The organism is Arthrobacter sp. ISL-85 (genome assembly GCF_018613675.1).
In the GTDB taxonomy this organism is placed as follows: domain Bacteria; phylum Actinomycetota; class Actinomycetes; order Actinomycetales; family Micrococcaceae; genus Arthrobacter.
The window spans coordinates 55,771-111,118 of record NZ_JAGGPQ010000001.1 but is presented as its reverse complement, the minus strand read 5'-3'; the positions used below and the strand labels follow the sequence as shown (position 1 = coordinate 111,118).

Genomic DNA, 55,348 nt, shown 5'->3' with positions numbered 1-55,348 from the left:
GCGATGAACGGTGAAGAGGCGGCACGGATCGCGGATGCCAGTGCCGCGACGGGGGTGCCGATCCTGGTCGGAGCCATGCACACGTTCGACCCCGGCTGGCTCGCGGCGGAACAACACTGGGGCGACCTTCCGGAGCAGGTCCACACCATCCGCTCCTCCATCGTCCTCCCGCCGAACGCCCGCTTCGAAGACTTCGCCACCGAGATCATCACCCGCCCTGCCCCGGCCAAGCCCGATTACTCGGACATCGAGGTCATCAAGGCCATGATGCAGGGCGGGATCATGGGCCTGGCCATCCACGACCTGCCCCTGGTGCGCCGCTTCACTCCGGACTTCGGCGCGGTTGAAGTACTCCAGGCGCGGCATGTCCGCCCGTTCGGTTACGCCGTCTCGCTCCGGACCCCCACCCGTGTCATCGAACTGCGTGCCGTCATGAACAGCACGTGGAAGCCCGAATGGACCTTCGAGGCCATTGGCGATGATTCCGCGCTCCGCATCGACTTCACGCCCTCCTACGTCCAGGCCGGCTCCGCCGTGGCCACCTTCTCCCGCGGCGGCGAGACCACTACCTTTGGCCCGTACGGGCACAACGGCTACGAGGGCGAGTGGCGCGAACTGGCGGAACTGGCCAGCGGAGGCCGCCGGGCGCCCTCCGCCCAAGCCCTGATCGACGACCTCACTTTTGCCCTGGCCATCTCGGAGGCCACCGTGCAGAACGTTGCCGCAGGACACCTCGCCGACACGGAAAAGGCAGGAGCCACCGCATGAGCGCGTACACAGTGACAGCAACGCCGCAGGCCGAGGAAGCAGGCGCGGTGGCGCTGGCGGTAGCTTCGCTGCCCGCAACGTTTGGCCCCGCAGCGGAGGGCCGGGAGGCCGACGTCGCCGTCATCGCGGGCGAAGCAGGCTGGACTACGGAAGCGGCACGGGCCGTCGAAACAGGTTCACGCGGCATCCTGGTGGTGGATCCCGTCCCGGAGACGACCACGCAACTGGCGGCAGCCGCCGAGGCCGCCCAAGCCGTCGTCGTCCTCGATCTCCACTGGGCCTCCAACCCTGCACTCGTTGGCGAAAGCGGCGATCCCGATGCCCGCGACGCCGTCCGCAGCGCCCTGGGCACGTCGTCGCTGATGGACAGCGTTGCCACCGCCAGCCCCGGCACAGACCCCCAGCGGCTTCTGGCCCGCCACCTCGCCGCCGTGCTGGCCGTCAGCGGACAGCTCCACGGTGTCAGCGTCCTCCGCAGCGGCGCCACCGGCTATACAGCCACCGGCAGGCTCGCCAACGGCGCCCCGTTCACCGCCCAGGGCGTACTCACCACCGCCAGGCCTGCCGGCGTCGACATCCGCCTCTACACGGCCGACGGCGGGGTGGCCGTCCAGGTGCCCGACCCGGACGCTGCCTGGCCGGCCGAAGTCCGGGTCACCGGGGCCCACGGCGAACTTCTCCTGCCCACCCTCTACGAATCCGCCCACCGGTGTGCGTGGCGGCGCCTGAAGGATCACCTTGGCGCCGGCACCCAGCCGGACGACCTGGCCGGGTTCGCCCGGCTGACCGACCTCTACGCAACCCTCGCCGCCACATAACCAGCCCACCGATACGCAACCGAACAAGCAGTCCAACAGCACAGTCCAGTCCCACCTCCACTCTCAACGATGAGCAGGACCGCACCAACGGCGCGCTGCGCAAGACGGTCCCGAAAGGACACATCACCATGAATGCAACTTCCGAACAGCGCCGCTCCTTCTCCCGGCGCGGTTTCCTGGGCCTGACGGCTGCAGCTGCAGCGGCGCCCCTCCTCGCGGCCTGCGGCGGCGGCTCGGCGTCACAGGGAGGCGGCGGAGGTGGAGCCGGCGGGACCATCAAGTTCTGGGACATGCCGTGGGCAACACCGGCCTACAACGACGCCGCCAAGAGCGTTGCGGAAGGGTTCTCCGGCGCCAACGGCGCCAAGGCTTCCTACCAGATCATCCAGTGGAACAACTTCTACCAGACCTTCTCCTCAGCGATCGCCTCCAAGACAGGCCCGGCAGTTTCCACAGGCGGCGGCTTCCAGGCGTTCCAGTTCGAGCAGCAGGGCCAGATTGCCTACGCGGACAAGGTGATCGAGAAGCTGAAGGCCAATGGCCAGTTCAACGACTTCCTGCCCGGCGTGCTGGACCCGTTCAAGTCGGATAAGGGCTACGTGGCGGTCCCGTGGCAGCTGGACATGCGCGTCTTCTGGTACCGCAAGTCCCTGTTCGAGAAGGCGAACGTTGCCCTGCCCACGGACTGGCCGTCCCTCCTCGAGGCGGGCAAGGCGCTGAAGAAGGTGGGCGCCTTTGGTTTCACCACCGGTGCAGGCGCAGGCAACAACTACGCCAACCACTCCATGATCATGATGATGGTCAACAATGGCGGCGGTGTCTGGAACAAGGACGGCCAGCTGGACCTCATGAACGACCGCAACGTCGAGGCCATGGAGTTCGTCCTGGAACTCGTGTCCAACGGCATCGTGGATCCGGCCGCGGTCAGCTACACCACGGACAACATGTCGGCGCAGTGGAAGGACGGGAAGGCGGGCTACGGCCTGTTCCAGGTGAACGTCCCGCAGCGTGTTGGAGACACCTCGGGCGACCTGCTGGTGGCTGATCCCATCAAGGGCCCGCACGGCGACAAGGCCACCATCGTGTTCCCGAACAACATCATGATGTACACCAACACCCCGTCCCAGGAAGCATCCGAGGAGTTCCTGGTGTACTACCTGGGCCAGCTCAAGCAGCTGTGGCAGAAGAAGCTCATGTCCGCCCTGCCGGTCTTCAAGTCGATCACCGAGATCCCGGAGTTCGCCGACGACCCCAACAACGTCAAGATCGTCAAGGACTGGCAGCCCATCGCCAAGACCTTCGCCGCCCAGGGCAGCACGCTGAACGCCAACCTCGCAGCCCTTGACGGCGGCCAGGCATTGAACCAGTTCAGCCAGAGCATCATCACCGGGAAGACCGATGCCAAGACGGCACTGCAGACCTTCCAGTCCGGCCTCGAGTCCGTCCTGAAGAAGTAGAACGGACCGGCCATGTCCAGCACCACCACCCAGTCCGGCCTGGCCCGGGCCCGCCGCGGGGTTGCCCCCGGCGGGTCCGGTGCCCTCCCCGGCAAGCGCAAGAGCAAGCTCTCCGCCCAGGCCACCAGGACGTTCTTCTGGCTCCTGTTTCCTTCCGTGGTCCTGCTCGTCCTGATCCACGGCTACCCGCTGGTCTACGCCGCCATCCAGGCGACGCATGACGGTGACCTGCTCCAGACCGGCAACTTCGTGGGCGCGCAGAACTTTGCCACCGTCCTGACGTCGCCGGCGTTCTGGAAGGCAGCACAGTTCACCCTGTGGTTCACCATTGTGGGCGTTTTCGGATCCTGGTTGGTAGGCCTGGGCCTGGCCCTGCTCCTGCGCACCAAGATCCCGGCCGGCGGCACCTTCAAGGTCCTCCTCCTCCTGCCGTGGGTAGTGCCCATCGTGGTGTCCTCCACCGCATGGAACTGGCTGGTGGCCACCCCCGACAGCCTGATCCCGTCGCTGTTCCGGAACCTGGGCCTTGGCACCCCGCTCTTCCTGGCGGACCCCACCCTGGCGTCCATTACGGTGATGGTCTTCAAAGTCTGGGTCAGCTTCCCGTTCATGATGATGATGATCTCGGCCGCCCTGGCCTCAGTGGACACCACCGTCTATGAGGCAGCCAGCATGGACGGCGCCAGCCCCTGGCAGCAGTTCACCCAGATCACCCTGCCGCTGATTGCCCGCTCCACCTACATCAGCTGGATCCTGATGACCATCTTCTGCGTCAACGACTTCCCCACCATCTACCTGCTCACCGGCGGTGGCCCGGTCAACGCCACCACCTCCCTGGTGGTCCTGGCCTACCGGACCGTATTCCAGGACTTCGCCACCGGCCCCGGCGTGGCCATCGCCTTCCTCATGACCATGACCCTGGTGGTCATCTCGGTCATCCTGTACCGCCAGATCCGAAAGTCGAGCGTCGAATAATGAGCGCAGTCCTCCACGCCCATCCCGAATCAGGCCCCGCTCTCGGCATCGACGGCGGCATAAGGCGCAAGGTCCTGTCCGAAGCCGGCATGCGCGGACGCTGGTGGCGGTTCGCCGCGATCCTCATCATCACCGCGATCGTCCTGGTACCCATCATGGTCACCGTACTGCTGGCCTTCACTCCGGGGCCCAACAGCACGGCCAGCGGCCTGACTTTCGAGAACCTGGGCAACGTCTTTTCCAAAACCCTGGCCGCCACCTGGCTGAAGAACAGCCTGGTCACCACCCTTTCCACCGTGGTGGTCTCCGTGGCTGTGGCAGCCCCGGCCGGCTACGTCCTCTCCCGAGGCCGCAGCAAGGCGGTTTCCGGGTACTCGCTGCTGCTGTTCGTCATGCAGTCCCTGCCCATCATCACCTCGGTGGTGCCGCTGTTCATCCTGTTCGCCGGCATGGGCCTGGTGGACAACCTCCTGGGCCTGACCATCATCTACGTGGGGTCCACCATGACGGTGGCCACCTGGATGATGGCGGCGTATTTCGACTCCATCCCCATCAGCCTTGAGGAAGCATCCTGGATCGACGGCTGCTCCGTCTTCGGGTCCTTTACCAAGGTGGTCCTGCGGAACTCCCTGCCCGGCGTCCTCTCGACAGCGATTTTCGCCTTCCTGCTGGCCTGGAACGACTACCTGGTAGCCATCGTGTTCCTTCGTTCCAACGAGATCTTCACGCTCCCCATGGGCGTGCAGTCCTTCTTCCAGCAGAACGCCACGGACTGGACCTCCGTGATGGCCCTGGCCGTGGTCATGATGCTCCCGCCCGTCATCGTCTTCGCCACCCTCAACAAATATTTCAGCGTGGGCGGCATCGGCGGCTCGCTGGCCGGCCGCTGACCCAATCCGCTGACCGAATCCCCCTTGACCGTTACAGAACCGCTAAGGAAACCAATGTCCTATTCACTGCAGCTTTACACCCTCCGCAACGCCATCTCCGAGGACCTCCCGGGGACCATCAAGAAGGTGGCAGAGATCGGCTACACCCAGGTGGAGCCGTACAACTTCGTGGCCACGGCCAAGGAACTTGGCGCCGCACTGAAGGAGAACGGCCTCACCGCACCGTCCGGCCACGCTCCCCTGATGAGCCAGGACCAGGACGAGATCTTCGCCGCGGCCAAGGAACTGGGCATCAGCACGGTGATCGATCCGTTCCTGCCCGCCGAGCACTGGCAGAAGGCCGAAGATATCCAGGCCACCGCCGCCAAGCTCAATGCGGCGGCCAGGAAGGGTGCGGAGTACGGCATCCGCGTCGGCTACCACAACCACGCCTGGGAACTGGAGTCCACCATTGAGGGCCGCACCGCCCTGGAGTACTTCGAGTCCCTGCTGGACCCCGAACTGGCCTTGGAAGTGGACACCTACTGGGCGGCCGTGGGTGGCCAGGACCCGGTGGAACTCCTGGAACGCCTGGGTGACCGGGTGAAGTTCATCCACATCAAGGACGGCCCCCTGAACAAGGACAACAAGGCCCAGCAGCCGGCAGGCCAAGGCAAGGTCCCGGTAATGGACGTCATCGCAGCTGCCAAGTCCCTGGAAGTGGGCGTGGTGGAGTTTGACGACTATGCCGGCGACATCTTCGAGGGCATCGCCCAGTCCCTCGCCTACCTGAACAGCAACACCGCAGCCGAAGGAGCCAACGCGTGAACACCCCCGTAACCAAGCCGTCCCGCAGCGGCCCGGTGGGCGTCGGCGTCATCGGCGCCGGCGTGATCAGCAAGCAGTACCTGGACAATCTGACGGCGTTCCCGGACCTGAAGGTCCACGTCATCGCGGACCTGTTCGAGGAAGCTGCCGAGGCCCGCGCCAAGGAGTACGGCATCGCCGAGTGGGGCGGGGTGGACAAGGCCCTGAACCACCCCGACGTCGAGATCATCGTCAACCTCACCATTCCTGCCGCGCACGTGGAGGTGGCCACGGCCGCCGTGAACGCCGGCAAGCACGTCTGGACGGAAAAGCCGTTCTCCCTGGACCGCGAATCCGGGCTGGGCCTGCTCAAAACCGCCGATGCCGCCGGCATCCGCCTGGGCTGCGCCCCGGACACCTTCCTTGGCGCCGGAATCCAGACCGCCCTGCGCCTGATCCAGCGCGGGGACATCGGGACTCCGCTGACCGCGATGACCACGTTCCAAACACCGGGCCCCGAATCCTGGCATCCCAACCCCGCGTTCCTCTTCCAGCACGGCGCCGGCCCGCTGTTCGACATGGGCCCGTACTACCTCACCACCCTGGTCCAGGCCTTCGGCTCCATCCGCAAGGTGGCCGCCGTCGGCTCCAAGGCCAAGGACGTGCGCGTCATCGGTTCCGGACCCAAGGCGGGCCAGGAGTTCACCGTCGAGGTGCCCACCCATGTTTCAGCGATGGCGCAGTTCGAATCCGGCGCCTCCTCGCACAGTGTCTTCTCCTTCGAGTCCCCCCGGACCCGGATGGGATTCGTGGAAATCACCGGCACCGAAGCCACCATCTCGCTGCCGGACCCCAACTACTTCACCGGCGACATCAAGCTCTGGCGCGCCGGCGACGAGGACTGGACCACCGTTCCAGCCACGGGGCCCGCCAACGGCCGCGGCATGGGTGTCCTGGACATGGCACGCTCCCTCCGCGCCGGAACAACCCACCGGGCCACCGGCGAACTGGCCTACCACGTGCTGGACACGATGGTCTCCATCTCGGAGTCCGTCGATTCGGGCACGTTCGTGAACGTTGAAAGTTCGGCCCCGGCATCCCCCGCCCTCCCCGAGGACTGGGCACCGGAAACTGCCACCGTATAGTCCAGCAAGTAATCCAGCACGTAGTCCAGCCAGCAGGAAGTTCGCAGGAACGCATCATGACCGCATCCGCACACCCGTCCGAGCCCCCGGTGTCCCGCCCGCTGGGGGTGGCCGCCATCGGTTACGCCTTCATGGGCAAGGCCCATTCCAACGCGTGGCGGAACGTGGCCAGTTTCTTCGACGTCCCGGCCTTTGAGCAGAAGGTGCTCGTGGGCCGGGACGCCGCGGCGGTGGCTGAGGCCGCGGCCCGGTACGGCTGGGCTGAGTCGGCGACGGACTGGCGTGAGGTGATCACCAGGGATGACATCGACATCGTGGACATCTGCGCCCCGGGCTGGATGCATGCCGAGATCGCCGTCGCCGCCCTGGGGGCAGGAAAGCACGTCCTGGTGGAAAAACCCCTGGCCAACACCCTCGCCGAAGCCGAGCTCATGACCGCCGCGGCGGCCAAGGCCCGGGCCAAAGGCATCCAGTCGATGATCGGGTTCAACTACCGCCGCGTCCCGGCCCTGGCCCTCGCGAAGGAACTCATCAGTGAAGGCCGGCTCGGTACGGTCCGGCACGTCCGCGCCGCCTACCTGCAGGACTGGCTCGCCGACGCCCACGCCCCCATGACCTGGCGGCTTCGGAAGGAAACAGCCGGGTCCGGCGCGCTCGGGGACATCGCCTCCCACGCCATCGACCAGGTCCTGTACCTCCTCGGCGACCAGGTCACCGAGGTCTCCGGCCGGCTCAACACGTTCGTCAACCAGCGCCCCGGACAGGAGGGCACCGAGGATGTAACGGTCGACGACGCCGCCTGGGCCACACTCTCCCTCACCTCCGGGGCCATCGCCTCAGTGGAGGTCTCCCGGGTGGCCACCGGCAGGAAAAACAGCCTCCAGATCGAGGTCTACGGCGACAAGGGAAGCCTCCTGTTCGACCTGGAAAACCTCAACGAACTCGGCTTCCTGGACGCCACCCTCCCCGTCCGGGAACAGGGCTTCCGCCGCATCCTGGTCAACGAACCCGAGCACCCCTACCTCGACGCATGGTGGCCCCAGGGCCACATCATCGGCTGGGAACACACTTTCACCCACCAGGTACGCGACTTCCTCCTGGCCATCAAGGACGGAACCCAGCCCTCGCCGTCGTTCGAAGAAGGCCTGAACGTCCAGTACGTCCTGGACGCCGTGGAGGAATCCGCCGCCAACAAGAGCACCCTCACCGTCGTCCGCCACTAGCGCCGCCCCTGCAGCAGCGCCCGCCAGTCCAGCCTTAGCCAAGGAGCCCCCGAATGCCCCGTCCGTTCACCCTGTTCACCGGCCAATGGGCCGACCTGCCCTTCGAAGAAGTGGCCCGGCTCGCTTCAGGCTGGGGCTACGACGGCCTCGAGATCGCTGTCTCCGGGGACCACCTGGACGCCTGGCGCTGGGACGAATCCGGCTACGTCGACTCCAAGCTTGCAATCCTGGACAAGTACAACCTGAAGGTCTGGGCCATCTCCAACCACCTCAAGGGCCAGGCCGTCTGCGATGACCCCATCGACTTCCGCCACCAAGCCATCGTCGGATCCAAAGTTTGGGGCGACGGCGACCCCGAAGGCGTCCGTCAAAGGGCCGCCGAGGAAATGAAGCACACCGCCCGGCTCGCCAAGGCACTCGGCGTGGACACCGTCGTCGGCTTCACCGGCTCCTCCATTTGGCAGTACGTGGCCATGTTCCCGCCCGTCCCCGAAAAAGTCATCGACGCCGGCTACCAGGACTTCGCCGACCGCTGGAACCCCATCCTGGACGTCTTCGACCAACAAGGAGTCCGGTTCGCCCACGAAGTCCACCCGTCCGAGATCGCCTACGACTACTGGACCACCGTCCGCACCCTAGAAGCGATCGGCCACCGCGAAGCCTTCGGCCTGAACTGGGACCCCTCCCACATGATGTGGCAAGGCATCGACCCCGTCTCCTTCATCTGGGACTTCAAGGACCGGATCTACCACGTGGACTGCAAGGACACCAAGATCCGCCAAACCGGACGCAACACCGTCATGGGCTCCCACCTGCCCTGGGGCGACCCCCGCCGCGGCTGGGACTTCGTCTCCGCCGGCCGCGGCGACGTCCCCTGGGAAGCCTCCTTCCGCGCCCTCACCGCCATCGGCTACGAAGGCCCCATCAGCATCGAATGGGAAGACGCCGGCATGGACCGCCTCCACGGCGCCCCCGAAGCCCTCGCAGCCCTCAAGAAATACGACTTCCCAGCCTCCCAAACCAGCTTCGACGCCGCCTTCAGCAGCAAGGACTGAGCCGGGTGCGCAGGCTTCGGCCGGGGCAGCGCTGCGAAGTCTGGGTCGCCTCAGCCTCGGGGAAACACGAGCTCGCATACTCCACGGAGAATATGCTCCTTGAAGCACCCAACTGGACGCGCGACGGCCGGGCGCTGATCCTCAACGGCGATGGCAGGTTGTGGCGGTTCGACCTGGCGGGCAGTTGCCTGACGGAGGTTCCACTGACCCGCGTCCCGGACCTGAACAACGACCACGTCCTGGACCCGGACGGCAGCGGCATCTTCCTGTCAGGCGAGGACGGACATATCTACCGCGTGCCCCTTGCGGGCGGCCAGGCCACCAGGATCACTGACGACGACGGCTCTTCGCACTTCCTGCACGGTGTCAGCCCCGACGGCGGCCGGCTGGCGTACGTCGATATCGCTGCGGGTGACTTCAGCCGGCCAGGGCGGCTCCGGACCATCCCGGCGGCCGGCGGTCCGCCCGAAGGCGTGGACGTGGGCGGCGGCCACTGTGACGGACCGGAGTACTCGCCCGATGGAGCGTGGCTGTACCTCAACACCGAATCCTTCAGCACCGTTCGCGGCCACGCCCAACTGGCCCGCGTCCGTCCCGACGGCGGCCAGTTCGAGCGGCTGGTGGAGAGCGGCAGTGTGGACTGGTTCCCGCACCTCTCACCCGACGGCCGCCTGGCCTCCTACCTCCGCTTCCCGGCTGGAACCCAAGGCCACCCCGCGGACCTGCCGGTCGACGTCGTCCTTGTTTCCACCAGCGACTGGGCGGCTCCGCTGCACACCTGGCCGGTATTCGGCGGCCAAGGCACCCTGAACGTCAACAGCTGGTCGCCGGAGTCCAACCGCTTCGCCTATGTGGCGTACCCGCTGGACGTCCCGGGAGTGCCCCGCGGCGCGGACTGAGGCTTCCCACCCGTCAGGGTGCCTGGGCGGACTCCCGGTCGAGGACTACGTCGTACGCCTCCACCTGCCGGTCCGTGACCGTAGTGGGTGATTCGAGGTGGACCGCGCCGGAGGGCAGGATGCCCGCCCCGCCAAACCGTTCCATCACCTGCCACTGGGCCACAACATCCTCGCCGGCGTGGCCTGCAGGAAGGATGTTCCAGAAACGGAACCCGCCGGCGTCGTTCAACAACTCCCGGCGGTACAGCGCGCAGCCGCCCAGCCACGCCACGTGATAGGGCACCCACTGGCCGGGCCGCAGGTCGAGTTCGGCGCTGACGTGGCTGAGGTTGGCGGCACTGTGCAGCGGCCACCGCTCGAATTCGGCGCCGCCCGGACGGATCCGTTCGGGTGTCACCGGCCCGTCCCACGCCTTGAAAGTTGCCGTCTGCTCAGGCCTGCGGTCGTCCAAAAAGGACAGCCCCTGCGGTGCCATCCCCACAAAACCGCACTGGAGTTCATCCAGGGACCGGCTCAGCAGCTCCAGGGCACCGGGCTCCAGCCAGACGTCGTCGTCCAGGAAGAGGCATTGCTCCGCAGTGGACTGGTCCAGCAGGAACTGCCGGTGTTCGGCGAGCCCACGGCGCGGAAGGTGGCGCAGCAGCGTGACGGGCCGGCCTTGCGCTTCGAGCACCCGCACCATCGCTGCCGCCGCGGGATGTTCCCACGCGGGCTGGCCCGCTGACTGGTCGCTGACCACGACGGCGAACGCGGGTTCCTGCTGTGCGGCGAGTCCGGCGAGGGTGACGGCCAGCTCGGCCGGCCGGTTGCAGGTGGGCACCAGGATGTCCACCACCGCCTTGTCCGGCCGGTCCAGGCGCCGCCCCCACTGCTCCGAAGATCTCCTGCCCACGGTCCACCTTCCTGGGGTCGCAATTGGTACCGGCGGGCGGCACGGGCCTGCCCTTTGCTGCCTGCCGGCGGATGTGGTGTCCCCTTTCCTTACCCAGCCGGGCCGGATGTATGCCTGCGCCGCTGGCACCGGCTCTTCGGAGGTGCGAGCGGGAGAGGAGCCGGGCGAGACGCCGGCCGGAACGGCAAGGGCCCCCGCTTCCGCTGCCGGATGGGCAGCAGGAACGGGGGCCCACCGGGCAGGGTGTCTTATCCGGCGTCGAAGCTCTCGTCGTCGTCGTTGGGCGATTCCTCCTGCGGAAGGTTGTTTCCGCTGCCGTCCGGGATGCCCGTGGCTTCCTGGCCCGACTCCGAGGAGACCGGGGCCGAGCCCTGAGAGTCATCGTTCGACTCATCGATCTCTGCAGCGCTGGAGGGCAGGTCCATATCGTGCGGGACAGGGTCCTGGCTTGTTCCGGACTGCGGTTCGTTGGTGTCCGAACCCGCCGAAGAGGCATCGCCGGACTGCTGGCCCTGGCCGCCCTGCGTGCCGGCCGCCTCCTGCTCGGCAGTGGGCGTGCCGTAGCCGCCCGGGGCTGACTCGGGCTCAGTCTGCTGGTTTTCCTGCGTCATGCTTCCTCCTGTTGTGCGTTTGCCAATGTTGCTGGTCTTGTGGATGCTGCCCCCGTAGTACCGTCCAGTACTGCCTAGAGCCCCTTGCCGCCTGTGACGGGCAGGACAGCACCGGAAATGTAGGAGCCGTCCTCGGATGCGAGCAGCACGTAGGCAGCGGCGAGTTCCGCCGGTTGCCCCGCGCGTTCCAGCGGTGTGTCCTGCCCGAAGGACGGCAGCTTGTCCGGCCACTCGGTGGCGGGAATCAGGGGCGTCCAGATGGGCCCGGGAGCCACCGCGTTGACGCGGATCCCCTTAGGGCCGAGCTCCTGGGCCAGGGCTTTGGTGAAGGCCACCTGCGCCGCCTTGGTCATGGCGTAGTCGATCAGCCCGGGTGAGGGGTTGAAGGCCTGGATGGAGGCCGTGGTGATGATCGAGGCCCCGGCCTTCAGGTGCGGCACGGCTGCCCGTGCGGACCACAGCAAGGAGTAAAGGTTGGTGCGGAAAACCCTGTCGAACTCCTCGGTGGGAAGAGTTTCCAGGCTCTCCCGGTTCTTCTGGTATGCCGCGTTCAGCACCAGGACATCGAGCCGCCCGAACTCGGATACGGCGTCCTCCACGATGCGGGTGCTGAACTCCTCTTCACGTCCGTCGCCTGGAAACAGGAGGACACGGCGTCCGGCCTTCCGGATCCACTCCGCGGTGTCCTGCGCGTCGTCTTCCTCCTCCGGAAGGTAGGAGATGGCGACGTCGGCCCCTTCCCGGGCGAAGGCAATGGCTGCAGCTTTTCCGATCCCGGAGTCGCCGCCCGTGATGAGTGCTGCCTTGCCCTCGAGTTTGCCGTGCCCTCCGTAGCTGAGCTCCCCGTGGTCCGGTTTGGGATTCATTGGTGCCGTGAGCCCGGGCTGCTTTTGTTCCTGCTCAGGGAAGGGACCCGAGTGGTAGCCGCCGCGCGGATCCTTTGGCTGGTCTGTCTGCTTGTCGGTGTCGCTCATAGTCCGCCTGCCTGGTGTCGGTTGACTTGTGTCGAATCGAAGAGCCCTGCAGCGCTCCTGCCCTCCGAAGCTATCCCGGGCGAAGGACCAAGTCCACCACTTCGGGTAATAATCAGTAAACTTATCAAATGTTGTAGCGGACGCAACGGCCTGCCTTGTTTCTGGGTAGGGGAGGAATAGAAAGAAGACCTGGACCGCCGCCGCAGAGGAAGGAGCGCCGATGTCCGAAGTTGAGGACTACACCGGCCGCACGGGACGGAACGAGACCCGCGAGGAGCAGCTGGACCGCAACTGGGCGGAACTCCTGCAGGAGCTCCGGGTGCTCCAGACCGGCGTGCAGATCCTGGCTGGTTTCCTGCTGACCCTGCCGTTCCAGCAGCGGTTTGAAAAGCTGGATGACTGGGAGGTTGGCCTCTACCTCACCAACGTGGTGATCGCCGCCCTGACCACCGCTTTCATCCTCCTCCCGGTCAGCGTCCACCGGCGGCTCTTCCGCAAACGGCTCAAGGAAACCCTTGTTTCCAGCGCCGACACCATCACCAAGATTGCCCTTGGCGGCATCGCCCTGCTGAGCGCCGGAACCGCCGCCCTGGTGTTCGATGTTGCCATCGGCCGGCCTGCCGGGGTGACGGCCGGCGGCGCATTGCTGGGCGTCATGGTGGTCATGCTGGTGTTCGTCCCGCTTCGGCTGAACAGACGGGCCACCGGCAAAATCCTGCCGCCCGCATCGGAGAAGGAGTAAAACATGCGCAAATGGGTTAAGGAACATGGACTGCTGGCAGCCAACCTGGGTCTGTTCCTGGCATTTTTTGTCGGAATGGTCCTCTCCGGTGCCGCGTCCTACAGTGAAGACCAGCAGGCCCACGGTGAGCCTGCTGTCTCTGTGCTTCAATTCCTGGGAACCGGCGCGTTCGTGGAAGCCACCTTCGAGAACTGGGAATCGGAGTTCCTGCAGATGGCCATGTACGTGGTCCTCACGGTGTTCCTGTTCCAGAAAGGTTCATCCGAGTCCAAGCCCATGGGCAAGAACGCCCCACAGGACCAAGACCCAAGGGAAGCGCGTATCAGCAGCGCCACGCCCTGGCCCATCCGGCGCGGTGGGGTGACGCTCAAGGTGTACGAGCACTCCCTGTCGATCCTGTTCTTCGTGCTGTTCCTTGCCTCGTTCCTCCTCCACGCCGCCGGCGGCGTGGACGACTACAACCAGGACCAGCAAAGCCATGGACAGCCCGCCATCACTTTCCTGCAGTACCTGGGCAGCAGCCGCTTCTGGTTCGAGTCCTTCCAAAACTGGCAAAGCGAGTTCCTGGCCGTCGGGGTCCTGGTGGGGGCGTCGGTCTACCTCCGGGAAAAGGGGTCCCCGGAATCGAAGCCCGTTGCCGAACCCCACTACGAAACCGGCGCCTGAGGGCGCCAAAACAATCCCACCAGCCCCACCCAAGAGGAGAGACTGTATGCGAACCTTCGTGCGAACCACCCTGCTGGCCCTGCTGCTCCTGGCTGCCCCGGCCCTTCCTGCGGGCGCGGCAGTGGCAGCGGCACCTGCGCCGGAGGCCGCCCAGGCCGCCCCGGCACAGCTGGCCTCGGGATCCTCCGGAGGGGCGTGGGCGGCAGCAGTTTCTCCCACGCCTTCTCCCGGCGATACCGCGTCCACTGGCCCCGCGAACCCCGGGACAGGCGAGTCGGCCCAGAGTGAATCCACGCGCCTGAACTACACCCCGTGGGTGATCGCGGGCGTGGCCGTCCTGGTGGTAATTGCCATCCTGATCGTCCGGCGCCGCCGCAACACTACGATCGTGGGTTAGGCCCCTTCAAGTACCTGGCTTGTTGCCCAGGCCAGGTACTTGCCGGCGTTCGCCACCGCATCTTCCGGGCTGGATGCCACGTCCAGCAGCTGCGCGGCGGCCACCACTCCGTGCGCGGCAAGGTCCTCGAAGGTCACCTGGATCCTGCCTGCCACCACAATGACCGGAATGCCGCGTTCCCGCGCCGCGTCCGCGAGCGCGATCGGCGCCTTGCCGGTCAGCGACTGCGAGTCCATGGACCCTTCACCGGTGATCACCAGGTCCGCCTGGTCCAGCTGCCCGGCCAGGCCGGTCAGCCCGGCCACCAGCGCGAAGCCACCCTCCAGCGTGGCGCCGGTGAAGGCAAGGAACGACGCCGGGAAGCCACCGGCGGCGCCCGCCCCTGGGACGTTCACGTCCCGGCCCGTTGCTTCCCGCAGGACTGACGCCCAGTTGCGCAGCCCGGCGTCGAGCATTTCAACGCTGTCTTGGTCCGCGCCTTTTTGCGGGCCAAAAACGTGCGCGGCGCCCGAGGTCCCATACAGCGGGTTGCGGACATCGACGGCGATGCGGAACGTGGTTGCGGACAGCCGTGGGTCCAGCCCGGCCATGTCCAGCGTTACGATGTCGGCCAGCGAACTGCCGCCAAGGGGCACCACGTTCCCCGCGGAATCCAGGGGCTTCAGGCCCAGTGCGCGCAGGGCGCCGCTGCCGCCGTCCGTCATGGCCGAACCACCAAGGCCCAGGACGATCTCGGTGGCACCGGCATCAAGGGCCGCGGCAATGAGCTGGCCGCAACCGTAGCTGTGGGCGCGCAGTGCATTCGCGGGCGTTGGTTCCATGTCGGCCAGGCCGGACGCCTGGGCCGTTTCTATCACTGCCGTGACCTTGCCGTCGCCGGCCTTATGGATTGCCCAGGCCGCCCCGAGCGGCGCAAGGATCGGACCCACCACGGCGTTCAGCCGCTCTTCGTAGCCTGCCGCCACCGCCGCCTCCAGGGTGCCCTCCCCGCCGTCCGCGATGGGAAACTGGGTGGCCACAGCGTCCGGGTACACCCGAAGCGCCCCTTCAGCAATGGAAGCGGCGGCCTCAGCTGCCGTCAGGGACCCCTTGAACTTGTCCGGAGCGATAAGAATGCGCATGCGCTCCATCATGCCAGCAAGGCGTTGGCAAGCGCTTGCCAAATCCGGCATGCGGACTGCTGCACCGAGGCAATCCGGCGAAGGCCGGCCTACCCCTCCCGCCAGTCGTTGCTGGTGAGGTGCGAGCCCGCCTGCGGGCCCATCTGCAGCATCCCGCCGTCAACCACCCAGGCGGCACCCGTCACATAGCTTGAGGCGGGCGAGGCAAGGAAGGCAATCACATCGGCGATCTCCCGTGCGTGGCCCGGCCGTCCCAGCGGCACCCCAGGCCGCTCCGTCGTCGTCGGATCCTGGTCCTCCTGCCCCGTCATGGGCGTGGCGATCTCGCCGGGGGCCACCGTGTTCGCCGTGATGCCGTACTGCCCCAATTCCAGGGCCAGCGTCTTCACGAGCCCGCCCAGGCCGTGCTTGGAGGCATCGTAGGCGGACGAGCCCACGCGGGGCTGGAACTCGTGCACGCTGGATACCACCACCAGCCGGCCGCCCCTGCCGGCTTTGACCATGCGCCGTGCCGCTGCCTGCAGGCAGACGAAGGCACCGTTGAGGTTCGTGTCCAGGATTTTCATCCATTCGTCGATGTCCATGTCCAGGAACTTTGTGCTGGCCCCCGTCCCCGCGTTGTTCACGAAGACGTCCAGCCCGCCCAGCTCCCCCGCGAGGTCATCGATGACGGCCGCCGCGGCGTGGAGTTCGGTGGTGTCCAGCTGCCGGACCACCGCCTTGCGTCCCAGGCCGCGGATCTCCGCGGTCGTCTCCTCGGCGCCCGCCTTGTCCGAATGCCAGGTGACGCCAATATCCATCCCGGCGCGGGCCAGCGCAACGGCGGTGGCCTTGCCGATCCCCGAGTCGGAGGCGGTGACGATGGCGGTAGTGGGCATGAAGTTGCTGGTGTCCGGCATAACGGGCCTTTCGGTAGGTCAAGCGGGGCGGCGGAGATCGGGCTGATAGGAATCGTCGGCGGCGGCAGTGGAGGCCTCCCGGCCTGCTGCCTTGGGGTCTGGCTGGGCTTCCGGCACGGCCATGAGGGGCACCGCGAAGGTCACCACGGGCCGTCCGTCCCCATCGTCTGCCGACCTGATGGTCAGGCTCCTGGTGCCCGGCGGAACCGACGGGGTGAACACCTGCAGGTTGCGGCTGCCGACGCTGGCAGATTCCTGCAGGGTGTATTCAGTCCCGAAGTGGTCCTGGAGCGTAAGCCGGGGCTCGGGGGTGTCATCCGAAGGGAGGTGGATGTTGACCACCAGCCCGGAGGCCCACACCTCCACGGACAGGATGGTGAATTCGGTAGCGGAGGTGATGTGCCGTCCATAGGTGGGGGGCAGCAGCATCCGGCGGAGTGCGCCGGACGGAATGAGGTTGCTCATAATGGTTCCTGTGGGTCTTGCGCCGGCGGTCGGTGCAGCGGCACCGGAGGATGATCCGGCGCCGGCCGAACGCTTGGGGCGCGGTGCGGCTTAGGCGTCTTCCCGGTTGGGGTTTTCCAACCGGAAGAAGTTGGATTGGGTGCCGTCGCTGCGCTGTTCCTGATAGATGAAGTTCAGTTTCCGGGAGTCGAAGGTGCCGAACCATTCCTCCCAGCTGACGTGGCGGAGCTTGTCGTCCTTGCCACCAAAGTCGATCCGGAGCACTCCGAGATGGTCGCCGTGTTCCGTGCCCTCCACGGTGGCGGGCACGCCGTCACGCTCCTCCGCCCACTGCCTGATGACTTCGTGGTGGGTGGTGGCCAGGCTGCGGCCTTCGCGTTCCGGCTCGTCGTCCGTTGAAGTGACCTCCTGCGAGTACTTCAGGGATTTCGAGGACTCGGGTCCACGCCGGATCTTCCCGCCTTCGGGCCCGGCGCCCAGGTCCTCTTCGTCCCTGGCTTCGTCCGCTTTGCGGGTCTTGCTGCCTTTGTCCTCTGCCACGACGGCCTTCCTTTCCCTCAGCCAACTAGTAAGTCTACTTACTATGGAGCCTCCGGATCCGGCCGCCTGTCAAGGGGAGAGCGGGTATTCTGCGGACCTCCTGCGGGAATCGGACAAGCCCGCAGGGCTGATGAATTGCCTGGACGCCAGGCTATCGGCGCGGCCGGACCACGGCATAGTATCCAGGCACCCTGTCCTGGCCGGGCACGCCGGTCACCGGGTTGGTTTCGATGGCCGTGTGGCCATCTTCAAGGAGTTCCCAGGCCGACGCCGGGAACGCCCGTTCGCGCTCTTCGGGGCCGAAGTGCCCCGGCATGGGCAGTCCGCGGATGGCCAGTTCCAACGGCACCGGAATGCCCCGGGTGCTTGCCCCGAGGTGGGACACATACTCCACCGGGTTCCCCTGGAAGTTGGTTTCCGCCATGAACACGGTGCCGCGGCGCCCAGCCAGGAGCCGGAGGTTTTCGACGAGTGCGATCTGGTGCGCCGGGGCAAGAACATGCAGGACACCGCGGATGAAGACGTTGGCCCCGTCGACATCCGCGTTGACGGACTCTGCCAGGGCTGCGCCCGCGCCCTCCGCAGTCATGTCACGGGCTTCGAACGCAGTGTTGCCGCTTCCTGCGGATTCCGCCCGGGCCCGGGCAACAGCGTGCGGTGAGACGTCCACGCCAACCACCTTGGGAAAGACGCCGGCGAGCGCACGGGTGAAACTGCCGTGGCCACAGCCGGCATCCACCACAGGAAGCGCGGGGTCCAGGTAGCGCAGGAGACTGTCCTTGTAGCCCAGGAATTCATGGTCGCTGCCTGAATCCCAGAGGACCTCACCGCCGGGGCCCGTGGCTGTGATGCCCGCCCAGTACGTATCCCACGCCTTGTGCCGGTCCTTCGGCGCACCCCGCGACATCCTGACGAGCTTAGGGATCATCAGGTACTTCTGCAGGATGGACCGCGGCGACTTCGTTGGGGAGGACACGGGTCAAATATATGTTCCATCCACGGCAACCGGCGCAGCTCCTGCTACATTACGGCGCGCCACACCCGCGGCGGCGGTAATGGACCGGTGGAACCGCTGGTCCGGGCGCTCTGGCCCTGTGCAGCCCCCGTCCCCCTAGAATGTACTCAACTGGGAGGAAGGGAAGCACTGTGACGGCTGTGCCGAGTGACGTGCGCCTGGCCCGCACCGCCGTCGTCGCCGATCCTGACGCCGGCCGGCTGGCCCGCAACGCCCAGGCACTGCGCGACGCCGGGTACGGCGTCCTTGAAGCCATGGACGCCACCGCACTTGCCGCGCTGCTGGACGCGGGCCAGCCCTCCGTCATAGTCGCGGACGCGCTTCTGTCCCCTGCCCGGTCCGCGGCCCCTGTCCTGGTCATGGTGGACCTGGACAACCCGCAGGAAATTGCCGCGGCCAACCCGCACGGTGTCCACGACTGCATCACCAAACCGCCGGAGCCCAAAGAGCTGGTGCACCGCGCCACGGTCCTCATCGAGCAGGTGGCCCGGCGACGCTCCTCGCGGCAGGAGGCGGAAGGGCTCCGCGAGCAACTGCGCGAGGTTTCCGCTGCGGTGCGCGCCACCAATGATCCACAGGAAATCGCCAACCACGTCGTCTCCGGCTTCGGCCGCACTTTCAAGGCCGACCATGTTGTCCTGTCCACCTTCGAGGACCACCGCGTCCCGGTGATCACGGCGGCTTGGCACCGGGAAGGCCTGGCGGAACTGCCCCGGGACGCCCTTCCCGGTGAGGACGAGGCACGGGCCACGGCGGACGCGCTTTGGGCGGGCACGGAGACGCTGTCTGCGGACGGAAATGAAACTGAGGCGCGGGCGGACGAAAAGCCCTCCCGTGCCATCGCCGGCGCGGCCTCCACACTGGCCGTGCCCATCGGCGAAGGCAACTCCTCCCTGGGCATCATCTGGGTCGCCATGATGGACGGGCCCCGGACCTGGTCCAGCGCGGAGCTGGGGCTGATCCAGCACGTGGCCGGCAACGCAGCCTACGGGCTTATCCAAAGCCACCTGATCAGCAGCCAGCAGCAGGTGGTGAAGCAGCTGCGGGAACTGGACAAGGCGAAGACGGACTTCCTGGCCACGGTTAACCACGAACTGCGGACGCCGTTGACTTCGATCATGGCGTACCTGGACATGATCCAGGAGAGCACCGAGCACCCGGTGTCCAAGGAGGTCCACCAGATGCTGGACATCGTGGTCCGCAATACCGAACGCCTCCGGACGCTGATCGAGGACATGCTGAGCGTCTCCCGTGGCGGCCTGGACACCACCGAAATGCAGCTCTCGCCGGTGCGGCTGGGACACACCCTGGACCTGGTGGCCTCGGCGCTCCGCCCGCTGGCCACGCTGCAGAACGTCACCATCGAGGTGGACCCTGTTCCGGAGGATCCGGAGATCCTGGCCGATGAGGTGCAGCTGCAGCAGGTCTTCACCAACCTCGTCTCCAACGCCATCAAGTTCACGCCCAGCGGCGGCCGGATCGAGGTGGGCAGCGAATCCCACGCCGCGTCGGATGGATCCAAGTGGGCCACCGTGCGGATCGCCGATACCGGCATCGGCATTTCTGACGACGAAATCAACCACGTGTTCACCAGGTTCTACCGGGCCTCCAACGCGATGAACGGCGCCATCCCCGGAACAGGGCTGGGCCTTGCCATCTCCAAAGACATCGTGGACCGCCACGGTGGCCGGATTGACGTCGCTTCCACGCTGGGTACGGGGACTACCGTCACCGTCAGCCTTCCCCTCGGCACCGACCGCGCCCAGGCCAACTAGGCGCCGAAGGAGGACTGGCCATGTTTTCCGATGACGATCCCCGGCTCTCCCAGCTGCTGGAAGGCATTGTCCGGCTTGCCTCCGGTGACCTTGCCTCCCGGATAGAGGTGTCACCGGCCCGGGATGAGCTCGATGCGATCATCATGGGCACCAATCTGCTGGCGGAGGACCTGCAGGTCATCTACGAGGAATTGGAGCAGCGGGTGCAGGTCCGGACCCAGCTCCTTCACGAGGCGCACCTCGAGATGCAGAAGATGGCCATGCAGGACCCGCTGACGGGACTGGCCAACCGGTCAGCGCTGCTCGAGGCCCTTCACGCCGCCCTGGAAGCCCGTGCCTCGGCAGACGGCGAGCGGACGGAAGAAGGGCCGGCCATCCTGTTGATGGACCTGGACGCATTCAAATCGATCAACGACAGCCTGGGGCACACGGCCGGCGACCAGGTCCTGGTGACCGTGGGCGAACGGCTCCGGGCCGCGGTGCGCGCCTCCGACGTCGTAGCCCGCCTGGGCGGTGACGAATTCGCCATTGTCATGCCTGCCGCATCGGCGGACCAGGCGGCCATTGTGGCGCACCGCATCCTGGCGTCCCTTAATGAACCCATTGAGCTCCCCGGCCGAAGTGTGCGCTGTGGCGCCAGCATCGGGCTCAGCGTGGGCAGCGGGGGCCAGAGCCCGGAGGACATGATGATGGAGGCGGACGTCGCCATGTATGCCTCCAAAGCCGAAGGGCGGAACAAGCTGCACCGGTTCGAGCCCGCCCTGCTGCTGGTGCGCCGGCTTCGCAGCCAGTTGGTGGATGACCTGCGGGCCGCCATCAAGGACGGTGCGCTGACGCTGCACTACCAGCCGGTTGTAGAGCTTGGCACCGGACGGATCGAGGGTGTGGAGGCGCTGGTCCGGTGGAACCACCCCACCCGCGGCTTCATCATGCCGGATGAGTTCATTCCCCTGGCCGAAGAGGCGGGCCTGATCTCGGAACTGGGCCTCTGGGTACTCAGGACCGCCGTGAAGCAGCTGCGGGCCTGGATTGATGCCGGCCTGGTGGACAGCAGGTTCTCCGTGCGCATCAACATCTCCGCCACGGACCTGCAAAGCCTGCAGTTCATCGAGGACGTCCGCAACACACTCAAGGAGACCGGCGTCAAGCCTGAACAGGTTGTCCTGGAACTGACCGAAGTGGCAATCGTCAAAGGCAATGAGCTGGACCGGTATTCGCTGGGCGGCCTCCGCGGCCTGGGCGTGGGCATCGAAATCGATGACTTCGGCACTGGCTACTCGTCCATCAGCTACCTCCGCCGGCTGCCGGTGGACCGGGTCAAGGTGGACCGTTCTCTGATCACCGGGCTGGAGAGCGACCCCAACCAGCCCGCGCTGGTGGCGGCGGTCCTGCAACTGGTGCGCGCGTGCGGGCTGGAGGCGGTGTGGGAGGGCGTTGAAACGGCGGAGCAGGCGGACATCCTGCGCAGCCTGGGCTGCAGGAGCGCCCAGGGTTACTACTTCAGCCGGCCCGTTCCCGGGGACCAAATTCCGCAACTGCTGGCTGACCAGCAGGAAAGCGCTAACCAGTAACGCAAAAACTACTGCACTTTTCCGGCCGCCGTTATACGATCAGCGTGCGGTGTCTGGTTTTTCGCCGCCTTGGAATTCAGGTCGGCAGCACCGTTATTTTATAAGGCGTTTGGACATTTGAACATTATTGGGCCATCGGGTCATTACTTCGTCAACTGGGGGCGTTGCTAATGTCGGTTCGGGTACAGGCATGGGGAATTATCGCCGCCGTGCTGGCGGATACGGATCCCGCGGGGACCGCCGTCCGGCAGCGGCTGAGCGACAGCCTCGATGAGAATCCCGGCGTGCCGGAACGGGCCTTGCTGGAGTATCTCCTTGAGACGCGGCGCAGCGACGCCAACATGGTGGAAACACTGGAAACCGCCAGGGAAATGCGCCTCACGCCGCCAGCGCTTCCGCCGCAGCTCGCGGAGCAGCTGGATGCCATCCGCAGCACTTCCCGGATCAGCGCCCTGCTCGAAAACAAGATGCTGATGACCGCGTTCCAGCCTATCTACGGCCTGGAAGGAAAAACCGTGGTGGGCGCCGAAGCGCTCTCCCGCTTCGTCAGCGATGACGGCGCGGCCGCCGAACTGTGGTTTGCCGAGGCCGCGGCAGTCGGCCTGGGCGCCAACCTTGAGTTCTCGGCGCTGGGATCCGCGGCAGCAGCAGCCCGGGACCTGCCGGAAAACCTCTATGTGTCCCTCAATATCTCGCCCACGTCCTGCATGGACCCGCGGCTGCCGGAGCTGTTCGACCACATTGAACTGCCCATCCACCGGGTGGTGCTCGAACTCACCGAGGACATTCCGGAAGAGGAATACCTGCAGTTCCTTTCCGCGATCAATCCGTTGCGGGAAAGAGGGCTGCGCATCGCCGTCGATGACACGCACACCGGCGCCGGGGCACTCAGCCGCATGATCCACCTGCGGCCCGACTTCCTCAAGGTGGGCCGCAACGTGATCGGCGACGTCGACAAAGACGGCCTGCAGCGGGCGCTGGCAGCCTGCCTGGTGGACTTTACCGACCAGATCGGCATCACCCTGGTGGCCGAGGGCATCGAAACCGTGGGTGAGCTCAAGGTCCTCACCGAACTGGGCATCAGCGCCGGCCAGGGGTACCTGCTGGGCCGGCCGTCCGTGCGGCCCAAGGATTGGGCCAACTGGAACACGCGCCTCGACATGGACGGGTTGGAACGCCATCTGGCGGGCCCGGGCGAGTCGCGCGCCATCCCCCGGGGCACGGAATCTTCCTGAGAACCTGACGCAGGCAGCGGGGCGGCGGGCAGAACGCGCGCCGCCCCGCTGGACGTCCTATTCGGAGTGGCCCTGGTCCCGGCTCATCTGGTCCTCCGCCGGTGGTGTCTCTCCTGGCGGTACTCCCCCGCCCGGTTCCAGGCCGGTGATGTTCCCTTCCGCCGGATCCGGGTTCGGCGAACCGGCCGACTCCCTGCTGCGCTGCTCCCCCAGGTGGGCCTGCGCGGCGCCCACGTCTTCCTTCCCCGGACGGTCGGGGTTCGCGGGGTCATTTTCCGGATGGTAAGTGCTCATTGCCTTTCCTTCCTTTCCGGCTGCGGTTCGTTTCCCCAGCACTGGACTAATTGTAAGCATGCTGATAATTCTGGAGGAGTAGGGCCGGTACGCCGCTGGGGCGGCCGGCATGCAACGTCGGAAGGAGCAGTCACATGGGAATCGGCGACAGCATCGGCAAGGCAGCAGAAAATGCCATGGAGGACCTGGCCGGAACATCCAGGCCGACGGAGAAAACGGACGTGCCGGACCCCGCGGATCCCAACGACGACGTGGAAGTGCACTCGTCCCTGAGCGAAGGGTCAAACGCGATGGAGGCGGAGAAGCAGAAGGCGCCCGGGCCCAAAACCGGGCCTGCACCGGCCCCGGTCTCCAACAGTCCCCTGGGCGGGGACGTCGACGGAACGGACAACGACAGGGCGCACAGGGACCGGGAGCAGAACGACGCGACGGACGACGGCGGCCTGGCAGGGGATGCCACGGCGCCCACCGAAACAGACCGGGGCTAGTCAGAGCCGCACCGGGCGGTCAATCGGCCAGCCCGGTCCTGTCCGGCCACTGGCCGCGGGCCCGCAGCACGCCGCGGAGCAGGTCCGCCCTGTCCGTCACGATGCCGTCCACGCCCAGGCGGAGGAGCCGGTGCATTTCGTCGGCATCGTTGATGGTCCACACATGGACCACCAGGCCAAGGCCATGCGCCCGCCGGATGAAGCCGGCGGTGACGACAGGTACCCGGCCATACCCGACGGGTACCTGTAGCGCGTGCACGTCCCGGAGCACCCTGCGCATCAGCCGGTGGAATACCGGGCGCGGAACCACAGGGCCCAGCAAGGTGAAGAGGGCAGTTGAGCCCACACCCGCAGAGGAGGCAACCGGCCGGCTGAGCAGCTTCAGCACCGCCCGCCGCCGGCGGTCCGAAAAGCTCGTAACCAGCACCCGGTGATGAACCTGGTGCCGCTCGATCGCGGCGGCCGTGCTGTGCACCGAGCCCCAGTCCTTTACGTCGAGGTTCAGCCGCGCTTCGGGAAGCTGGGTGACCAGTTCGTCGAACGTGGGTATGGGCTCGCGGCCGTTGATCCTGGCCTTGGCCACCTCCGCGGCCGGCAGTTCCGCAACCCGGCCCTTGCCGTCCGTGACCCGGTCCAGGGTTTCATCATGGAAGAGCAGCAGCACGCCGTCGGCTGTGGTGTGCACATCCGTCTCGAGGTAGCGGAAGCCGAGTTCGACGCCGGCGCGGAATGCGGCCATGGAGTTCTCCAGGCCCTCGGCAGAGAACCCGCGGTGGGCCATGCCGATGGGAAGGTGCCGGCCGGCGCCGTCAGGGTGCTCAAAGAAAGGCAAGCTCACACAGCGAGCGTACCGCCCGGAGACGCTCCAGGCCGCCGTTAGTCCTGGCAGCCGGTCTCCCCGCGGGCAACGATGTCCACTCCGTCACCGCAGTGCAGCAGGGTCCGGCCGCGGCCGCCGTCGAGGTGCACCCACACCGCGCTATGGTCCGGCGTGATGGTATCCACCACGCCGCCTGCCTCAAACCCCGGTGAGAAGAGAACCCGGACCCGGTCGCCCTGGCGCAGCTGCTTCCAGTGCGGAGCGGGCGTTGCTTTGCGCAGCGGCGCATCGGCCGCGTGCTGCCTGACATTCTTTGCCATCGTTGCCCCCTTTGAGCCGGCGGGAGGGTGCCTGCTCTCCACGCTTAACGCTACGGCGGGAAGGTAAACGCCAGGTGAGCGGAAGCTGTGAAAATGGCGGTGCCGGATCCAACAGGGACGGGGGTCAGGAAAACTGGACGCCGAGGGCGGCGAGCCTGGCCTCCAGAACCTGGGCCACGCCGTCGTCGTCAAAATGCGGCGCCTGCTGCCCTGCCGCCCGGATCGCTTCGGGGTGGCCGCTGGCCATCGCATAGCCGTGACCCGCCCAACGGAGCATCTCGATGTCGTTGGGCATGTCGCCGAAGGCCACCACGTCGGCGGCGGCGATGCCCAGGGCGGCCGCGTATTCAGCGAGGGTGACTGCCTTGTTCACGCCGGGAAGGGACAGTTCCAGCATGGCCACGCCGGGTGAGGAGTGCGTGGTGGCCGCCAGGTGTTCGACGGCCGGCGCCACCTCGGCGAGGAAGTCGTCGGGAGTGCCGTCGCGGACGATTGCGAGGAATTTGACCACCGAGTCGTGGTCCGTGAGTGTGTCCCGCAGCGGTGCCGGGGTGAATTCGGCGAGCAACTCGCTGGATTCGTTTTCGATGAAGCCCGGTTCCAGGTGGAAGCCGGTGAGCGTTTCCGCGGCAAACAGCGCCGCCGGGCGGAGCGCCTTGATGATGCGGCGGGCTTCCAGGACGGTATCGATGGCGAGGGTGCGGGCGGAGACAAGGCGGTCCGCCTCGAGGTCCCAGACCACTGCGCCGTTGGAGCAGATGACCCGCCCGGTGTGGCCCAGCTGTTCCTCGAGCGGGTGCAGCCAGCGGGGCGGGCGGCCAGTCACGAACACCAGCTCGATGCCGGCATCCCGGCAGGCGTGGAAGGCACGGATGGTGCGGTCACTGATTTTTCCGTCGTGCCCCAGGATCGTTCCGTCAATATCGCTTGCTACCAACCGCATCCTGCAAGTCTACGTGGGCGGTTGGCCGCCGCCTCGACCCGGGCCCGGTCCTGCCCGTAGTCGGTCCTTGGGACTACACTGAATCTATCGAACATATTTTCGAATAAAGGTGTGTTGTGGGCGTTATTGTCGGTCCCCGCGTGATAGATGCGGGCGCCTCCTTGTTTTCGGTGCTGATCTCGCCCGTAGCCGTCGCGGCGGGTTTTCCCTCGCCGGCCCAGGACTACTTTGACGGCCGGATCGACCTGAACGCGCACCTGATCAAGGACATCACCAGCACCTTCGTCGTCAGGGTGACGGGGGATTCCATGGAGGGCGCCGGAATCAGCGACGGCGACGAACTGATCGTGAACCGGGCGCTCGAGCCGAAGGACGGGTCCGTGGTGATTGCAGTGCTGGACGGGGAGCTCACCGTCAAGCGCCTGCGCATCACCCGCACCGGGGTGGTGCTGCAGGCGGAGAACCCGAAGTACCGGGACATCCACGTCCCTGCCCTGGCCGAGCTGACCATCTGGGGCGTTGCCACCAGGTGCCTGCACCACGTTTGAGGAGGGCTGTGCCTAAGACCGTCCCCATGCGGCGGATGCCGCAGATTGCGCACGTGGACGTCAACTGTTTCTATGCCTCCGCGGAGCGGGCGTTCGACCCCTCGCTTGAAGGGCGCCCGCTGGTGGTGCTGTCCAACAATGACGGCTGCGCGGTGACCCGCTCCCCGGAGGCGAAAGCACTGGGCATCGCCACCGGCGAGCCCTGGTTCAAGCTGGCGCCGCGTGCCAAGGAATGGGGCCTGGTGGCAAAGTCCAGCAATTACGAGCTCTACGGGGACATCAGCTCGCGTGTAATGGAACTGCTGGCCAGGTACTCGGCCTGGCTGGAGGTGTACAGCATCGACGAGGCATTCCTGGGCGTCAAAGGCAGTCCCGACCAGCTCCTGGCCTTGGGCCACCGGATGAAGGCTGCGGTGCGGCGGCACGTGGGGGTTCCCGTGTGCGTGGGTGTCGCCCCGACCAAGACCTTGGCAAAATTGTGCAACAAGTGGGCCAAGAACAATCCCGCCTTTAATGGCGTCTGCCTGTGGGAATCGGTCCCGGCCGACGTGCGGGCGGCACTGTTGGTGCGGTTGCCCGTGGACGAGATCTGGGGCATCGCCGGGCGGCTGACAAAGCGGCTCAATGTGCTGGGAATCTTCACCGTTCAGGACCTGGTCAATGCGGATCCGGTGATGATCAGGGACAAGTTCTCGGTGGTGTTGATGCGCACCGTCCTTGAACTGCGCGGGACCCCCTGCATCCCCATGGAGGAGGAGCGCATCGGCCGCGACCAGCTGATCTTTTCCCGCTCCTTCGCTACCCCGGTAACAACAGCAGCCGGCCTGCGGGAGGTCTTCAGCATTTACGGGCAGCAGGCCAGTGCCCGCCTCTCAAAACATGGACTGCAGGCCAAAGTCCTGACAGCGTTCGCTGCCACTTCCCCCTTCAGGCAGCACGAACAGGCCTATCCCTCGGTGTGCGTTCCGTTGCCCATGCCCACGGCGGATCCCGTTCTGCTGACCAGGGCGGCGCACGCACTTCTGCCCAACATCCGGGAGGGACTCAAGTACGCCAAGGCAGGCCTGCTGCTCACCGACCTGCGGCCCACGGGCAACCAGCCTCCCCTGGAGCCGTTCGAAAACCGGCATGAGGAGCGTGGCATCGGACCCCTCCTGGAGGAGGTGAGTCGACGGTTCGGGCGGAGCTCAATCGGACTGGGGCACGGCGGCATCAGGTCCGGCCTGGACTGGACCATGAAACGGGACATGCGCTCGCCCCGGTACACCACGCACTGGGACGAACTTCCCCTGGTCAAGGCGGCATGAAGCCCAGGAATCCCGCCGCCGGCCCTGCGGCCAGCGGCGGGATGACTGTAGGCGCCTAGACGCGGGACCTGCCACGGACGAAGTGGATGATGAGGACGATCACTGCGACAACCAAAAGAATGTGGATGAGGCCGCCGCCGATGTTTGCTAGCAGTCCAAGAAGCCAGAGAACGGCGATGATAATGGCGATCCAAAGCAACATGAGTATCTCCTTGATTGGTTTTCAAAAATCCCCATGCCGTGAATATACCCACCAAAGCAGCAGTCAAATCAGGGCCCGCACCCACTGATGGCATTCATGGCCGTTGCCACGTCCGCATTGGGACCTCGCGCGACGTTTTTTGACGCCACGCTACGTCGCGTTGAGCGTTCGCGTCGCCGCGTGAACGCCTGCTACAGGATTGATTGTGGGGCTGCTGGGTGCTCCGTAATCTCGTCTCAGCATCCGCCCCAGCAAAGGATTTCCCCATGGCAAGCCCCCAGGACAAGAGTCCGCAAAACCAGCAAGGCTCCACCCGCATTGTTGCGGGCCAATCGACCAAGCCCAAACGGCCGCTTGGCCTGAAGATCGGCATCACTGCCGCACTCCTTGCCCTCATTGGCGGTGGCGCCGCCGTCGCCTCCGCGATCAACAACGGCAGCAAGGCACCGGCCGCCGAGGTGTCTCCGGCCGGCAACCCGGCCGCGGAGCTGAAGCTGGGCTACTTCGGGAACGTGACACATGCGCCTGCCCTGGTAGGGGTCAGCAAGGGCTTCATCGCCGACGAACTCGGCAGCACCAAACTCAGCACCCAGGTCTTCAATGCCGGCCCTGCCGCCATTGAAGCCCTCAACGCCGGTGCCATCGATGCCACCTACATCGGGCCGAACCCGGCCATCAACTCGTTCGTGAAGAGCCAGGGCGAATCCGTCAACATCATCGCCGGCGCTGCCGCGGGTGGCGCCCAGCTGGTGGTCAAGCCCGAGATCAGCTCCGCCGCAGACCTCAAAGGCAAGACCCTGGCCTCGCCCCAACTGGGCGGCACGCAGGACGTCGCCCTCCGCGCCTGGCTCTCGGCCCAGGGTTACAAGACCAATGTGGACGGCAGCGGCGACGTCGCCATCAATCCCACCGAGAACGCGCAGACGCTCAAGTTGTTCCAGGACGGAAAGCTCGACGGCGCGTGGTTGCCTGAGCCATGGGCGTCATGCCTGGTCTTGAACGCGGGCGCGAAGGTCCTGGTGGACGAAAAGGATCTGTGGGACGGCTCCTTGTCCGGCAAGCCGGGTGAGTTCCCCACCACTATCCTGATCGTGAACCAGAAGTTCGCCGCCGACCACCCGGGCACCGTCAAGGCCCTGCTAAAGGGCCACGTAAAGTCGGTTGAGTGGCTGAACAATGCCTCTGCCGGTGACAAGGCCGCAGTAATCAATGCCGCCCTGAAAGAAGCCGCCGGCGCTGAGCTCAAGCCCGACGTCATTGACCGCTCCCTGAAGAACATCGTGTTCACCGTGGACCCGCTCGCCGGAACCTACCAGAAGCTCCTGGCTGATGGCGTCACTGCCGGCACCACCAAGCAGGCCGATATCAACGGCATCTTCGACCTGCGGGCCCTCAACAGCGTGTCCAACGGGAAGACCTCGGCGGCCGGACTCGGCAAGGAGTAACCCTATTCATTGCTCCGTAAATGTCCTTTTGGGCCCGCAAAACGGCATCTGCGGAGCAATCGATTTGGTGCAGGGTCCCTTTCTTGCTTAAATCCTGCGCCTTTCCCGCGCCAAGGCCGGGCGGCCCGCCCCTAGGCTGGAAGGGTTGCCCGGCGGCGGGCGGCAGGATTGGGGGATGCCGGTGGACGGTTTCGGGAATGGCAGTAATTCGCGGCAGGACCGGCATGGTGGTTTCGCCCCGCCAAAAGTCCGGCGTTCCGCCAGCGGACGAATCCCGCAATGGGCCATCGACGAGGCCTTCGGCAAGGTGGAGACCCCTTCACCATGGCGAGGCACGGAGTCCTCTCACTCCCGTAGAAACAAGTTCCGGAGTAGAACCCGAAGACAAAGCCTCAGGCCCAAACGGTCCGTCCAATTACGCACCGTCCTCGGTATAGCCCTGGTGGTCTGTTTGTACTTCACGCCGTCGCTCTTCGACCGGGTGGTTCTTCCTGCCGCAGCCCCCTACCTGCCCGGGGCGAAAATGCCGCCCCCTGGGTATGAGGCATCCGCCGCACCTTTGGGCACACCACCCGCAAGCACGGGCTCCAGCGCCTTTGTGTTGCAGGAGTCGCCGAAAGAGGGCCAGCGGCTGGTCGCGTACGACCCGTGCCGCCCGGTCCACTACGTTGTACGCCCGGATAACGCCTTGCCCGGCGGAGATGTCCTGCTCCGGGAAGCAGTAGAAGCAGTTTCCCAAGCCTCCGGCCTGCAGTTTGTCTATGACGGGCCCACTACGGAAGCGCCATCAGATGACCGGTCAGCTTTCCAGCCGGACCGCTACGGAAAGCGGTGGGCGCCTGTGCTGATCGCCTGGTCAACGCCGGCCGAAACTCCGGGGCTTGCGGGAAATGTTGCCGGCCTTGGCGGGAGTAGCTACGCGCAAACCGCCGGGCAGCCGCTGGTCCTCGAAGCCGGCCAGGTACGTCTTGATGCCCCTGATCTTTCCGGCATCATCGCCAGCCGCCCTGACGGTGCGGCGGAGGTGCGCGCCATCATCATGCACGAACTCGGACATGTGCTGGGCCTGGACCACGTCAATGATCCGACTCAACTGATGTATGCGGAAAACATGGGCGTGAGGGACTTCGCTGCGGGCGACCGCGCCGGACTGGCCCTGCTGGGTAGCGGGCCCTGCGTCCCGCAGCTTTAGCCGGAGGAACAACCGATGGCCCAATGGTGCTGGTGGCGTCTTTCCGAAACGGGCGGAACCCCGCAAGGGCTAGTCCAGCCTCAACGCCATCGACTGCTCCGTAGATGTCCTTTTGGGCCCGCAAAACGGCATCTGCGGAGCAATCGATTCGCCCTAACCCTCCGTGGCCTCGGCCCCGTGCAGCTCCTCCCGCGTCGGCGGATTGGCGCCGGGGCGGGACACCGTGACGGCAGCAGCCCGGGCAGCGTGCGCCAGGAGTTCCGTCAGGCCCTCAACAGGAAGGTCGCGCAACTCCTGCCGGTTCTGGGCACCGTCCAGGTCCCGGTCCACCAGGCCGGACAGCAGTGCCGCCATGAACGAGTCCCCGGCGCCCACGGTGTCCGCAACATCCACCTTTGGTGCGGGCACGGATGCTTCACCGGCCCGGCACACACCCCTGGGCCCGTCCGCGCCGCGGGTGACCACCACCATCGCCGGGCCTTCCTCGCCACCCAGCGCGAGCCATTTGCGGGCGGAGTCCAGCACGTCCTGTCCCGGGTACAGCCAGGCCAGGTCCTCGTCCGACGCCTTGACCACGTCCGCGAGCGTAACAAACTTTTCCGCCTGCCGCCGGGCGAAGTCCACGTCGGCAATGATGCTGGGCCGGCAGTTGGGATCGAAGCTGATGGTGGCGGACGGGTGGGCGTATTCGACGGCGGCCAGCACCTCGGTGGCACCGGGCATCAGCATCGTGGCAATGGACCCGGTGTGCAGCAGGGTGGTGCCTTGCAGCATGAAGCCGAGCCGGTCCGCCAGGTGCGGCAGCTCCCAGGCGAGGTCGAACGTGTAGGTGGCGGCGCCGTCGTCGTCAATCAGTGCGGTGGCCACGCTGGTGGGCAGCTCGTCCGGCGGCAGCGGCAGCATGACGGAACTGGCGCGCAGGTGCGCGGCGACGGAGTCCCCGTACGCGTCCCGACCGTAACGGCCAATGAACTGCACGGGGTGGTCCAGCCGGGCCAGGCCCACGGCGACGTTCAGGGGGCTTCCGCCCACGTGGGCCTCGATTCCGGAAGCGCGCTGGACAACGTCAACTAGGCCTTCGCCGATCACTGTGAGCATGGTCATACTCTGCCAGAAAGAGGCCGGCGCCAGCAGTTCGTGTCATCGGAGCAGTGTGCCCACCAGTTCCCGGCATGTCACGCAGGCCTCCGCGGCGGGATCGATCAGCGCGAAATGGTCGCCCGGTACCGTGACCAGCTGCGCGGGGACCGGCCCCAAACGGCTGGCTTCCACGTACGTGGTGGACATGCTCAGCGGAACATCGGTGTCCTCTGTGGCATGGACTGCAAAGACGGGGACCTCCAAGGGCAGGGCCCCCATGGGGTCGGCCATGCGGTGACGCCCAGGGAAGTCCGACGACGGTCCGCCCAGCAGGTTGCCCACGGCGCCACTGCTGAGGCCCAGCCTTTCGGCCTCGGCCAGGTTGAGCACCCCGGACTGGCTGACCACCCCGGTGAGCCGGACGCCGTCGTCCCTTATCTCCATCTGGCTGCCCTCCGCCGCCCCTAGGCGATCCAACCGGTCCCGGCCCGCGGCCCACACCGCCAGATGCCCGCCGGCCGAGTGCCCCAGCGCCACCACCTTGCCCAGGTCCAGCGAGTGCGGTTCCGCGAGCGCGGCAAGCTTGTCGATGCCGGCCAGGATGTCCTGGAAGGTGCCGGGCCATCCCCCGCCATTGCCGGCACGGCGGTACTCCAGGTTCCAGGCGGCCATGCCATGCTCCGCAAGGTCCTTCGCCAGCGGCTCCCCCAGTTCCGCGCCGTAGGTGGAGCGCCAGTAGCCGCCGTGGATCACCACCACGACGCCCCGGTGTTTCCCGCCTGGCGGAAGATCTGGCAGGAAGAGCTCGCCCCACTGGCTGGGGTCCGGGCCGTAGTCATAGCGGTGGCGCTGCGTCACACTGGCCCACTTTAGCTCCTGCAATCGGCGGCGGCGCCGCTGGTTTCCGGCGTTCGCGTCTCGAAAACTGGGCCAGAGTGTGCAGCGCATGAGACCGTCGCCCTCCCGCCGTTTAGCGTCGCTGGCTGATGGGCACGGTTCCTGGCATGGAAGAGGCTGAAGTGACCACCCAGGAATCGACAGTAGAGGAGTGGACGCGCGCGTTGGCGGAGTCCACCGGGTCGCCGGGCGGAGGCGCGGGAACTGGCCTGATGCTGGCAGTGGCGGCGTCGCTGACGTCGATGGTTGCCGGCTACAGCGGTGAAGAGGACGACGGCGGGGAGGCGGCCAGGATACGGGAGCGGGCGCAGGCGCTGCGAAAGGAAGCCCTGCGCCTGGCGGATGACGATGCGTCCGCTTCCAAGGCATTCGGTGCCGCCTTCCGGCTGGAGCGGGGCCCGGAGCGGGACGAGGAAATCCGCCGCGCATCACTGGAAGCCGCGGCATCCTCTGCTGTCCTTGGCGAGCGGGCCATCGAGGCAATCGACGACCTCGCCTGGCTGGCAACCAACGGCAACCGGTCCCTGGTTGCGGACGTCGTCGTCGCGTTCGGTGCCCTCCGCGCCGCCGTGGCCGGTGCCCGCACCAATGTCAGCTTTGACCTCGGGTCCCTCCGCTCCGCCGGGACCAGCCTGGAACAGGTCCGTGAACAGCAGCCGGACCTTTGGGCCGCCGTCGAGAAACTCAGCGAAGCCATGGACCGCATTGACGCCCTGGCCGCGGACATCGACCACCGCGCCGCCCCGACGGACACCGCCTGAGTACCCCACCGTGGGACTGTATGCCCGTATTTCCGCTGGTCAGGCGTTGGACTCTGCCGCATGGCTGTGCTTATGGTGGGCAGCATTGTTTGCAGGGGACCCCGGGGAGGCGTACGGCGTGAAGTCAAAACTCACTGTCTGGGCGTTTCTCCGCCCCCTTCTGCTCGCCCTGGCGGCAACTGCATCGTGGATCGCCTTGTCAGCCGGAGGTGCATCCGCTGATGCCTCCGGCCCCAGCGAACCGCTTTTGGGTGCCGCTCCGTCCGTGTTGGGCTCGGCCACCACCTCCGTCACCCATCAGGCCGCTGACATCCCGGCACCAGTGAAGGCAGGACCAAGTGGCGGACCGGTGACCGCCGTGGCGGCAGTGGTGGCACCGGCCGTTAGCACTGTGGACGGCGTTATCAGCGGAACAGTGGGGACCGTTGTCCCGGTGGCCGGCGCGGTCCTTGGACCACTTTCCCCGGTCCTTGAACCGGTCGTCAGCGCCGCGCCTTCGCCAGTGCCCGTTGCACCCGCTGCACCCGCACCCGGGACGGCGGCGCCTCCCCAGCCTGCCGTTGCTGACGTGCCCCAGGTGGAGGATGCCGCACCTGCCCGGACGGCCGGACTGGAGGTAGCGAACCCCGGCGCTGCACCCGCTCCCGCCATCCCCCTCCATGACGCCAGGCCCCTCCACGACATGTTGCACAACCACGGCACGGCGTGCGCCCCGCAAATGAAGCAGGCTGCCCTAGTGCCGCTGCCAGCCGGGACGGATGCGCACAACCCGCCGTTCCCCAGGCCGTCTGATCCACTGTCCGGGATGCCTGGTGCCACCGGCGGAAGCTGCGTGTCCGGAGGCAATGGCCCCGCCATGCCCGCGTGGATCGGCGCCCAAAACCTGCAGATCCCTGCGACCGGCGCGGCCACCATCCGTGGTGGTTTGCCCGCTGCCCCCGCGCCGGTGTCCTTTGGCCCCGGATCATCTCCTGACTAGTTGAGGCCCCCTCCGCGTCCAGACGCGGAACGAGCCAATTCCGGGCTAAAGCAGTAGGCCCGATCCAACTTTCAGGAGAATTCAAAATGATGCGCAATGTCCGTCGACGCCTGCTCACTGCCGTGATCGCAGGCGGCCTTCTGGTCTCAAGTGGCGCAGCCGCCAACGCCGCTGGCACCACAGCGGGTAGTGATGGGCTGCCGCCCGTCACCCAGGTAACGGCCGCGAACACGATTTCCACCGACCTCGCCCCCGCACAGGGCACCCACGCCGCGACATCAGCCAGGGATGCTGTGCCGGCAGTGGCCAGCGCCTCCGCCCCCGAGACGCTGGCCACCACGGGCGTCAACACCGGGCTGCTGGTGGTGGGCCTGCTGTTTCTGGTCTTCGGGGGACTACTGGCGCTGATCCTGGGCCGGAAGCGCGGCTGATCCCGTCCCGGCGCGCCGCTGGCCAACAGGGGCTGCGGAGTAGCGTTTGGTTAGAACCACTAATCAGGGAGGGCCCAGCATGGCACGCGTCTTCATCACCGGATCCACCGACGGACTTGGCCTGGCAACGGCAGATACATTGCTGCGGGAGGGCCACGAGGTGGTCGTCCATGCGCGGTCCGCCCAGCGCGTCCCCGCGGTCCAGCACCTGCTGGACCGCGGGGCGCAGTGCGTTACGGGGGATCTCGCCGTGTCCGACGAGGTCCGGCGGATTGCGGAGGACGTCAGCGGAATCGGCGGGATCGACGCCGTGGTCCACAACGCCGGCGTCCTGAACGGTGCCTCGCTGCTGCCCGTGAACGTCGTGGCGCCCTACCTGCTGACAGCACTCATCCCCGGACCCCGCCGGCTCATCTACCTGAGCAGCGGGATGCACCGGGGCGGTGACACCGGCCTGGACGGACTGGACTGGGCAGGACGCACGACGACGGCTTCATACTCAACCACCAAGCTGCACATCACAGCGCTGTCGGCAGCCGTGGCCCGGTTGGTGCCGAACGTCGCCAGCAACGCCGTCGACCCCGGCTGGGTGCCTACCCGGATGGGCGGCCGGTCAGCCCCTGACAGCCTGGAACTGGGCCACCGCACCCAGGAATGGCTGGCCACCAGCGATGACCCCGAGGCACTGACCAGCGGCGGCTACTGGTACCACCAGCAGCGGCAAACCCCCCACCGTGCGGCGAGGGATCCCCAGTTCCAGGATGCCCTGCTGGCCCAGCTCGCGGAACACACCGGCGTCACCCTGGACGCGCTCCGCTAACCCTCATCGACTGCTCCCCACCGGCTCCCTCGCCTCGCAAGCTCCGTTAACCCTCATCGACTGCTGAGTAGCTGCCGTTTTGGAGCACGAAAACGGCAGTTACTCAGCAATCGATGGGTTTGGAGCGGGGTTTAGGCCTTGCCCAGGCGGCGTTCGACGTCGGCCGCTTCCGGGTACGCGGCCTGGGTCCCCTTGCGGGTAGTGGCCATTGCCGCGGCAACGGAGGCGAACGCGGCGGCCTCGGCCAGCGCGTCGCCCGCCGCCAGCCGAACGGCCACCGCTCCGGTGAAGGCGTCGCCGGCGCCGGTGGTGTCAACAGCCGCAACCGTGGTGGGCTGGACGCGGGTCACCCGGGCATCGGGCGAAGCGAGCGAATCCAGCACCACAGAGCCCTGCGAACCCAGCGTCACCAGGACCTGCCGGATCCCGTGGCCGGCAAACCGCGAGCGCACAGCGTCCCAGTCCGCGGCAGCAGCGTCGGCGCCGGGGACCGAAGAACCCAGGAACAGTGCGGCCTCGTGCGCATTGACCAGCAGGACGTCCGCCAACCCAGCCAGGGCTGACGGAATCTCCGCATAAGGTGACAGGTTCAGCAAGACTGTTGCGCCGGCGTCGTGCCCTGCCTGCGCGGCCGCCAGCACCGTGTCCATGCTGACCTCGAGGCAGAGGCTCACCACGGCAGCGCCGTCCAAAACATCCGCAGCGCCGGCCACGTCCGCAGGCGACAAAGTGCCGTTGGCGCCGGCCGAGATGATGATGGTGTTCTCGCCGCGCGCGTCCACGGAAATCACGGCAACACCGGTGGGCTCGCTGGACGTGCGCACATGGCTGACGTCCACACCTGCCCCGGCCACCGAGGCTTGAAGCATGTTGCCGTTGGCGTCCTCCCCCACGGCACCCACCAGGCTGACGTGCCCGCCCAAGCGGGCCGCGGCCACGGCCTGGTTGGCGCTCTTGCCCCCGGGATTCACGGCGAACCCGTTGCCCTGGACCGTCTCGCCGGGCTGCGGGAGGCGTTCGCAGTAGATAGTGAGGTCGGCATTGAGGGAGCCGACGACGACGATCCGGCCTGGCTGCCCCAGGCCCGGGCCAGTCACGGGGCCACCTCAGCCTCGACCGGCTTGGGGATCAGCAGCGACGCGGCGAACGCGGCCACGGTCAGGGCCAGGCCGACCACCACGACGGTCAGGTACGACGCGGCCGCATCGCCGAGCGCGGACGTCGCCACCAGCACGGCCGGCAGGATGAGGAAACTCAGGCCTGCGCCCAGGTTGAAGGCGCCGGCGTTCATGCCGGGGAGGAAGCCGGGGTTGCCGGCGGGCGAGAGGACAACGCCGAGTCCATTGAGCATGATGTTGACCGTACCGGCGTACATGATGCCCAGCAAGACCGTTCCGGCAATCATCATGGGCAGGCTGTGCAGGCCCAGGAACGCGATGACGGCCAAAGCTGCGATGCTGCCCAGGAGGCCGATCCGCAGCACCTTGGTGTAGCCCAACACGGGCGCGAGCCTGCCGCTGAGCGGGCCCACCAGCCAGCCAAGGAGCGCGTACGGGGTGAGGATCATCAGTGACATCTCGGTGGGGCCGACGCCGAAGCCGGGGCTCGCGGCCTGCACATACGCGGGCACGATGCCGTTGATGACGGCGAAGATGCCGGTCATGGTCAGCGTGGTGGTCAGCAGCGGTGCCCAGGTGGCGCGCTGGCGCAGGTGCACGGTTTCCACCATGGGCCGGGCGGCACGCTGTTCGGTGCGCCAGAAGGCAAAGAACGCGACGGCGGATACGAGGACCAGCGCAAGGCTCAGCATCAGGGTGCCGGCGGAGAAGCCGGCCACCAGTTTGGCGGCCTCGTTCAGGGCGGTCAGCAGCGCGCCGACGGCGACGACGATGAAGAACACGCCCAGCCAGTCCATCCGGGTTCCGGCGGCGGGCTTGCTCTCGGTGGCCAGGAACATGATGAGGGCGGTGGCCGCGAGGGCCAGGACCACCATCAGCCAGAAGATGCTGCGGAAGCCGAAGTGCTCGGCGAAGTAGCCGCCCACGAAGGAGTCGACGCCGGCAACGCCGCCGTTGACGGCAGTAATGAGGCCCATCAGTGTCCCGTACTTGCGGGGGTTGCTGACGGCGGAGCGCAACATGATCAGGCAGAGCGGGACGGTGGGTCCGCTGATGCCCTGGATGATGCGGCCCACGAAGAGCCACGTGATGTCCGGGGCGAGCGCCGCGATGACGGAGCCCACGGCCATGAGCAGCATCATGCCCACCAGGACCTTCTTGCGGCCAATGATGTCGCTCAGGCGCGGCAGGAACAGGGAGAACAAGGCGGCCGCGGTGAAGAACCAGGTTTGGGAGAGTCCGATCAGTGCCTGGTCCGCCTTGAGCTCCTGGCCCATGGTCACCAGGGCGGGGCTGAGCATGGAGGCGTTGAGCTGGAACGCCACGCAGGCAGCCAGCAGTGCGGTCATAAGGGCGGCGATGTTGCCGCGGCCGGTCTTGGTTTCAGTCAGGGTTGCGGTGGCCATTTACTTGACCCCTCCGGTGGTGAGGGCGGCGCCGTCGTTAAGTTCGACGTCGGACGCGTTGCCCTGGGTGAGGCCTGCACCTTGGTGCCTGCCGCCGTCGTCCGCTTTGGCATTGCTGCCCGGCTCGCCAATGCGGACCAGCGCGTCGGTGACCAGCTCCCAGAACCGTGCATGATCCAGGTCCACGGCAACGCTGGTGTGGCAGTCGTCAGGCGCGGGGGCGCGGAAGTCGGCCACGGTCATGCCGAGGGTCAGGGTGCCCTGCAATTCGATGTTCACGGGCACCTTGCGGGTGCTCACGATGCTGGGATCGATCACGTAGGCCACGGCGCAGGGGTCGTGGACGGGCGGGTAGTCGAAGCCCTGGGCGTCCTTGTAGGTGTGGGCGAAGAAGTCCATCAACTCGGTGACGAACTTCGCGGGGCCGGTGCCTATGGCGGCGATCCTTTCCACCACGTCCGGGGTGGCCAGGGCCTGGTGGGTGAGGTCCAGGCCCACCATGACCACGGGCCATTTCTCGTTGAAAACGATGTGCGCGGCCTCGGGGTCGATGATGATGTTGAACTCGGCCACGGCGCTCCAGTTGCCCACATGGTAGCCGCCGCCCATGAGGACCACTTCCTTGACGCGTTCCACGATGCGCGGTTCCTTGCGGGCAGCCATGGCGATGTTGGTTAGGCCTGCGGTGGGGACGAGCGTGACGGTGCCGGGCTCGTGCGCCATGACGGTGTCGATGATGAGGTCGACGGCGTGGCGCGGGTCCAGTTCGATGGTGGACTGGGGAAGGGCGGGGCCGTCCATCCCCGACTCGCCGTGGATGTCCGGTGCGGTTTCGATGCTGCGGACCAGTGGGCGGGGGCAGCCGGCGGCGAAGGGGACGCCGGTGATGCCGGTGATGGTGCCGACGGCCAGGGCGTTGCGGGTGACTTTTTCGAGGGTCTGGTTGCCTACCACCGTGGTGACGGCCAGCAGTTCGATGTCCGGGTTGCCGTGTGCGAGCAGGAGGGCCACGGCGTCATCGTGGCCGGGATCGCAGTCCAGGATGATCTTCCTGGGTTCGGGCTGACTCTTTTGGGGATTGGGTTCCACGATGGTGCTCCACGTCATTGGGGCCTGCCGGGAAGGCAGGGGTTTCAGTATTCCGGGAGTGATCATGGCAGGGTTTTGTGGTCTACGTCAAACGCTTAACGTCCGGTGCACATCGCCGCACGTCAAACGCTTGATGCCTTGATTGGGCCGGAAGCCGGGCGCGTGCGGGTCCGCCGTCACTTCGCAGCCGGAACGGCGTGGCCCCGGGGCCTACTACGATCAAAGTATGGATTCCGGGGAGCAGGTGCCGCAGCGGCCGCGGCGGGTGACGGCGGCGATGGTGGCCGCACGGGCCGGCGTTTCGGTGGCCACCGTATCGCTGGTGGCCAACGGGAAGACCGCGGGCCGCGTGGCCAAGGACAACATTGCCCGGGTGCGGGAGGCCATCGCCGAGCTCGGCTACGTGGTGGACGGGATCGGCAGCTCCCTGGCCAAGGGCGTCAGCTCGATCGTGATCCTGGTGGCGCCGGACATCTCCAACCCGTTCTTCGCCAAGGTGATCGCCGGCGTGCGGGAATCGCTGGGCCCGCAGTACCAGCTGCTGCTTTCCGTCACCGAGGCCGGTGAGTTTCCGGAGGCCGACGACGTCCGGCGGCTGATGTCCCTGCGGCCCGCGGGGCTGCTGGTGGATGCACCCAACGCCGGATTCCTCGAAGACCTGGCGTCGCCGTCGCCCCTTGTCCTGCTTGATGCGCCGGGGCTGGAATCCTACGCACCGTCCGTAAACCTGGACGTGGCCAGCGGGGCACGCCAGCTCGCGGCGCACCTGGCTGACGCCGGGCACAAGGAAGCCGCCTATGTGGACAGCGTGACCGGCACCGAAACCTTCGCGGTCCGGCGCGCCGCGTTCCTGGAGGAGGCTGCCTCCCGAGGCATCACAGTAAGTCCCAAGCGCATTATCAGCACCACCATCGACGTGGGCGCCGCGGCGGCCTCGTTCGCCTGGGCCTGGCCGGACTGGCAGCGCGCCGGCGTAACCGCCGTCGCCTGCGCCACCGACACGCACGCCTACGGCGTGCTGCAGGAGGCGCGGGTGGCAGGGGTCCGGATCCCGGAGGAGCTGGCGGTGGCCGGGTTCGACGACCTGCCCTATTCGGCCACGAGCAATCCCGGCCTGACCAGTGTGCACCTGCCTGCCACCGCCCTGGGACAGAAGGCCGGGGAGCAGCTGCGCCGGCTGATGGAGGGCAAGTCCCTGGGGCCCGGTGGCGTCACCCTGGAGACGTCGCTGGTGGTGCGCGGCTCCACTAAGGCATCGCCGGCCGGTCACCTTCCCGCAGCCAGTCATTGAAGAACGCGTCAAGCTGCCGGCCGGAGGCCTCCTCCATCACGTTTTCAAAATCTTCCGTTGTTGCCGAGGAGTTGCTGTAGCGGTCCAGCCATTCCTTGGCACCCGCGAAGAACGCCTGGTCCCCGATCTTGGCGCGAAGGGCATGGAGTGCGGCGGCGCCGCGGTGGTAAACCTGCTCCGCGAACAGGTTGTCCCGTCCGGGGTCCGCGATGTTCAGTCCCCAGAGGTTCTTGCTGTCCAGGTCCGCCACCGTGTCCGTGAACTGCTTCGCCACTGTCGACTTGCCCTGGTGCTCGGCCCACAGCCACTGAATGTAGGTTGCCCAGCCCTCGTTGAGCCAGATGTCCTTCCAGTCCGCCGGACTGACGCTGTTGCCGAACCACTGGTGCCCCAGTTCGTGGACAACAGTGTCCTCGTCCGCAACCTCCGAGTAGACCGGCCGGGTTTGCGTTTCCAGCGCGTAGTCCACCGAATCATCGTCCACGATCGCGCCGAAAGCCTCGAACGGGTAAGGCCCGAACAGGTCCGACAGGAATGCGATCATCTGCGGCTGCAGCGCGAGGGCCGCGTTGGTTTTCTCCAGCGCCGGGCCGGTCACGCCGCGGTCCACCGCGTTAATGATCGGCAGGCCGTGAGGTCCTTTGCCGTAGGACAGGGTGAAGTCACCGATGCTTGCCGTGGCCAGGTAGCTGGCCATCGGATCCCGCGCTTCCCAGGTCCACGTTGTCCAGCCGGCCTTGGTTTCCGGTTTGCCGCCGGGCAGGCCGTTGGCCACCGCGGTTTTTCCTTCCGGGACGGTGATGTGGAAGGAGTACGTGGCTTTGTCCTCGGGGTCGTCATTTACCGGATACCAGGTGGGCGCACCGTCGGGCTCGCTGACCACCATGGCCCCGTCAGCGGTGGTCACCCATCCGTACAGCGCCCCCGTGGTGTCTTCCGGCCGCCCGGTGGTGCCGCCGTAGTCGATGGTGATGGCGGCCTTCTGGCCTGCCTTCAGTTTCGGCCTCAGGCCCACGGTGAGCTCCCAAGTGCGGCTGGCATCGTCCTGCACCTGCGTCCAGTCAGAGGGGCCTGCACCGTGGTTGACGTCCTTGCCGTCCACGTCCACCGCGGTCACCGCGAGTCCGCGGAGGTCGAAGTTGAGGGCGTCCAGGTTCTGGGTGGCGCGGAGGGTGATGGTTGCCTCCGCCGTGAGCTTCCCGGCGGGCACGGCCGGGTCCGACGGCGGCGAGTAGCGGAGGTCGAGGTCATAGTGCAGGACGTCGTACCCGCCATTGCCCGCGGAAGGGAAGTAGGGATCACCGCTTCCCGGAGCGCCGGGCCCATAGCGCGCCGGCTCGCCCTGGGGTGCCGGGTCGCCTTGGGGTGCCGCCTGTGCTGAGGTGATCCCGGCTGCGCAGGCCGTCATCAGCGCCATTGCCGCCGCGGCAATGCGGCGCGCCTTCGTCAGGTTGTTCATGGGGAAGTCCTGGAGGGTGCAGGCGCCGGGCAGTCCCGCTTGCGCGTTTCCGCTCACGCCGTGGGATACAAGATGTCGTGTGCCTTCACGGCGACCAGACCGGTACCGGCGGCCCTTCGGCCGCTGCTCCCCCAACGATGGGAAGAAATCTAGGTCTGCCTGTACGGCGTGTCAACACTTGGGTGCCCCCTTCGGTACCCCCTTTCCCGTCCCCCGTCCTGCCCCGGCCGTGGGACTTGGCGGCGGGGCAGCGGCGAAACGCACCTCCGGAGGCTGGCCCCGCCACGCCGTCGTTCTGTCGGACCCCGGCCGTAAGCTGGGGTTATGCCGAGTAACTGGGAAAGCCTGGACGAGCCGCTGCGTGAGTCGGTGCAGCACAACGTGGAGATCTATGAGCGCGTCCGGCCTGCCCTGAAGCTGGTTACCCGGGATGTCTTGCTGGTCCTGCGGGACATGCTGAAGGACAGCGAGGTCACGCCGCTGTTTGTCACGGGCCGGACCAAGACGGTGGAATCCTTCAAGGAGAAGATCTCGCGCACCGAGGAGCCGCTTGAGCCGGGCGGCCGGAGGCTCCTGAAGTTTCCGGACCCGTTCCGCACCCTCAACGACATGGTGGGCATCCGCGTCATCACCAAGCTGCCGGCCGAGAATGCCGCCGTGGCCAACATCATCAAGCGCCAGCGGCAGCTTTTCGACTGCCGCGGCGACAGGGAAAAGGACATTGGTTCCATCGAGTCCGGCACCTACGGGTATTCCAGCCGCCACCTGATCCTGCGGACCATCCAGAATGAGGCCGTCAAGGAGTACCAGCAGGTCTTCAACCCGGACCTGCAGCCGAACGGCAGCTACTTCTTCGAGTGTCAGATCCGCACCATTTTTGCGCACGCGTGGAGCGAGATCGAGCACGACATCCGGTTCAAGGCAGAGGACCCCCGCGCGTGGACGCCGCACTTCGACCGGCAGTTTACCGCCACCGCGGCCATGCTGGAGACTGTGGAAACTGCCTTCTCGGACCTGCACGAAAGCTACGAGGAGGTCCGCAGCTTTTGGGACATGGACGGCGAGGGAGCCGCCCCGCTCACGCCCAACCGCATCCGCGACGTCTGGCGCACGCTGCTCCCGCATGTGGACCGCAAGGTGGACGACGACTGGGGCTGGGCCGCCGAGCTGCTCGCCGCGCACGGGCTCAACCAGACCATGCAGCTGGCCGGGCTGCTCAGCGCCAACCGGATCACCGAGGTCCGCCGGGCCCTGGACCACCGCTACTCCCCCGGCCCTGACAGGCTCCTGGACGATCTGCTCCTCTGGCAGTACGGCACCAAACACATCGACCTCACCGCAGAAGAGGCCGACGCCGTTCCGCACCCGCGGCGCGACAGCCTCCTGCGGCGGCTGCGGCAGATCGAGCGGTACCGGATGACGAAGAAGTAGGGGCGCTTGGTGGAACCCGTGCGGCTGGTTCTGTCCGGCTTCGGTGCTGTGGGGCAGGCCTTTGTCGATGCTGTCCGGGAACACGATGCGTTGTTGCAGATAGCTGCCGTCCGGGGTCGCGGAACTGAAGTTTTCCTTGCGCCCGCCAACGAGGTGCCGGAGCGTTTCTTGTGGGAGCCGATCGGGCGCATTGAGGAGACGCTGGACCGGGCCGGCGCCGCTGTCCTGGTCCAGGCCCTGCCCTCCTCGCCCGAGGCTCATGGGCGTGTCCTGCGGGAGGCGGTTGCAGCCCTGCGGAGTGGGGTGGATGTGGTGACAGCAACCAAGAGCCACGTCCTCAGCCAGTGGCGCGCACTTGAACGTGCTGCGGAGGAAGGCCGGAGCCGCATCCGCATTTCCGGGGCCACCGGCGCTGCGCTTCCCACCGCCGACCTGGCCCGCGTGGCATTGCGTGGAATGGGCTGCAACGCACTGCGGGCCTGCCCCAACGGCACGTCGAACTTCGTCCTGGACCAGCTCTCCCGCGGAGCCTCGTTGGAGTCAGCGGTGTTGGAGGCGCAACGCCGAGACATCGCCGAGGCAGACCCGTCCGCGGACCTGTCCGGCTCGGATGCGGCCACGAAGGTCCGGTTGATTTCCGGGCTGCTGTGGGACTGGGATGTCTCCCGGATTACGGTGAAGACGGAGCCGATCGACTCCTCCACGTCCATCAGGGCGTTGGCCGCGGCCCGGAAGGGGCTGCGCCTCCGCGCCGTCGCAGGCGCATCGCTGGACCGGCCGATGGTGGTGACGGTGCGCTTGGAAGCAGTGGCACCGGCTGACCCGCTTTACTCTCTTGCTGGCCCGGAGAAGGCGATGGTCTTCTCCTGCCCGGAGGCCGGGGACATCACCGTGCAGGGCGGCCGCTCCAGCCCGAAAGGGGCGGCACTGGCGATGCTTAAGGACGTATTTAACCTGGCCGTGTCACCTAACCCCGGGTTTCGTTAGGGGCCTTCTCACCGAAGCTTCGCGGGCGGTAGCCTAAGAGTCCGATACCCACCATCGGTCGCGCAACTGGTCCTCCTGCAGGTCGGCAATCCAGCGAACGCTCGTCACCTCGTCGACGGCCGATTTCGCGGTCGCCGCGGTGTGTGGCCGAATCGCTCCCGCGCAGTTCGAGCGGACATGCCGAGGACTGCGCCGATAGACTCCCAGGAGTCTCCGTTCGCGCGAGCGGCGCTGACGGCGGCGTCTAGCTCGGCTTCGGCCCTCGCGGCAGCCGTACGGGCAGCGGTGATCCGGCGGATGTCCGCAGTGTCCCTGGCAACGTGCGGCGCCGGGCTCAGGCGAAGAAGCGTACCATCCACCCGCAGCGGCGCGGCTAGTTGCTCGATGTGCAGGACGTAACCTTCTTCGGGTCCGTGCTGTACGTAGATGGTGAGGACAGCCTTTCCCTCGCCGTCATCAAAGTCCACTTTCCCGTAGCTCTCAGTAGGGCCAACAGGCCATGGGCGCGGCCTCAACCGCCCTCCGGCTTCGTACTGCGTCGGCTCGTAGACGGGCTCTCCGACTCGGAAGTCGGGGGATTGCGCTTCGCGAGGGCCCATTCTGACCGTTCTCCTTCAAGCTGACTTGCCTCTGCAGCGGCGGCGTCCCCAGCCGTATTCGGGCAGGTTTAGTACAGATACCAGTACAAGGCACTGCGGGTGGAAGCGCCCGAGTACCTTGTACTCGATCCTCGCCGCAGTGAGCACGGGTCCGGGACCCGGCAGACGAGGAATCCGGAAGTTGACGCCAAACGGAAGGTGCCTTCCACGATCAATAGATGGCCTCAGGAAAGTGGCGCGCTGGTTGTTCCGCAGCCGAAGTATGTAACTGTGCACAGGAAGGAGCTCAGGCAAAACGTAGGAAAGGTGCCAGGGATTGCTGGGCAGACTTCGACATGCCTGCGGCACGCTGCCGGTGCAGTTAGGCGACAGCTTTACAGAACGTCGGCTATCAGCCAACTAGCTTGCGGCTTCAGACAGGGAGTGCTCGACCCGCTGTTGCGTCTGCTCCGCGAGATCCAGAGTGAGCTCTTATCGCTTGCCATACTTACGATGGACGGCTTGTTTGCTCACGCCCAGGCACAGTGCGATCGCTTCCCAGGAGAGGCCGGCTTGCCGGGCTTTTCTGACCAGGGACGCTTCCGTCCGCCCAACTTCCTTTTGCAGCTCGGCCACGGCCTGCAGGGCCTCGGCCGGTCCCTTGCCGTCCATGGCTGCAACCAGTGTTTTCATCCGTTCCACCTCCATGCGTCAACGTTAGTTGACAGCAGGGAAGTAGTCAACGTATGTTGACAACCGGGAGGGCACCGATGGCAAGTCGCGAACTCCGCGGAGAAGTGGCTTGACCGGACTCGAGAGCCGCGGATCACTTCGGCCGGATGCCAGGCAAAGCCTTGCGCCGGCAGGCGTCCCTGCGGAAGACTCGGGGAACGCATGCTGAATTGATGAAAATTTGGAGCGGGATACACCACGAAACGCGCAGGCAACGATGCCTCGCGCCTGCTGGCGGCAAAGACGCAGCCTCAAGGGTCCCGCAGACCGAAAGGATCGCAATGGCAGGAATGTTCGAACTGTTTATCGACGCAGAATCAGCCTTCAGGTTCCGCCTGACAGCACCGGACGGCACCGTCATGGCCGTGTCCAGGCCCTTTACCACCAAGACCGGCGCCGTGGCAGGCATCGCCGCCGTCCGCGAATACGCCGGCATGGGACTGATCACCGACCGCTGCACAACAACCATCAATGAGATTGAGCAGCGAGCTCACGCTGACCCGGGCGCTCCAGCCGCCGACTCCCTGCGGGTCCCCAGGATCGACTTTCACACCCGCGCCCGGGCGGTCCGCCGGGCCGTCTCCGGTCCGCGCTGGGCAGGGGCAATCCACAACCTTTCCTGACCGGCCGCGGAGGGATCTCCCTGCCCCTTCTCCCCAGCAGCTTTACATAAGGTCGATATCGGCTTTGCAGCAGAACGAGCAGAAGCAGATTAGGCGACTCGTGGACGCAGTCCCGTAGAGCTTCTCAAAGGCAACCCGTATGCTTCTTTTCAGGCGCAAATGGAGGCAAGAGCTCTTGTGGTTTGGCTGCGCTAAGGCAGGCACACTGCCGCCATGCCGGGGGTGCCACTGCAAAGCCGCTGTGCGCTGGCGTCGTCCTTCGCGGGGAATCATTGGAGAGGTTCCCTTCAGGTCTGAAAGTAAAAACGTGCGTGGGCGGCACACCGTTCGTTCAGACGAGCGGCGCAGTTAGGGCAGGAGGTGGTTGCCAGATAAGCGTGGATGGACATCTCGCGTTTGCATACTCCGCACAGAACTGCTGGCTCTGCCCACTCGTTCCGTGGCCATGTTTGGGCCGGGTGGCCTGCCTCCTCCTCGTGACAGAGATGGCAGGGATAGTACCGAAGACAGCACTTGAACTTTATGGCTATCACATCGACGTCGGTGTGATAGTGAATGCAGCGGGTTTGGTCGTCTACGGTTTTCCCGAAGATCCTCATAGCCATGCTCCGGCCTCGCTTACTTCACGCGTCGCACGAGGATGTCAGGGAAGGCCCTGTGAGCGGCCACCGCGGCAGCGGATGCCACGGCGTCCTTCAGGATATCGCCCGGGTAGAAGATGAGGTCACTGGTGAAGGCAGCCTGCCATGACAACTTGAGGTTGACCATCATGCCGAGCACGCCGAGCAGGTGCGATGCGACCACGGTGACCACGACCGCGGCGAGGAAGAACCAAAGGCCACGCCGCTTGGCGGGGAGGCGCCGGATAATTTGCTCGGCGGCAATGCCAACGAGCAGAGCGGCGAAGAGGAACCCCACGATGTATCCGGCGGATCCGCCGGCGAGGACGGCCAGGCCAGCCCGGCCGCCCGAGAAGATGGGCAGCCCGGCGAACGCAAGGAGTAGGTAGAGTGCCACCGCTGCGGCGGCACGTGATCCGCCCAGGACGAGGCCTGTCACCATGATGGCGAGGGTCTGCAGCGTGATAGGCACCCCGAAGCCGCCGACGGGAATGCCTGGGACGATCGCCGAGGCTGCGACCAACGCGGCGAACACGGAGATAAGGGCCAGCGACTGCGCATCCCACAATGGACGCGGGGTGCGGGGGCTGTTCTGGGCCGGGCGGCGCGGTGCCGAGGTCGAGGTTTTTTGGTGGCTCATGCTTCCTCCTGTGGATGGTGGTCGGGTCCTTCGAAGAAGGCTACAGAGCCCTGTCTACGGTCATTTTGTAGCGAAGCCACGACTGCGCCGGCGATCTATGGATCAATTGCCACAAACCAGCGATCTGCCTTGCAGACGCTGACAGGATCGCAATTATCGGACTTTTAAAGCAGGCGGTGGCGTGCCCGCAAAAGGCGCTGTTCCGGCCGTCATCCTTGGTGGTTTTCCCGAAGTCCGGAAGTCAGAGCAGCTGCGCCCTTGCTTGGACTACGTGGTCCCTTGCCATTTGGTAGGCCACACCCGAAGGGGGCGGGACGGGCTGGACCGGATCCCGGCCCTTTCGCCTTGGTGGGGCCTATCATGAAACTGCGTCTCCACCCAGGTCTCGGGTGGGCTCAAGCGCCCGGTTTTTCCGGGCGTCCTTGGGTTCAGGGCGCAGCTATGGGGAGGGTTACGCGTGTCTCAGACTGGTCTCCTGCAGGGCCGGCCCGCCGGCAGCCGAAACACAGCGCCCGTGAAGTGGATGGCCGTGCTGACAGTCATCGGTCTGGCCGCGCTCGGCCTCTTTCTCGGGGTCAACAGCGGAACTCCGGCTGCGCTGGTGACCGGTGACTTCGTGATTCTGGCAGCGTCGCTGCTGGCTGGCGTGAGCTGTGCCCGGGCGGCGCGCAAAGGAGGCGCCAATGCCAGGGCCTGGACTTTTATGTCGGCGGCGGCCTTCATTTGGGCTGCCGGACAGGCCGTCTACGCCTACTTCGGCCTGGCCAATAACCATGTCTACCCGTTCCCCTCCCTGGCGGACGCCTTGTTCCTCGGATACTCGGTGCCCGCCGTCGTCGCCCTGTTTGCGTTCAGGCGGCGCGGCGGCAGCCATGTGGCGCTGTACCGGGCGGTGATGGACGCGGCAGTGATCGCCGGCTCCGTCCTGGTGGTCAGCTGGTACACGGTACTGGGCGCCGCGTTCGATGCCCAAGGGGATCCGCTGGTCCGGCTCACCGGGATGGGCTACCCCGTGGTGGACCTGGTGATCACCTCCCTTGTCCTGGTCCTGGCCATGCGCCGGCAGTCGGGCGAACGGCTGCCATGGCTGTGCTTCGGGGGCGGGCTGCTGGTACTGGCCGTGACGGACAGCACCTACGTGCGGTTAACGTTCGACGGCGTCACGGGCACCACAGGCTCTCCCCTCGCGTTGGGCTGGATCGTCGCCTTCCTCCTGGTGGCCCTCGCGCCGCTGGCACCGTACCAGGAAGGCGCCGGGCCCGACCGGACGGGCTACACCCTGGCGCTGGAGCTGCTGCCGTACACGCCGCTGCTGGTGGCGGTGCTGATATTCGCCGGCCCCCACCTGTCGGAACTGAACCCCTTCATGCTGGTGGTGGGCGCGGCCGTCCTGGTATTCGTGATGGTCCGGCAGGTGCTGATCATCCTGGAGAACATGACCCTGACCACCGGGCTGGAGGATGAGGTGGCCGTCCGCACCAAGGAACTGGAGGCGGCGCGCGAAGCCGCCATGGAGTCCAGCCGGTTGAAGTCGGAGTTCCTGGCCACCATGAGCCATGAAATCCGCACCCCCATGAACGGTGTGGTGGGGCTGACCGCGCTGTTGCTGGAGACCCCGCTTAACCCGACGCAGAAGCAGTACGCGGACGGCGTCAAGGGCGCCGGCGAGGCACTGCTGGCCCTGATCAACGACATTCTTGACTTCTCCAAGCTGGAGGCCGGCAAGGTGGACCTGGATGTGCGCCCCTTCGACCCGCGCGTCCTGGTGGAGGAAGTGGCCGGGCTCCTGGCGGAACCGGCGCAGGCCAAGAACCTGGAACTGATCGCCTACTGCGAACACGGGGTGCCAGCGCGGCTGGTGGGCGACTCAGGCCGGATCAGGCAGGTCCTCCTGAACCTGGCGTCAAATGCGGTGAAGTTCACGGCCTCAGGCGAGGTATCCATCCGGGTCAAGACGGAGAACCCCGCCGCCGCAGCCGGCAGCACCGCCGCAGTGTTCTTCGAGGTGCGTGACACCGGCATCGGCATTGACCCCTCCCAGCACGGGAGGCTTTTCCAGTCCTTTTCCCAAGCCGACGCCTCCACCACCCGGCGGTACGGCGGCACCGGGCTGGGCCTGGCCATCTGCAGCCGGCTGACGGACGCAATGGAGGGCGAAATCGGCCTCGACAGTGTCCCCGGGATGGGCAGCACCTTCTGGCTCCGGCTGCCGCTCTCTGTGGCGCCGCCGTCCACGGACCCGGTTCCGGCGGCAGGCTTCCTCAGCGGCCTGCGGGTGCTGGTAGTGGACGACAATGCCACCAACAGGCTGGTGCTCGAATCCCAGCTGCGCGGCTGGCGGCTCCAGCCCGAAGCGGTCCCCGATGCTGCCTCGGCGCTGGCCCGGGCCCGGGAGGCGGAGGCTGCCGGGGAACCTTTCGACCTCGCCGTCCTGGACTTCTGCATGCCGGATATAGACGGGCTGGAGCTGGCGCGGAGCATCAAAGCCGATGCCGGGCTGGCGGACATCGAACTGATCATGCTCACGTCCACCATGCAGGTCAATGCCGCCGAGATCAGCCAGGCCGGCGTCCGCGAATGGCTCATGAAGCCGGTCCGGAGCTCCGAGTTCTACAACCGCCTGGTCCGGCTGATGTCCACGCACGAACCTTCAGGTCTGGCGTCCTCAACCGCCCAGGTGGCTCCCGCACCGGACGGGCCGTCGCGGGGCCGGATCCTGGTGGTGGAGGACAACGAGGTGAACCAGTTAGTGGCGCGCGCCACCGTCAGCAGGCTGGGATATGCGGTGGACGTGGTGTCCAACGGTGCCGAGGCCCTGTCCGCCACCGCCGGTTCCCGCTACGCGGCCGTGCTGATGGACTGCCACATGCCCGTGATGGATGGGTTCGAGGCCACGCGCCGGATCCGGCAGCGGGACGGCAGGCATCCCCGTCTGCCGATCATCGCGATGACCGCCGGAGCCTTGGACGGTGACCGGGAACGGTGCCTGGCCGCCGGCATGGACGACTACCTCGCCAAGCCCGTCGACGCCGCCGCGCTGCAGGCCACGCTCGTCCGCTGGATCCCGGAGCCTCAGGCAGCGGCCGCGACCGTGCCTGTCCCCCAGCCCCTGGCTGTCACAGGTGCCGCCACGACTGCGGGCCCTGCGGCCCCGCGCGCCCTGGACCAGGACCGGATCGCCATGCTGCGGGAGCTGGGGCCGGAGGACGGCCAAGGCCTGCTGCCCGAGGCGGTGGCCGCCTTCCGCCGAGACCTGCCCGCGCGGGTGCGTGCGCTCCAGGCGGCAGTGAACGACGGCGACGGGCCGGATTTAGCGCAGGCCGCGCACGCGCTGAAGGGGTCGGCTGCAAATATCGGGGCCGCCGCCGTGGCGGGGATCTGCGCAGAGCTCGAGGGACTGGGCCGGTGCGGAACGCCCGGCCGAGGGACCCCGCTGGTCCGGCGACTTGAGGAGCAACTGCAGCTGCTGGACGCGGAACTGAACGCGGCGCTGGAGGTGACCCCGTGAAAGTACTAGTCGCCGACGACGACCCGGGATCGCTGCTGGTGGCCAGGGCCGCCGTCGAACGTGCCGGCCATGAGTGCCTCACGGCCGAGGACGGCGACCAAGCGTGGGCGCTGTACTTGGAACACCTGCCCGACGTGGTGGTCACCGACTGGATGATGCCGGGCATGGACGGGCTGGCGTTGTGCAGAGCAATCAGGTCCCGTGAGCAGGAGCTGTACACGTACGTGGTGCTTCTTACCTCGCAGGGCTCGCGGGACGACGTACTGGCCGGGCTGGAGGCCGGCGCCGACGATTACGTCACCAAACCGCTGGACCCGTTTGTGCTGCACGCCCGGCTGCTGGTGGCGCGCCGTATCACCACCCTGCACGCTGACCTCGCCCACTACCGCCGGGTACTGTCACGGCAGGCGCGGACCGACCCGCTGACGGGATTGCACAACCGGCTCAAGCTGTCGGAGGACCTCGAACAACTGCGCCTGCGGAGCCAGCGGTACGCGGAACAGTACAGCGTTGCCATGTGCGACGTGGACAATTTCAAGAGCTACAACGACATCTACGGCCACCAAGCGGGAGACCTGGCACTCCGGGCAGTGGCGGCAGCGCTCCTGGGCGTCATCCGGAAGAGCGACGGCGTATACCGGTTCGGCGGCGAGGAATTCCTACTGGTGCTGCCCCAGCAGTCGGCCGACAGAGCGAAAGCCCTAATGGAACGGGCACTGGACGCTGTCCGCGACCTGGCGATTGTGCACGCCGGTGATTCGTCCGGCCAACTGCGGCTCAGTGCCGGGATTTCCTCATTCAGCGTCGAGCACCCGGTCGACGCCAACGCCCTCCTGGGCGAGGCCGACGCCGCCCTATACGCCGCCAAAGCTGCCGGTCGGAACAGGGTGGAACTGGCCGGGTAAGTCGGGTAGGGCAGGAGGGACCAGCCAAGGAGCCCCGCGGCTGAGGGCAGGTTCGCCTCCGCGTGGCTGCCTTTACACGTGGTCGAGCAGATGATCGCGCAGTGGGGTACGGCTCGTAGGAGTGCGCCTTTCGTGGGTGATAACAGTGGCGGCTAGGGCGATGGTGAGCCCAATGACGGTCTCGAGGGCGCGCTGAGTCAGGAGGGTGCCGATCGAGGCTGGCAGCATGAGATCGCCGAGTAGAAGGGCCATCGGGGTGAAGAAGACCAGGCCGAGGCTGTAGTTGCGCCCGGTCGTCAGCTCGGTGCACGCCTGGAGCACGGCGATCACGATGATCGCGGCATAGCTGCTGGGGTGGGCGGACAGCGCGAGGGCTGCGACGCCGAGGCCGACGGCGGTGCCGATCACCCGCTGGGCAGCGCGCGTGAGGCGGGCGTGCAGGTCGGGTGCTGACATGGGGACGGATGCCGTGACGAAGGTCCAGTAGGGGTGGCCGATGCCGCTGGTCGCGACGGCGAGGCCGGCGGCGGCGATACCGAGCAAATAGCGGGCGGCGTGGCGGCCCACCGGGTCGGACGGCCGCAGGCCGCGCCCCGACAGCCGATACCGCACCGGGTCGCCGCCGTCGCGGGCGGTGCGACCCGGGAGGGCGAGCAGCAGCGCGAAGACGGCCGCGCCAGCCGCAGCGAGGGCGGCTGCGGGCACCGTGCTCAGCGCGATCGGGACCGTGGCCGAGGCTGTGAGGGCGAAGACCGGGTTGAGAGCTCCGACCGGATGCCACCGGCCCAGCTCGGCTAGCACTACCGCGACGCCGGCCCAGGCGGCCGCGACCGGGACGAGCAGCCAAAGCCGGAACGGGACGGTCGCCACAAGGGCGCCGACGACGACGCCGACCACCAGCACCACGCCCGCCTGCGCCTGCATGGCTAGGCGTACCCGAGCCGGCTCGTGTCGGCCGTACAGGGCGGTGAAGGCACCGATCGCCGCATACAGCAGCAGGTCGCCGCCACCGCACGCCAAGCAAGCCACCAGCGGCACGAAGATCGCCAGGCTTGCGCGCAGGGCGGTCCAATGGGCGCCGGCATGGGGGCCCAGGTCGAAGACTGCCGCCCACCAGGACCGCCTGGGTGTGGCCTGCGTCATCTTAACCTTCCGAGGTGGTACAGAAATGAAGTACTTCAAGATTACTACAGTTATGAACTACTATTGTGGTTGACCGAGGTGACGGCCACAGGGGCGCGGAGGAGCCGGATGGACCAGGACGCAGACGTACTGCCCGCTCATGGCGACGTCGTGGACCGGATGCAGCGCGAGTGGGCACGGCTGCGCCCGGACCTGAACTTCACCAGCCTCGGGGTGATCCACCGCGTGCTGCGCGCTTCCCGCCTCATCCTCGAAGCCAGCGACGCCTTCCTCGCCGACTACGGGCTCACCCGCGGCGAGCTGGACGTGCTTTCAGCGCTGCGCCGTACGGACGAACCTCTGAGCCCAACGACACTCGCCCAGACGCTGCTTGCCCCGCGCTCCGCGATCACCATGCGGCTGAACGCCCTCCAGGCTCGGGGACTGCTGAGCCGGACGGCCAACCCGGCCGACGGCCGCTCGTCCCTGCTCGTCCTCACCGATACCGGCGCCGCGCTCGTGGACGAGGTGATTCCCGCCCAGCTTGCCCTCGAAGACGCCCTACTCGCCGAAGCCCCGGCCTGGGTCGTCGAGGGCTTGGTCGATCCCCTTCGGGCACTGACCTCCGTGTGGGAGCAAGGACGTGGCCACCAAGCCGGGTCCAGCAAGGACCGGCGGAACGGCGCACTCGAGCCCTCCGGATGAGCCGCAGCAGCGCGCGCTTCGAATTTGGGGTAGCAATGAATCTGAGTCCAGCTTTTAGTGTTCTGGGCAACTGGCCTCCGGGCTGAGCACAAGGCCCCGCTCCCCAAGTTGCCGCAGCAGGTCACCGGAATCTTGCCTGTCGTTCTGGCCTTCTACGGGACCGAAGGCCAGCTGCCGGTCAGCGGCAGGAGCCGGCCCGAATCTCCTTTGGCCGGCTGGCTCGCCCGCCGCCGCGAGCAGGCAGCCGCCGGGACCCTCTCCCCCGTTTGTGCCCCAAGCGCTGGACGCCATCATCCCCCGCTGGCGGCACTATCGGACGAAGCGCGACGCCGATGCTGCCATCGATGGCGAGCATGTCTACGCGTCCCGAGGCGATGTCTTCGCCGTTATGCCTGATGGTCACCTCACCTTCGTGGGGCAGCTTCGTCCAGTTCGGGACGGGAACCTGCCCTTGTCGGGGAACGGTCCTGTGGGTGGTGTTTTGGTGTCGTCATTTGCGGTTCCTGGTCCTGCCCAGTGAGGCTTCGGTGATTAGATCGTCCAGGCCGGCTCAGGTGCCGGGTGGGACCATCGCAAGACGGTCCCACACATTTGCGCCGTCGTTACGGTGTGCTGAGTGCTGCTGATGCCTCCAGTTTTTCCTGTGCGGGTTCTGACGCAGATTGCCTGCGTTGACGGCTGGCCAGCGCGGTTGCGAGCAGGCCCAGTGCGATGTTGACCAGCATGAACCCGACGGCGGCGACGATTTGGGCCTGCAGGAGTGAGCGGCTGTAGTAGGTGCCGATGACGGTGGCGCTGCGTAGGAGCTCGATGTATCCGCCGAGCACATAGGCAAGTGCTGTGCCTTTGAAAAGAATCACCATCTGGCTGACCAGGGCCGGGCTCATGGATCGCAGTGCCTGCGGTAGGAGGACCAGTTGCATGGTCTTGGCACCTGAGAATCCCAGAGCCTCGGCCGCTTCTGTCTGTCCATACGGAATGGCGCGGATCCCTGATCGGAGGAGGTCCCCCACGACTGCGCTGCTGAACAGTGTCAGTGCGATGACCAGGAACCAGAAGTCCGAGAGCTTCAAACCGTAGGTCGGCAGGACCAGGGATGTGAAGTACAGGAGGAGGAGGAGCGGGACGCTGGCGAACACGTCGGTGAAGATCCTGCATGCGATGCGGACCGGCGCCTTCCGTGAGAGCAGCCCGACGGCGAGTAAGGCGCCGAAGATCAGTGACAGGGCCATGCCGACGGCGGCTGCCCTGAGGTTGTTCAGCAGTCCTTGGCCAAGGAGGATCCACAGGCCGGGTTGGGTGAAGGGTTTCCAGGCGGCGGGGCTGAACTCTCCGTGTGCCTCGAGGATTTCGTAGGCGCCGTAGAGGCCCAGGGCGAGCAGGGCTATGCAGAGGACTTCGATCAGGGTGTGGCGTCGCCGGGCCCGGGGCCCGGGCGCGTCGAACAGTGTTTTCGTGTTCATCGGCTGAACGCCGCCTTTCGATCCAAAGTACTCACCAGCCGGCCGACGAGGAGGCCTATCACCAGGTAGCTGATGGCGGCGCCGCCGAAGATGAGGAAGGGTTGGGCTTCATCGACAGCTGCCTTGTTGGTGGCGAATGTCAGGTCGGCGACGCCGACCAGTGCAGCGACCGAGGTGTTCTTGATCATGGTGATCAGCACGTTGCCCAGTGGCTGGATGACGGTC

At 66.6% G+C, this 55,348-nt stretch carries 57 protein-coding genes (2 of these 57 running past the window's edge); 32 read left to right on the top strand and 25 right to left on the bottom strand.

Going from position 1 to position 55,348, the window contains the following annotated elements; all coding sequences use genetic code 11:
• The 10 genes from J7I84_RS00560 to J7I84_RS00515 form a co-directional block, all read left to right on the top strand.
• A protein-coding gene (locus J7I84_RS00560; protein WP_251045849.1) for a Gfo/Idh/MocA family protein crosses the window boundary here: on the top strand, positions 1-768 show its 3' portion. It extends 330 nt beyond the left edge of the window; only the last 768 of its 1,098 coding nucleotides appear in the window; its start codon lies beyond the left edge, outside the window; the stop codon is at positions 766-768.
• Positions 765-1,586: a hypothetical protein gene (locus tag J7I84_RS00555; RefSeq protein ID WP_214939152.1), complete on the top strand. Its 822-nt coding sequence runs from the start codon at positions 765-767 to the stop codon at positions 1,584-1,586. Before J7I84_RS00560 ends, J7I84_RS00555 begins: the two co-directional genes overlap by 4 nt.
• A gap of 128 nt (positions 1,587-1,714) precedes the next feature.
• On the top strand, positions 1,715-3,043 hold the full coding sequence (locus J7I84_RS00550) for an ABC transporter substrate-binding protein (protein WP_214939149.1): 1,329 nt from the start codon (positions 1,715-1,717) through the stop codon (positions 3,041-3,043).
• A gap of 12 nt (positions 3,044-3,055) precedes the next feature.
• Positions 3,056-4,018, top strand: coding sequence for a carbohydrate ABC transporter permease (locus J7I84_RS00545; protein ID WP_214939146.1), 963 nt, complete (start codon positions 3,056-3,058; stop codon positions 4,016-4,018).
• Positions 4,018-4,908 (top strand): carbohydrate ABC transporter permease, encoded by an 891-nt coding sequence (locus tag J7I84_RS00540; RefSeq protein ID WP_214939143.1) that lies wholly within the window; start codon positions 4,018-4,020, stop codon positions 4,906-4,908. Before J7I84_RS00545 ends, J7I84_RS00540 begins: the two co-directional genes overlap by 1 nt.
• A 54-nt stretch (positions 4,909-4,962) precedes the next feature.
• The gene (locus J7I84_RS00535; RefSeq protein ID WP_214939140.1) at positions 4,963-5,715 is read left to right on the top strand and encodes a sugar phosphate isomerase/epimerase; all 753 of its coding nucleotides are present in this window, start codon (positions 4,963-4,965) and stop codon (positions 5,713-5,715) included.
• Positions 5,712-6,839, top strand: a complete 1,128-nt coding sequence (locus tag J7I84_RS00530) for a Gfo/Idh/MocA family protein (protein ID WP_214939138.1) — start codon at positions 5,712-5,714, stop codon at positions 6,837-6,839. Before J7I84_RS00535 ends, J7I84_RS00530 begins: the two co-directional genes overlap by 4 nt.
• 56 nt (positions 6,840-6,895) lie before the next feature.
• The gene (locus tag J7I84_RS00525) at positions 6,896-8,062 is read left to right on the top strand and encodes a Gfo/Idh/MocA family protein (protein WP_214939135.1); all 1,167 of its coding nucleotides are present in this window, start codon (positions 6,896-6,898) and stop codon (positions 8,060-8,062) included.
• Positions 8,063-8,115: 53 nt separating this feature from the next.
• Entirely contained in the window at positions 8,116-9,117 is a 1,002-nt protein-coding gene (locus tag J7I84_RS00520; protein WP_214939132.1) for a sugar phosphate isomerase/epimerase, read from the top strand.
• 92 nt (positions 9,118-9,209) lie between these two features.
• Entirely contained in the window at positions 9,210-10,016 is an 807-nt protein-coding gene (locus tag J7I84_RS00515; protein WP_251045847.1) for a biopolymer transporter Tol, read from the top strand.
• 13 nt (positions 10,017-10,029) lie between these two features.
• Here J7I84_RS00515 and J7I84_RS00510 read toward each other — a convergent pair whose 3' ends face one another.
• The 3 genes from J7I84_RS00510 to J7I84_RS00500 all read right to left on the bottom strand — a co-directional run bounded on the left by J7I84_RS00510 (position 10,030) and on the right by J7I84_RS00500 (position 12,493).
• Entirely contained in the window at positions 10,030-10,908 is an 879-nt protein-coding gene (locus tag J7I84_RS00510; protein WP_214939126.1) for a glycosyltransferase, read from the bottom strand.
• Positions 10,909-11,156: 248 nt separating this feature from the next.
• Entirely contained in the window at positions 11,157-11,519 is a 363-nt protein-coding gene (locus tag J7I84_RS00505; RefSeq protein WP_214939123.1) for a hypothetical protein, read from the bottom strand.
• A gap of 74 nt (positions 11,520-11,593) precedes the next feature.
• The gene (locus J7I84_RS00500; RefSeq protein WP_214939120.1) at positions 11,594-12,493 is read right to left on the bottom strand and encodes an SDR family oxidoreductase; all 900 of its coding nucleotides are present in this window, start codon (positions 12,491-12,493) and stop codon (positions 11,594-11,596) included.
• 220 nt (positions 12,494-12,713) lie between these two features.
• Here J7I84_RS00500 and J7I84_RS00495 point away from each other — a divergent pair, with 220 nt between their 5' ends.
• The 3 genes from J7I84_RS00495 to J7I84_RS00485 are packed head-to-tail and all read left to right on the top strand — an operon-like array spanning position 12,714 to position 14,298.
• Positions 12,714-13,235, top strand: a complete 522-nt coding sequence (locus J7I84_RS00495; RefSeq protein ID WP_214939111.1) for a DUF6328 family protein — start codon at positions 12,714-12,716, stop codon at positions 13,233-13,235.
• Between the two features lie 3 nt (positions 13,236-13,238).
• Complete coding sequence (locus tag J7I84_RS00490) at positions 13,239-13,901, top strand: DUF6766 family protein (protein ID WP_214939108.1); 663 nt, start codon at positions 13,239-13,241, stop codon at positions 13,899-13,901.
• Positions 13,902-13,947: 46 nt separating this feature from the next.
• A complete protein-coding gene (locus tag J7I84_RS00485) occupies positions 13,948-14,298 on the top strand; it encodes a LuxR family transcriptional regulator (protein ID WP_214939105.1) in 351 nt (116 codons plus the stop codon).
• Here the strand turns inward: J7I84_RS00485 and J7I84_RS00480 are convergent.
• The 5 genes from J7I84_RS00480 to J7I84_RS00460 all read right to left on the bottom strand — a co-directional run bounded on the left by J7I84_RS00480 (position 14,295) and on the right by J7I84_RS00460 (position 18,251).
• Positions 14,295-15,419 carry a glycerate kinase gene (locus J7I84_RS00480; RefSeq protein ID WP_214939102.1) on the bottom strand — a complete coding sequence of 375 codons (1,125 nt, stop codon included), beginning with the start codon at positions 15,417-15,419 and terminating at the stop codon, positions 14,295-14,297. The genes J7I84_RS00485 and J7I84_RS00480 overlap by 4 nt on opposite strands.
• Before the next feature lie 89 nt (positions 15,420-15,508).
• A complete protein-coding gene (locus J7I84_RS00475) occupies positions 15,509-16,318 on the bottom strand; it encodes an SDR family oxidoreductase (protein WP_214939100.1) in 810 nt (269 codons plus the stop codon).
• A gap of 18 nt (positions 16,319-16,336) precedes the next feature.
• Positions 16,337-16,783: a hypothetical protein gene (locus J7I84_RS00470; RefSeq protein ID WP_214939098.1), complete on the bottom strand. Its 447-nt coding sequence runs from the start codon at positions 16,781-16,783 to the stop codon at positions 16,337-16,339.
• Between the two features lie 90 nt (positions 16,784-16,873).
• Positions 16,874-17,323 carry a hypothetical protein gene (locus J7I84_RS00465; protein ID WP_214939095.1) on the bottom strand — a complete coding sequence of 150 codons (450 nt, stop codon included), beginning with the start codon at positions 17,321-17,323 and terminating at the stop codon, positions 16,874-16,876.
• A gap of 151 nt (positions 17,324-17,474) precedes the next feature.
• Positions 17,475-18,251, bottom strand: a complete 777-nt coding sequence (locus J7I84_RS00460; protein WP_214939309.1) for a class I SAM-dependent methyltransferase — start codon at positions 18,249-18,251, stop codon at positions 17,475-17,477.
• 218 nt (positions 18,252-18,469) lie between these two features.
• Here J7I84_RS00460 and J7I84_RS00455 point away from each other — a divergent pair, with 218 nt between their 5' ends.
• The 3 genes from J7I84_RS00455 to J7I84_RS00445 all read left to right on the top strand — a co-directional run bounded on the left by J7I84_RS00455 (position 18,470) and on the right by J7I84_RS00445 (position 22,919).
• Entirely contained in the window at positions 18,470-20,113 is a 1,644-nt protein-coding gene (locus tag J7I84_RS00455) for an ATP-binding protein (protein ID WP_311381029.1), read from the top strand.
• Positions 20,114-20,133: 20 nt separating this feature from the next.
• Positions 20,134-21,684: a bifunctional diguanylate cyclase/phosphodiesterase gene (locus J7I84_RS00450; protein ID WP_214939088.1), complete on the top strand. Its 1,551-nt coding sequence runs from the start codon at positions 20,134-20,136 to the stop codon at positions 21,682-21,684.
• A 170-nt stretch (positions 21,685-21,854) separates the two neighbouring features.
• Entirely contained in the window at positions 21,855-22,919 is a 1,065-nt protein-coding gene (locus tag J7I84_RS00445) for an EAL domain-containing protein (protein ID WP_251045846.1), read from the top strand.
• Between the two features lie 57 nt (positions 22,920-22,976).
• On the opposite strand, the gene J7I84_RS00440 is transcribed toward J7I84_RS00445, so the two are convergent.
• Positions 22,977-23,213 carry a DUF6480 family protein gene (locus J7I84_RS00440; protein WP_214939086.1) on the bottom strand — a complete coding sequence of 79 codons (237 nt, stop codon included), beginning with the start codon at positions 23,211-23,213 and terminating at the stop codon, positions 22,977-22,979.
• A 134-nt stretch (positions 23,214-23,347) separates the two neighbouring features.
• Here J7I84_RS00440 and J7I84_RS00435 point away from each other — a divergent pair, with 134 nt between their 5' ends.
• Positions 23,348-23,701 carry a hypothetical protein gene (locus J7I84_RS00435; RefSeq protein WP_214939083.1) on the top strand — a complete coding sequence of 118 codons (354 nt, stop codon included), beginning with the start codon at positions 23,348-23,350 and terminating at the stop codon, positions 23,699-23,701.
• A gap of 19 nt (positions 23,702-23,720) precedes the next feature.
• On the opposite strand, the gene J7I84_RS00430 is transcribed toward J7I84_RS00435, so the two are convergent.
• The 3 genes from J7I84_RS00430 to J7I84_RS00420 all read right to left on the bottom strand — a co-directional run bounded on the left by J7I84_RS00430 (position 23,721) and on the right by J7I84_RS00420 (position 25,784).
• The gene (locus tag J7I84_RS00430) at positions 23,721-24,539 is read right to left on the bottom strand and encodes a glycerophosphodiester phosphodiesterase (protein ID WP_214939080.1); all 819 of its coding nucleotides are present in this window, start codon (positions 24,537-24,539) and stop codon (positions 23,721-23,723) included.
• A gap of 38 nt (positions 24,540-24,577) precedes the next feature.
• Positions 24,578-24,841 (bottom strand): hypothetical protein, encoded by a 264-nt coding sequence (locus tag J7I84_RS00425; protein WP_214939077.1) that lies wholly within the window; start codon positions 24,839-24,841, stop codon positions 24,578-24,580.
• Between the two features lie 124 nt (positions 24,842-24,965).
• Positions 24,966-25,784 carry an HAD family hydrolase gene (locus J7I84_RS00420; RefSeq protein WP_214939074.1) on the bottom strand — a complete coding sequence of 273 codons (819 nt, stop codon included), beginning with the start codon at positions 25,782-25,784 and terminating at the stop codon, positions 24,966-24,968.
• Between the two features lie 116 nt (positions 25,785-25,900).
• Here J7I84_RS00420 and J7I84_RS00415 point away from each other — a divergent pair, with 116 nt between their 5' ends.
• Entirely contained in the window at positions 25,901-26,332 is a 432-nt protein-coding gene (locus J7I84_RS00415) for a LexA family transcriptional regulator (protein WP_214939071.1), read from the top strand.
• A 26-nt stretch (positions 26,333-26,358) separates the two neighbouring features.
• Complete coding sequence (locus J7I84_RS00410) at positions 26,359-27,639, top strand: Y-family DNA polymerase (protein WP_214939303.1); 1,281 nt, start codon at positions 26,359-26,361, stop codon at positions 27,637-27,639.
• Positions 27,640-27,694: 55 nt separating this feature from the next.
• Here J7I84_RS00410 and J7I84_RS00405 read toward each other — a convergent pair whose 3' ends face one another.
• Positions 27,695-27,841, bottom strand: a complete 147-nt coding sequence (locus J7I84_RS00405) for a lmo0937 family membrane protein (RefSeq protein ID WP_110543403.1) — start codon at positions 27,839-27,841, stop codon at positions 27,695-27,697.
• A gap of 266 nt (positions 27,842-28,107) precedes the next feature.
• Between J7I84_RS00405 and J7I84_RS00400 the strand changes: the two genes are divergently transcribed.
• Entirely contained in the window at positions 28,108-29,286 is a 1,179-nt protein-coding gene (locus J7I84_RS00400) for an ABC transporter substrate-binding protein (protein WP_214939068.1), read from the top strand.
• Between the two features lie 451 nt (positions 29,287-29,737).
• Entirely contained in the window at positions 29,738-30,478 is a 741-nt protein-coding gene (locus J7I84_RS00395; protein WP_251045845.1) for a matrixin family metalloprotease, read from the top strand.
• 153 nt (positions 30,479-30,631) lie between these two features.
• Here the strand turns inward: J7I84_RS00395 and J7I84_RS00390 are convergent, their stop codons facing one another.
• On the bottom strand, positions 30,632-31,576 hold the full coding sequence (locus J7I84_RS00390) for a carbohydrate kinase (RefSeq protein WP_214939062.1): 945 nt from the start codon (positions 31,574-31,576) through the stop codon (positions 30,632-30,634).
• Between the two features lie 42 nt (positions 31,577-31,618).
• A complete protein-coding gene (locus tag J7I84_RS00385) occupies positions 31,619-32,416 on the bottom strand; it encodes an alpha/beta hydrolase (RefSeq protein ID WP_311381028.1) in 798 nt (265 codons plus the stop codon).
• A 146-nt stretch (positions 32,417-32,562) separates the two neighbouring features.
• On the opposite strand from J7I84_RS00385, the gene J7I84_RS00380 reads away from it, so the two are divergent.
• The 4 genes from J7I84_RS00380 to J7I84_RS00365 all read left to right on the top strand — a co-directional run bounded on the left by J7I84_RS00380 (position 32,563) and on the right by J7I84_RS00365 (position 35,446).
• The gene (locus J7I84_RS00380; protein WP_214939056.1) at positions 32,563-33,216 is read left to right on the top strand and encodes a cyclodeaminase/cyclohydrolase family protein; all 654 of its coding nucleotides are present in this window, start codon (positions 32,563-32,565) and stop codon (positions 33,214-33,216) included.
• Between the two features lie 118 nt (positions 33,217-33,334).
• Positions 33,335-34,195, top strand: coding sequence for a hypothetical protein (locus J7I84_RS00375; protein WP_214939053.1), 861 nt, complete (start codon positions 33,335-33,337; stop codon positions 34,193-34,195).
• Positions 34,196-34,281: 86 nt separating this feature from the next.
• Positions 34,282-34,626 carry a hypothetical protein gene (locus J7I84_RS00370; RefSeq protein WP_214939050.1) on the top strand — a complete coding sequence of 115 codons (345 nt, stop codon included), beginning with the start codon at positions 34,282-34,284 and terminating at the stop codon, positions 34,624-34,626.
• A gap of 79 nt (positions 34,627-34,705) precedes the next feature.
• On the top strand, positions 34,706-35,446 hold the full coding sequence (locus tag J7I84_RS00365; RefSeq protein WP_214939047.1) for an SDR family NAD(P)-dependent oxidoreductase: 741 nt from the start codon (positions 34,706-34,708) through the stop codon (positions 35,444-35,446).
• A 131-nt stretch (positions 35,447-35,577) separates the two neighbouring features.
• On the opposite strand, the gene J7I84_RS00360 is transcribed toward J7I84_RS00365, so the two are convergent.
• Genes J7I84_RS00360 through J7I84_RS00350 form a run of 3 tightly spaced genes read right to left on the bottom strand, consistent with a single transcriptional unit; the run spans position 35,578 to position 39,077 of the window.
• Entirely contained in the window at positions 35,578-36,543 is a 966-nt protein-coding gene (locus J7I84_RS00360; protein WP_311381027.1) for a ribokinase, read from the bottom strand.
• Positions 36,540-37,970, bottom strand: a complete 1,431-nt coding sequence (locus J7I84_RS00355) for an MFS transporter (RefSeq protein WP_214939044.1) — start codon at positions 37,968-37,970, stop codon at positions 36,540-36,542. The genes J7I84_RS00360 and J7I84_RS00355 overlap by 4 nt, the downstream gene beginning before the upstream one ends.
• Positions 37,971-39,077, bottom strand: coding sequence for a nucleoside hydrolase (locus J7I84_RS00350; RefSeq protein WP_214939299.1), 1,107 nt, complete (start codon positions 39,075-39,077; stop codon positions 37,971-37,973).
• Positions 39,078-39,336: 259 nt separating this feature from the next.
• Between J7I84_RS00350 and J7I84_RS00345 the strand changes: the two genes are divergently transcribed.
• Positions 39,337-40,350, top strand: coding sequence for a LacI family DNA-binding transcriptional regulator (locus tag J7I84_RS00345; RefSeq protein WP_214939297.1), 1,014 nt, complete (start codon positions 39,337-39,339; stop codon positions 40,348-40,350).
• On the opposite strand, the gene J7I84_RS00340 is transcribed toward J7I84_RS00345, so the two are convergent.
• Positions 40,307-41,809: a M1 family metallopeptidase gene (locus J7I84_RS00340; RefSeq protein WP_214939042.1), complete on the bottom strand. Its 1,503-nt coding sequence runs from the start codon at positions 41,807-41,809 to the stop codon at positions 40,307-40,309. The genes J7I84_RS00345 and J7I84_RS00340 overlap by 44 nt on opposite strands.
• A 324-nt stretch (positions 41,810-42,133) precedes the next feature.
• Between J7I84_RS00340 and J7I84_RS00335 the strand changes: the two genes are divergently transcribed.
• Complete coding sequence (locus J7I84_RS00335) at positions 42,134-43,240, top strand: GTP pyrophosphokinase family protein (protein ID WP_214939039.1); 1,107 nt, start codon at positions 42,134-42,136, stop codon at positions 43,238-43,240.
• Between the two features lie 9 nt (positions 43,241-43,249).
• Positions 43,250-44,227, top strand: a complete 978-nt coding sequence (locus J7I84_RS21845; RefSeq protein WP_214939037.1) for a hypothetical protein — start codon at positions 43,250-43,252, stop codon at positions 44,225-44,227.
• Positions 44,228-45,297: 1,070 nt separating this feature from the next.
• Here J7I84_RS21845 and J7I84_RS00325 read toward each other — a convergent pair.
• Positions 45,298-45,513, bottom strand: coding sequence for an AsnC family protein (locus tag J7I84_RS00325; RefSeq protein ID WP_214939034.1), 216 nt, complete (start codon positions 45,511-45,513; stop codon positions 45,298-45,300).
• 305 nt (positions 45,514-45,818) lie between these two features.
• Here J7I84_RS00325 and J7I84_RS00320 point away from each other — a divergent pair, with 305 nt between their 5' ends.
• Positions 45,819-46,160, top strand: a complete 342-nt coding sequence (locus J7I84_RS00320) for a DUF1508 domain-containing protein (protein WP_214939031.1) — start codon at positions 45,819-45,821, stop codon at positions 46,158-46,160.
• 287 nt (positions 46,161-46,447) lie between these two features.
• Here the strand turns inward: J7I84_RS00320 and J7I84_RS00315 are convergent, their stop codons facing one another.
• The gene (locus J7I84_RS00315; protein ID WP_251045862.1) at positions 46,448-46,759 is read right to left on the bottom strand and encodes a CHY zinc finger protein; all 312 of its coding nucleotides are present in this window, start codon (positions 46,757-46,759) and stop codon (positions 46,448-46,450) included.
• 19 nt (positions 46,760-46,778) lie between these two features.
• Positions 46,779-47,420, bottom strand: a complete 642-nt coding sequence (locus tag J7I84_RS00310; protein ID WP_214939025.1) for a biotin transporter BioY — start codon at positions 47,418-47,420, stop codon at positions 46,779-46,781.
• Between the two features lie 523 nt (positions 47,421-47,943).
• On the opposite strand from J7I84_RS00310, the gene J7I84_RS00305 reads away from it, so the two are divergent.
• Both J7I84_RS00305 and J7I84_RS00300 read left to right on the top strand, forming a co-directional pair.
• On the top strand, positions 47,944-50,928 hold the full coding sequence (locus J7I84_RS00305; RefSeq protein WP_214939294.1) for a response regulator: 2,985 nt from the start codon (positions 47,944-47,946) through the stop codon (positions 50,926-50,928).
• Entirely contained in the window at positions 50,925-51,833 is a 909-nt protein-coding gene (locus J7I84_RS00300; protein ID WP_214939022.1) for a diguanylate cyclase, read from the top strand. The genes J7I84_RS00305 and J7I84_RS00300 overlap by 4 nt, the downstream gene beginning before the upstream one ends.
• Positions 51,834-51,905: 72 nt before the next feature.
• Here J7I84_RS00300 and J7I84_RS00295 read toward each other — a convergent pair whose 3' ends face one another.
• Complete coding sequence (locus J7I84_RS00295; protein ID WP_214939018.1) at positions 51,906-52,976, bottom strand: FUSC family protein; 1,071 nt, start codon at positions 52,974-52,976, stop codon at positions 51,906-51,908.
• A 108-nt stretch (positions 52,977-53,084) separates the two neighbouring features.
• On the opposite strand from J7I84_RS00295, the gene J7I84_RS00290 reads away from it, so the two are divergent.
• Complete coding sequence (locus J7I84_RS00290) at positions 53,085-53,660, top strand: MarR family winged helix-turn-helix transcriptional regulator (protein WP_214939015.1); 576 nt, start codon at positions 53,085-53,087, stop codon at positions 53,658-53,660.
• Between the two features lie 602 nt (positions 53,661-54,262).
• Here J7I84_RS00290 and J7I84_RS00285 read toward each other — a convergent pair.
• Both J7I84_RS00285 and J7I84_RS00280 read right to left on the bottom strand, forming a co-directional pair.
• Positions 54,263-55,123, bottom strand: coding sequence for an amino acid ABC transporter permease (locus J7I84_RS00285; protein ID WP_214939013.1), 861 nt, complete (start codon positions 55,121-55,123; stop codon positions 54,263-54,265).
• On the bottom strand, positions 55,120-55,348 hold the final stretch of the coding sequence (locus J7I84_RS00280) for an amino acid ABC transporter permease (protein WP_214939010.1). Its footprint extends 416 nt past the window's final position; only the last 229 of its 645 coding nucleotides appear in the window; its start codon lies beyond the right edge, outside the window — the gene reads right to left on this strand; it ends in the stop codon at positions 55,120-55,122. The genes J7I84_RS00285 and J7I84_RS00280 overlap by 4 nt, the downstream gene beginning before the upstream one ends.

Bases quoted from the DNA above. Each gene is read 5' to 3' on its own strand.
- J7I84_RS00305 (WP_214939294.1), top strand. From the start codon at position 47,944: ATGGCCGTGCTGACAGTCATCGGTCTGGCCGCGCTCGGCCTCTTTCTC.
- J7I84_RS00540 (WP_214939143.1), top strand. From the start codon at position 4,018: ATGAGCGCAGTCCTCCACGCCCATCCCGAATCAGGCCCCGCTCTCGGC.
- J7I84_RS00335 (WP_214939039.1), top strand. From the start codon at position 42,134: ATGCCGAGTAACTGGGAAAGCCTGGACGAGCCGCTGCGTGAGTCGGTG.
- J7I84_RS00535 (WP_214939140.1), top strand. From the start codon at position 4,963: ATGTCCTATTCACTGCAGCTTTACACCCTCCGCAACGCCATCTCCGAG.
- J7I84_RS00470 (WP_214939098.1), bottom strand. From the start codon at position 16,783: ATGAGCAACCTCATTCCGTCCGGCGCACTCCGCCGGATGCTGCTGCCC.
- J7I84_RS00295 (WP_214939018.1), bottom strand. From the start codon at position 52,976: ATGACGCAGGCCACACCCAGGCGGTCCTGGTGGGCGGCAGTCTTCGAC.
- J7I84_RS00405 (WP_110543403.1), bottom strand. From the start codon at position 27,841: ATGTTGCTTTGGATCGCCATTATCATCGCCGTTCTCTGGCTTCTTGGA.
- J7I84_RS00340 (WP_214939042.1), bottom strand. From the start codon at position 41,809: ATGAACAACCTGACGAAGGCGCGCCGCATTGCCGCGGCGGCAATGGCG.
- J7I84_RS00495 (WP_214939111.1), top strand. From the start codon at position 12,714: ATGTCCGAAGTTGAGGACTACACCGGCCGCACGGGACGGAACGAGACC.
- J7I84_RS00435 (WP_214939083.1), top strand. From the start codon at position 23,348: ATGGGAATCGGCGACAGCATCGGCAAGGCAGCAGAAAATGCCATGGAG.
- J7I84_RS00425 (WP_214939077.1), bottom strand. From the start codon at position 24,841: ATGGCAAAGAATGTCAGGCAGCACGCGGCCGATGCGCCGCTGCGCAAA.
- J7I84_RS00445 (WP_251045846.1), top strand. From the start codon at position 21,855: ATGTCGGTTCGGGTACAGGCATGGGGAATTATCGCCGCCGTGCTGGCG.
- J7I84_RS00290 (WP_214939015.1), top strand. From the start codon at position 53,085: ATGGACCAGGACGCAGACGTACTGCCCGCTCATGGCGACGTCGTGGAC.
- J7I84_RS00390 (WP_214939062.1), bottom strand. From the start codon at position 31,576: ATGCTCACAGTGATCGGCGAAGGCCTAGTTGACGTTGTCCAGCGCGCT.
- J7I84_RS00325 (WP_214939034.1), bottom strand. From the start codon at position 45,513: ATGGAGGTGGAACGGATGAAAACACTGGTTGCAGCCATGGACGGCAAG.
- J7I84_RS00460 (WP_214939309.1), bottom strand. From the start codon at position 18,251: ATGATCCCTAAGCTCGTCAGGATGTCGCGGGGTGCGCCGAAGGACCGG.
- J7I84_RS00440 (WP_214939086.1), bottom strand. From the start codon at position 23,213: ATGAGCACTTACCATCCGGAAAATGACCCCGCGAACCCCGACCGTCCG.
- J7I84_RS00480 (WP_214939102.1), bottom strand. From the start codon at position 15,419: ATGCGCATTCTTATCGCTCCGGACAAGTTCAAGGGGTCCCTGACGGCA.
- J7I84_RS00555 (WP_214939152.1), top strand. From the start codon at position 765: ATGAGCGCGTACACAGTGACAGCAACGCCGCAGGCCGAGGAAGCAGGC.
- J7I84_RS00485 (WP_214939105.1), top strand. From the start codon at position 13,948: ATGCGAACCTTCGTGCGAACCACCCTGCTGGCCCTGCTGCTCCTGGCT.
- J7I84_RS00525 (WP_214939135.1), top strand. From the start codon at position 6,896: ATGACCGCATCCGCACACCCGTCCGAGCCCCCGGTGTCCCGCCCGCTG.
- J7I84_RS00310 (WP_214939025.1), bottom strand. From the start codon at position 47,420: ATGAGCCACCAAAAAACCTCGACCTCGGCACCGCGCCGCCCGGCCCAG.
- J7I84_RS00505 (WP_214939123.1), bottom strand. From the start codon at position 11,519: ATGACGCAGGAAAACCAGCAGACTGAGCCCGAGTCAGCCCCGGGCGGC.
- J7I84_RS00420 (WP_214939074.1), bottom strand. From the start codon at position 25,784: ATGCGGTTGGTAGCAAGCGATATTGACGGAACGATCCTGGGGCACGAC.
- J7I84_RS00520 (WP_214939132.1), top strand. From the start codon at position 8,116: ATGCCCCGTCCGTTCACCCTGTTCACCGGCCAATGGGCCGACCTGCCC.
- J7I84_RS00450 (WP_214939088.1), top strand. From the start codon at position 20,134: ATGTTTTCCGATGACGATCCCCGGCTCTCCCAGCTGCTGGAAGGCATT.
- J7I84_RS00500 (WP_214939120.1), bottom strand. From the start codon at position 12,493: ATGAGCGACACCGACAAGCAGACAGACCAGCCAAAGGATCCGCGCGGC.
- J7I84_RS00475 (WP_214939100.1), bottom strand. From the start codon at position 16,318: ATGCCGGACACCAGCAACTTCATGCCCACTACCGCCATCGTCACCGCC.
- J7I84_RS00370 (WP_214939050.1), top strand. From the start codon at position 34,282: ATGATGCGCAATGTCCGTCGACGCCTGCTCACTGCCGTGATCGCAGGC.
- J7I84_RS00410 (WP_214939303.1), top strand. From the start codon at position 26,359: ATGCGGCGGATGCCGCAGATTGCGCACGTGGACGTCAACTGTTTCTAT.
- J7I84_RS00515 (WP_251045847.1), top strand. From the start codon at position 9,210: ATGCTCCTTGAAGCACCCAACTGGACGCGCGACGGCCGGGCGCTGATC.
- J7I84_RS00380 (WP_214939056.1), top strand. From the start codon at position 32,563: ATGGAAGAGGCTGAAGTGACCACCCAGGAATCGACAGTAGAGGAGTGG.
- J7I84_RS00320 (WP_214939031.1), top strand. From the start codon at position 45,819: ATGGCAGGAATGTTCGAACTGTTTATCGACGCAGAATCAGCCTTCAGG.
- J7I84_RS00285 (WP_214939013.1), bottom strand. From the start codon at position 55,123: ATGAACACGAAAACACTGTTCGACGCGCCCGGGCCCCGGGCCCGGCGA.
- J7I84_RS00545 (WP_214939146.1), top strand. From the start codon at position 3,056: ATGTCCAGCACCACCACCCAGTCCGGCCTGGCCCGGGCCCGCCGCGGG.
- J7I84_RS00345 (WP_214939297.1), top strand. From the start codon at position 39,337: ATGGTGGCCGCACGGGCCGGCGTTTCGGTGGCCACCGTATCGCTGGTG.
- J7I84_RS00365 (WP_214939047.1), top strand. From the start codon at position 34,706: ATGGCACGCGTCTTCATCACCGGATCCACCGACGGACTTGGCCTGGCA.
- J7I84_RS00400 (WP_214939068.1), top strand. From the start codon at position 28,108: ATGGCAAGCCCCCAGGACAAGAGTCCGCAAAACCAGCAAGGCTCCACC.
- J7I84_RS00550 (WP_214939149.1), top strand. From the start codon at position 1,715: ATGAATGCAACTTCCGAACAGCGCCGCTCCTTCTCCCGGCGCGGTTTC.
- J7I84_RS00355 (WP_214939044.1), bottom strand. From the start codon at position 37,970: ATGGCCACCGCAACCCTGACTGAAACCAAGACCGGCCGCGGCAACATC.
- J7I84_RS00315 (WP_251045862.1), bottom strand. From the start codon at position 46,759: ATGAGGATCTTCGGGAAAACCGTAGACGACCAAACCCGCTGCATTCAC.
- J7I84_RS00350 (WP_214939299.1), bottom strand. From the start codon at position 39,077: ATGACGTGGAGCACCATCGTGGAACCCAATCCCCAAAAGAGTCAGCCC.
- J7I84_RS00490 (WP_214939108.1), top strand. From the start codon at position 13,239: ATGCGCAAATGGGTTAAGGAACATGGACTGCTGGCAGCCAACCTGGGT.